This is a genomic window from Aquabacterium humicola, assembly GCF_030167915.1.
Lineage (GTDB): Bacteria > Pseudomonadota > Gammaproteobacteria > Burkholderiales > Burkholderiaceae_C > Pseudaquabacterium > Pseudaquabacterium humicola.
Genome location: NZ_JARGNB010000002.1, coordinates 448318 through 505061, shown reverse-complemented (window position 1 = coordinate 505061; position 56744 = coordinate 448318). Strand labels below are relative to the sequence as shown.

Here is a 56744-nt window from a genome sequence, read left to right as displayed (position 1 = left end):
AGAAGCGGCTGGACGACCGGGCGCCGGTGGTCGCGCGCGGCAACGGCAACGGCTTGGGCCAGCCGGGCGGCAACGGGTCCTCGCCGCTGGACCAGACCATGGAGCAGCTGCGCGCGCTGCTGTGCGCGCATGCCGCACCGGCCGCGCCGCGCCTGGACGTGATCCAGGCCAGCGTTGGCAACCTGGTGCACATGGTGCCGGTCGACGAGGTGCTTTACTTCGAGGCCGCCGACAAGTACATCCGCGTGATCACCGCCGACCGCGAGCACCTGATCCGGCTGTCGCTGCGCGAGCTGCTGCCGCAGCTGGACGCGCAGAAGTTCTGGCAGGTGCACCGCAGCCTCGTCGTGCGCGCGTCGGCGATCACCACCGCGCTGCGCGACGAGTCGGGCAAGGTCTTCCTGACCCTGCGCGGCCGGCCCGAGAAGCTGACCGCGAGCCGGCTCTACGCGCACCTGTTCAAGGGCATGTGAGCCGCGGCGCGGGCCACCACCCGGCCGCGCCTTTCGCGCGTCAGCTGTCCGCGGTCATCGCGCTGCCCAGGTAGGCGCGGATGTCGTCCAGCACCCGGCGCTCCTCGGCGCGGTAGGTCTCGAGCAGCTGCGCGCGGCGCGCGCCGGTCGCGAGGTCCGGCGCCAGCTCGATGCGGCGCGCGGCCGCCGCCATGGCTTCGGCGCCGATGGTGGTGGCGGTGGACACCTGCGAGTGCGCGATGGCCACCGCCGTCGCCAGGTCGCCCTGCGTCAGCGCGTGGGCCATCGCCGCGGCCGGCTCGGCATGGCCCTCGACATAACGGCCGAGGATGCGCTCGTACAGCTCGCGCCGTCCCATGCAGCGCCGCAGGCCGAGCTCGAAGGACACGCCGGCGGCCGGCGGCGGACCGTCGTGCGCGCCCGCGTCCGGCGCCGGTGCCGGCGCCGGCCCGTCCGGCAGCCAGCGCTGCAGCGTCGCGAACAAGGCTGCCGGGTCGAAGGGCTTGCTGAGGTGGTCGTTCATGCCGGCGGCCAGGCACTTCTCCCGGTCGCCCTGCATGGCGTGCGCGGTCATCGCGATGACGGGCAACCGGGCCCAGGCCGGTTTCTCGCGGATCAGGCGCGTCGCGCGGTAGCCGTCCATCACCGGCATCTGCACGTCCATCAGCACCAGGTCGACCGGCACCTCGGCCAGGCGCTGCAGCGCCTGCTCCCCGTTGGTGGCGAGCACCACCTGCATGCCGGCGACGTCGCCGAGCAGCTCGGCGGCGACGATCTGGTTGAACTCGTTGTCCTCGACCAGCAGCACGCGCCGGCCCCGCAGTGCCGCCGGCGCTTCGGCCGGCGCGCTGGTGGCGGCTGGGGCCAGCGCGGCCTGACGCCCGAGCGCGATGCTCATCGCGTCCTGCAGGGTGGACGCGCTGAGCGGCTTGGTCAGGCAGCCGGCCAGCTGCTGGTCGGCGGCCCAGCGCACCAGGTCCTCGTCGCCGTAGGCCGTCACCAGGATCACCGCAGGCGCCTGCAGCGAGCGGTCCGAGCGCATCTGCCGCACCACCTCGCGGCCGTCGATGCCGGGCATCTTCCAGTCCAGCAGCAGCAGGTCGTAGGGCGGGCGCGCGCGGCGCAGCTCGGCCAGTGCCGCCTCGCCGCCGGACACCAGCACCGGCCTGTGGCCCAGGCCGGTCAGCAGGCCCTGGAACACCTCGCGGGCGTTGGCGCTGTCGTCGCAGACCAGGATGCGCAGGTCGACCGCCGGCGGCGGCGTGCCGGCGGCGGGCGCCTCGACGGCCGGCTCCGCCACGCGGCCGAACGGCAGCGTGAAGTGGAAGTCGCTGCCCTTGCCGGGCTGGCTGCGCACGCCGATCTCGCCGCCCATCAGGGTGACCAGCTGCCGGCAGATCGCCAGCCCGAGGCCGGTGCCGCCGTGGCGCCGCGTCACCGACGCATCCAGCTGGTTGAAGGGCTGGAACAGCGCCGCGACCTGGGCCTCGGTCATGCCGACGCCGCTGTCGCGCACCGAGAAGCGCAGCACCACGCGATCGCCGTCGTCGCGCAGCGCGCGCACCGTGACGACCACGATCTCGCCGTCGTCGGTGAACTTCACCGCGTTGCTGCACAGGTTCACCAGCACCTGCTCCAGCCGCAGCGCATCGCCGACCAGCCGCGCCGGCACGTCGGGCGCGGTGTTCATCAGCAGTTCCAGGCCGCGCTCGTGGGCGCGCAGCCCGACGACGGCGGTGACGCGGTCGAACACCGACTGCAGCGGGAACTCCAGCGCCTCGACCTGCAGCTTGCCGGCCTCGATCTTGGAAAAGTCGAGGATGTCGTTGATCAGGCTCAGCAGCGACAGCGCGGCCTGCCGCGTCTTCGTCAGGTAGCCGTGCTGCCGCGGGCTCAGCTCGGTGCGCAGCGCGAGGTCGGTCATGCCCAGCACCGCGTTCATCGGCGTGCGGATCTCGTGGCTCATGTTGGCCAGGAAGTCCGCCTTCGCGCGCGCGGCGGCCTGCGCGGCGTCGCGCGCCTCGGCCAGCTCGCGCGTTCGCTCGGCCACCTTCGCCTCGAGCGAGTCGTTGGCCTGCGCCAGCCGCTGCGTGGCCGCCAGCAGCTCGACGCGCATCGCCTCCTGCGCGCGGGCCAGCGTGTCGATCTCGAGCCACGGCGCCCGCACGGCGACCGGCTCGTCGAGCTCGAGCCGGCCGAAACGCTCGCTCTGGCGCGCGAGCTGCGCCAGCGGATCGGCAAAGCGCCGCGCCAGCCGCACCGCGACACCCCAGGCGAGCAGCAGCGTCGAGGCGACGATGGCCGCCAGCACCAGCAGCGTCGTGGTGCCGCCGGGCGTGAAGTCGCTCGCCGGGGCCATCGTCGCCAGCCAGAAGACCTGGCCGCCGAAGCGGGCGGGTTCGATGCGCCCCAGCCAGCGGTCGCCGGCCGCGTCGAAACGCAGCAGTTCGCCCTCGCGGGCGCCGCCGTCGCGCCAGCGTTTCAGGCCTTCGCTCAAGGGCGCCAGGTTCAGCGCCTCGGCGGGTTTCAGCACCGCCTGCCGCACGGCCGCCTCGTCGGCCAGCGCGGCCGTGCGCGGCAGGCCCAGCACCTGGCCGTCGCGCGTCAGCACCGCGACGAAGCCGTGGCTGCCAGCGACGATCTCGCGCGTCGCGCGCGACAGGTCGCGCAGCTTCATGTCGCTGGTCATCACCCGGCGCTCGCCGTCGGCGCCGGTCCAGCGCACGACGACCGACAGCCCCGGCTCGCCGGAGGAGCGGAAGACGTAGGGCGCGCTCCAGAACACCGCGTCGTCGTCGGCCAGCGCCATGCCGCCCTGGAACCACGGGCGGCCGCGGGCGTCGTAGTCGGACGCGCGCCATTCGTCCTTCAACAGCTGCTGGCGGTCGTCCCAGGTGAAGAAGCGCGCGCGGCCCGCATGCTGGCCCGGATCGGTCAGGCGGTTAAGCCAGGTGCCGTCGTCCTGCCGCAGCAGCAGCATCTCGCGGCCGGATTCACGGGCCACCACCATCGACGACAGGTGGGGACCGTGCCGCAGCAGCGGTGCCAGCAGGGCGTTCAGCGCACGCGCATCGGTTTCGTCGATCAGGCCGCGGCGGCCCCAGTCGCGGTTCTGGCGCACGACCGCCTCGACCCGCTGCACCAGCGTGCGCAGGTCGGCCTCGACACGCCCGGAGGCGATGCGCAGCTGCGCGGTGGCCAGGTCGTCCGCATACGGCAGGACGATGAAGACATGGACGGCGGCGAGGAAGGCCACGAGCGTGGCGAGCACCGCCAGGAACGCCGCTGCGACAAGACTGCGGCGAAGCGGGCGCTTGGCCGCCGCAAGGGTGCTGTCCATTGTCGGTCTGTGCCTCCCTGATGCACGCGCGATGATGCCACGCGAGACGCCGCGCACGGGCCGCGCATCTGACGCGCATCAAGCGCGGGTGCGATGCCGGATGGAGGCGGCGGCCGACCCGCCGCACCCGGGCCTCGAAACCGTGCCGCACCGCTGGCGGCGACCCGACTCCTAGAATCCTCTCCTTTGCCTGCCGCGGCCGGATCGACTGGCCGCCAAGCCACGATGTCCGCTCCGAAGCCCACCGACGCGCCCAAGCCCAGCAACTTCCTGCGCCAGATCATCGAGCGCGAGCTCGCCGAGGGCGCCTACGCGGGCCGACAGTGGGGCGGCACGCCGGGCGATGCGGCGCACCATGCGGCCGGCAGCGCCGACCCGGCCAAGGTGCGGCTGCGCTTCCCGCCCGAGCCCAACGGCTACCTGCACGTCGGCCACGCGAAGAGCATCTGCCTGAACTTCGGCCTCGCGCGCGACTACGGCGGCGTCTGCCACCTGCGCTTCGACGACACCAACCCGGAGAAGGAAGAGCAGGAGTACGTCGACGCCATCGTCGAGATGGTGCACTGGCTGGGCTGGAGCTGGGACGTCAACAACACCAGCCACCTCTACTACGCCAGCAACTACTTCGACTTCATGTACCGCGCCGCCGAGGCGCTGATCGGCGCCGGCCTCGCCTACGTCGACGAGCAGAGCGCCGAGGAGATGCGCGCGAACCGCGGCGACTTCACGACGCCCGGCCGGAACAGCCCGTGGCGCGATCGCAGCCGCGAAGACAACCTCGCGCGTTTTCGCGAGATGCGCGACGGCAAGCACCCCGACGGCGCGATGGTGCTGCGCGCGAGGATCGACATGGCCTCGCCGAACATCAACCTGCGCGACCCGGCGCTCTACCGCATCAAGCGCGCGCACCACCACAACACCGGCGACAAGTGGTGCATCTACCCGATGTACACCTACGCGCACCCGATCGAGGACGCGCTCGAGAACATCACGCACAGCATCTGCACGCTGGAGTTCGAGGACCAGCGCCCGTTCTACGACTGGCTGCTGAACGCGCTGGCCGACCAGGGCCTGCTGCAGCGCCCGCTGCCGAAGCAGCACGAGTTCGGGCGGCTCAACCTGACCTACGTGATCACCAGCAAGCGCAAGCTGAAGGCGCTGGTCGACGAGAAGATCGTCGAGGGCTGGGACGACCCGCGCATGCCCACGCTCGCCGGCATGCGCCGCCGCGGCTACACGCCGGCGTCGATCCGCAGGATGGCCGAGGACACCGGCGCGTCGAAGACCAACATCTGGGTCGACTACAGCGTGCTCGACATCGCGCTGCGCGACGACCTCGAAGGCCAGGCGCCGCGGGCGATGGCCGTCATCGATCCGCTGAAGCTGAAGCTGACCAACTGGGCCGAGCTCTTCGGCGCCGACCATCGCGAGCCCTGCCACGCGCCGGCGCATCCGCAACGGCCCGATCTCGGCGAGCGCCGCTTCTCGCTCGGCCCCGAGGTGTGGATCGAGCGCGACGACTTCGCCGAGGTGCCGCCCAAGGGCTTCTTCCGGCTCTATCCGCCGCAGGCGCAGCCTGACGGCAGCGCGTCCCCGGGCAACAAGGTGCGCCTGAAATACGGCATGGTCGTCGAGTGCACCGGCTGCGAGAAGGACGCCGACGGCCGCATCACCGCGGTGCTGGCGACGGTGGTGCCCGACACCAAGAGCGGCACGCCGGGCGCCGATGCGGTGAAGGTCAAGGGCACGATCACCTGGATCGGCGTGCACGACGCGGTGCCGGCGACGATCAACCTCTACGACCGCCTGTTCAGCGAAGCCCAGCCCGATGCCGGTGACCGCGATTTCCGCGACGCGCTGAACCCGCAGAGCAAGACCGTCGTGTCCGGCTTCGTCGAACCGTCGCTGGCCGCCGTGCCGCCCGAGCAGCGCTACCAGTTCGAGCGCCACGGCTACTTCATCGCCGACCGCAAGCAGCACCAGCCGGACGCGCCGGTGTTCAACCGCATCACCGGCCTGAAGGACAGCTGGGGCAAATAGGCGCCGCGGCGGCGGACACCGAAGCGCGGGACGACCGGCTCAGCGCGCGGATTCGTCCAGCAGCAACTGCAGGATCGCCTGCTCGCGGCGCCGCAGCAGCAGGCATTCACGAACCGCGACGGCGGCGAGCGCCAGGGCCGCGCAGGCGGCGGCGGACACCGCGATCGGCGCGGCGCCGCCGAACCCGGCGGCCCAGCCAACCACCGCGCCCGACGCGAAACAGCCGAGCGAGCCCCACGCCGCGCCATGACCGCTGCTGGCACGCAGGCGGGCGATGGCTTCCGATCGATCCTTCGCGCGTCGCGCGGGCACCTCGCGGTGTGCAGCGCCGGCGGTGAGCGAGGAATGGTTCATGGCGACCCTTGTGGCCCGGCGGCGGCCCGCCGTGGCCTGCGAAGTGGTGAGTGCCGCCAGACTAGGACGCGCCGGGCCGGTCGTCATCCCCCGACATGCAGGCCGTCCGGAAACGCCTGCTTGCAGTCCGCGGGCACGCCGGCGCGTCAGCCGCGCGCGCGCCACCAGTCGCGGGTCTCGAACCAGCTGTAGGTGGCCTGCGCAGCGGCCAGGCCGAGTGGCCCCCAGGTGCGCGCGAGGCCATAACGGCCGAAAGACTCGGGGATGGGCCGGCCTTCGGCGATCGCCGCGGCGAGCAGCTCGCCGGCCACCGTGGTCGGCGCGACGCCGTGGCCGCCGAAGCTGATCGCGTGCCAGGCGCCGGCGCAGGGGCCGTCGGCGAGGCGCCCGATCTGCGGCATCTTGTGGCGCGCGTAGCTCATCAGCCCGCTCCACGCGAAGTCGACCTTCAGGCCAGCCAGCGACGGGTAGACACGCAGCAGGTCGGCCTTCAGGAAACGCGCGACATCGCCAGGCCGGCGGTCGCGGATGTTGATGCGGCCGCCCCACAGCAGCCGGGTGTCGGGCAGCACGCGGTAGTAGTCGAAGGCGAAGCGCGTGTCGTAGATCGCCGCCGGGCTCGGGATCAGCCGATCGCGGCGCGCGCCCAGCGGCTCGGTGACCATCACGTAGGTGGCGATCGGCAGCATCGCCGCCTCGAGCGCCGGCACCAGCCCGCGCAGGTAGCCGCCGCCGGCGATCACCAGCTCGCGCGCATGCACCTCGCCGGCGCCGGTGCGCACAACCCAGCCCGCACCGCGGCGCTCGACCGAGCGCACCGCCGACTGCTCGTGCACGCGCCCGCCGCCGGCGACTATCGCCTGCGCCAGTCCGAGCGCGTACTTCAGCGGATGGAAGTGGAACGCATCGGGCTCCAGCAGCGCGCCGAAATAGCGGTCCGAGCGCACGTGCGTGGCCTCGAGCTCGGACTTGCCGATCAGCCGCCATTCGACGCCGAAGGCCTCGTGCATCAGCCGCTGCAGCCGGGTCAGCATCGCGGGCTCGTCGAACCAGTTGACGAGCAGCGCGCCGCCTTCGACCTTGTCGCAGGCGATGCCGTGCGCATCGATGCGGCGCCGGATGGTGCCGAGCGCATCGCGCGTCAGCGCATACGCGGCGCGCGCGCGCTCGGGGCCCAGCTGCGCCAGCAGGTCGGCGTTGTCCAGGCTGTAGCCGCCGAAGACGAAGCCGCCGTTGCGGCCGGATGCGCCGTGGCCGACGCGCTCGCCTTCGAGCACCACGACGTCGCGCTGGCCGCGTTCGATCAGGCCGATCGCGGTGCCCAGGCCGGCGAAGCCGGCGCCGACGATGCAGGTGTGGGTGTCGATGCGGCCGGCCAGCGGCTGCGGCGTCGCCCGCTCGCCGGCGGTCGCCTCGTAGTAGCTGAGGTTCGGCAGGGTGCTCATCCCTGCAACCACTCGCGGAAGGCCCGCGCCCGCTCCTGGCTGACGAGCACCTCGCCGTCGGCGGCGGGCTGCAGTTCCAGCTTCAGCTGGCCCTTGCCGTGCGGCCGGAAGCTCTTCACCGCGTCCAGCTGCACCAGCGTCTGGCGGTTGGCGCGGAAGAAGCGGCGCGGGTCGAGCGCGGCTTCGAGCTCGGCGAGGGTCTCGTCGGCCAGCAGCCGCTCGCCGGCGTGCGTCAGCACGAAGCTCAGCTTGTCGACCGACGTGCACCACGCGATGTCCTCGCAGCGCACGCTGGCGAAGGCCGCGCCCTTGCGCAGCACCAGGCGCTGGCGATGCGCCGTGCGCGGCTGCAACGCATCGCGCAGGCCCGCGAGATTGCCGGCGAAGTGCCGGCCCAGCGATTCGTAACGCGCCATCGACGCGGCCAGCGCGGCATCGGCGACGGGCTTGAGCAGGTAGTCGATCGCGTTGCAGCGAAAGGCCTCGAGCACGAAGGCGTCGTGCGCCGTCGTGAAGATCACCGGCGCGGCCGGCGCGCTCTCGGGCTCGTCGAACAGCGCCAGCGACAGGCCGTCGCCGAGCTGGATGTCCAGCAGCAGCAGGTCCGGCGCCGGATGCTCGGCCAGCCAGCGACGCGCCGCCTGCACGGTGCCCACCGCGCCCACCACCTCGGCCTGCGGCGCGACCCGCTGCAGGGCCTCGACCAGCCGCGCCAGCGCGGGCGGTTCGTCCTCGGCGATGACGATGCGCAACGGTCTCATGTCAGAAGTGGTACCTCGACCGCGAAGGCCTGCACGCCGTCGTCGATGCGCAGCCCGCGTCCGGCGACCAGCTTGCAGCGCTCGTCGAGGTTGGCGAGCCCCACGCCCGCCGACGGCAGGCCGCCCTCGCGCGGCCGGCGCGCATTGTGCACGCGCAGGGCCGGCTCATCGGCGGCACCGCACGGCGCCATCGTGATGCGCAGCGGCGCGTCGGCGGCCACCGCGTTGTGCTTGACCGCGTTCTCGACCAGCACCTGCAGCGCCAGCGGCACGACGGCGAGTCGTTCGGTGCCGAGCGCCGCCGGCGCGTCCAGCTGCACCGCGCCGGCGCCGAAGCGCAGCTCGAGCAGCCGCACGTACTGGCGCACGAAGGCCAGCTCGTCGGCCAGCGGCACCAGCGTGCGGCGGCCGTTGGCCAGCACGTAGCGGTAGACCTCGGCCAGGCAGTCGCAGAACTCGCGCGCGGCGCGCGCGTCGTGGCCGATCAGGTGGCCCAGCGTGTTCAGCCCGTTGAACAGGAAGTGCGGGTCGACCTGCGCCTTCAGCGCCGCCAGCTCGGCTTCGCTGCGCGCACGCGCCAGCCGCGCGAGCTGCAGCGCATCGGATTCGCGCTCGCGGATCAGGAACAGCGTCTCGTATGCGTGCGTCACGAAGATCACGCAGATCACGTTGGTCAGCGCGACGATGCGCACGACCGGCCAGTCCACCGGCGCTCCGATCGCCGTGTACCAGCCGGCCAGCCAGGCGACGGTCAGCGGCGCGGTGTACAGCGTGCAGGCCGCCACCAGCATCGACAGCTTGGCGAAGGGCTGCGAGAACCAGTCCCAGTGCTCGCGCTGCTTGAACAGCAGCCAGCGGTTGCCCCACCAGATGCAGAACGCGAGGCCGACGAAGCCCGCCGTGCCGGCCCAGAAGCGCCCCTGGTCCGGCGTGATGCCCGGGCCCTCGAGCTGCAGCAGCCCGGAGAACAGCGGGATCGTCAGGCCGAAGGCGGGGATGCCGACGGCCATCAGCGGGCGGTCGTCGAAGCGGGCCCCCCGCGCCGGCTTAGGCGCATCGGCCTCCGTCACCGGTTTCGGCGCGCCGGCCTCCGTCACCGGCTTCGGCGCCGCGATCTCCGGGTTCAGCGCCATGCGGTCCGGTTTCGGTGAAGCGGCGCTGGCGGCTTGGCCCCGCCGGCGGCACGCTGCGCGGCACTCACGATCCTCGAGGAGACCATCGCATGGAACCGCTGCACCTGAACCCCCTGGCCATCGCCGCCGCCGCGGCGCTGTCCTTCCTGATCGGCGGCGTCTGGTATTCGCCGATCCTGTTCGCCAAGCGCTGGCAGCGCGAGTCCGGCCTGTCCGACGACCAGCTGAAGAACGCCAACATGGCGAAGATCTTCGGCCTCGCGTTCCTGTGCTCGCTGGTGATGGCGGCCAACCTCGCGGCCTTCCTCGGCGCGAAGGCGACCGTCGGCTTCGGCCTGGCCGCCGGTGCGGCCACCGGCATCGGCTGGGTCGCGATGTGCTTCGCGATCAACGACCTCTTCGAGCGCCGCTCGGGCACGCTGTGGCTGATCAACAGCGGCTACCACGTGCTCTCGCTGACGCTGATGGGCGGGCTGCTGGCCTGGTGGAAGTAGGGCGCAGCGGCCGGCTCGACGGTCTCGGCCGCGTCGGCCACGCCCTCGCGCAGCAACGCGAACAGGCCGGCCTCGAACAGCGGGGCCTCGTTGACCGTGCGCAGCGCGTCGTAGATCGCCTGCGCCTGCGGGTAGCGCCGGCGCAGCAGGTTCAGCCACTGCTTCACGCGGCCGGCCCGGTGCCGCGGGCTGACATGGCCGGCGATCACCCGCCAGTAGTGCTGCAGCAGCGGCCGCACCACGTCCCATCCCAGCGGCGGCTCGTCCGGCGCACGGATCGCCAGCGCCAGCCCCGGGTCGGCCACGATGCCGCGGCCGAGCATCAGCGCCTCGCAGCCGGATTCGGCGCGGCAGCGGCGCGCGTCGGCCACGGTCCAGATCTCGCCGTTGGCGATCACCGGCACGGCCACCGCCTCGCGGATGCGCGCGATCGAATCCCAGAACGCCGGCGGCTTGTAGCCCTGCAGCTTGGTGCGCCCGTGCACCACGATCTCCTCGGCGCCGCCATCGGCCAGCGCCTGCGCGCATTCGAGCATCCGCCCGTCGGTGACATTGCCCAGGCGCATCTTGGCCGACACCGGCATGCCGGCCGGCACCGCGCGGCGCACCGCGGCGACGATGTGATGCACCAGCTCCGGCTCGTCCAGCAGCACCGCGCCGCCGCGGTGACGGTTCACCGTCTTCGCCGGGCAGCCGAAGTTCAGGTCGATGCCCGCCGGGCCCAGCGCCGCCAGCGCCGCGGCGTTGTCGGCCAGGCAGGCCGGGTCGGAACCCAGCAGTTGCCCGCGCACCGGCACGCCCGCCGGCGTGCGGCCACCGTTCAGCAGCTCGGGCATCACGCGGATGAAGACGCGGTCCGGCAGCAGCTGGTCGGTGACACGGATGAACTCCGAGACGCAGCGGTCGATGCCGCCGGCGCGCGTCAGCACGTCGCGCAGGCTGAAGTCGAGCAGCCCTTCCATCGGGGCGAGTAAAAGCATGCGTGGATTGTCGCGGCAGACAATCTCGCCCATGAAGACGAACGCCCTCCCCCCCGACGACGCCGTGATCGCCGCCACGCGCGCCTGGCTCGAACAGGCGGTGATCGGCCTCAACCTGTGCCCGTTCGCGAAGGCGGTGCACGTGAAGGGCCAGGTGCGCTACGTCGTCAGCGCGGCCGAGGACGTCGAGACCTTGCAGGCCGAGCTGATCGAGCAGCTGCGGGCGCTGGCGCTGGCCGACCCGGCCGAGGTCGACACGACCTTGCTGATCCACCCGCTGCTGCTGCAGGACTTCGAGGACTTCAACCAGTTCCTCGGCCTCGCGGAAGAGACGGTCGACGCGCTGGGCCTCGAGGGCGTGCTGCAGGTCGCGAGCTTCCACCCGCGCTTCCAGTTCGCCGACACGGAGCCGGACGACATCACGAACGCGACCAACCGCGCGCCCTACCCGATCCTGCACCTGCTGCGTGAAGAGAGCATCGACCGCGCGGTCGAGGCCTTCCCCGAGGCCGAATCGATCTACGAGGCCAACATCGAGACCATGCGGCGGCTGGGGCCCGAGGGCTGGGCAGCGCTGGAGAAGCGCTGGACCGATCCGGACGCGATCAGCGGCGCGGATGCAGCCGCAGCGGCACCTCGCTCGGGTTCATCGTGAAGGTGAAGACCTCGCGCACGCGCTCGATCGCCGGCAGCGCCTCGAGGCGGAAGTTGCGCGCGACCATGCTGGTGATCATCTTCGCCTCGACCAGCGCCAGGTAGCGGCCCGGGCAGAAGCGCGGGCCGCCGCCGAAGGGCAGCATCTTGCGGTTCGGCTCGCTGGTGACGTCGGTCTGGCCGGCCCAGCGCTCGGGGCGGAACTCGAACGGCTCGGGAAAGCGCGCCGGGTCCAGCGCGGCCAGGCGCGTCAGCATGAAGATGCGGGTGCCGGGCGGCACGCGCACGCCGCCGACCTCGCGTTCGACCGGCGTTTCCACCGCCTGCACCGGTGCCGCCGGCTTCAGGCGCAGCGTCTCGTGGATCACCGCCTCGGTCAGCGGCAATTGATCCAGCAGCGCCGCATCGGACAGCACCATCTCGTCGCGCAGCACCGCGTCGCACTCGTCGGCCAGCGCCTGGGCGACCTCCGGGTGCTGCGCCAGCAGCAGCAGCAGCCAGGACAGCGTATTCGACGTGGTGTCCTCGCCGGCGAAGACCATCGTCAGCGCATTGCCGATCACCGCCTCGTCGTCGACGCCGCTGTCGGGCTCGTCGCGCGCCACCAGCATCGCCTGCAGCAGGTTGGCCGGCCGCGCGCGCAGCGACGGGTCGGCCTCGAGCTCGGCGCGGGCGCGCGCGATCAGGCCCTGCATCGTCGCGCGCACGCGCGCGGTCGCGGCATCGGCCTCGCGGTCGACCGGCAGCTTGAACACCGTCCAGTAGTCGACCAGCGCACGCAGCCGCGCGCCGACGCGCTGGAACAGGAAGTGGATGTCGCGCTGCAGCGGGTTGTCCAGGTGCTCCAGCGTATTGATGTCCTCGCCCATCGCCAGCGCGACGGTGACGTCCAGCGTCAGCGCCTTCAGGTCGCGCGCGATGTCGACCTCCACGCCGTTCGCCGCGGCGGCCTGCCAGCGCTGAGCGAGGCGAAGCACCAGCCGGTGCAGCGTCGGGTGGAACTTGCGGATCACCTCCGGCGTCAGCGCCCGCGTCACCAGCTTGCGCTGCGCACGCCAGGCCTCGCCTTCGGCGGTGAACAGGCCGCTGGAGCCGTTCGCGCCGTCGAGCAGCCTCGACAGGCGCGAGCTGCGGCGCAGCGCACCCGGCCGGTCGCGCATCAGGCCCGGCATCAGCGCCGGATCGGCGATCACCAGGCCAGGGGTGCGGCCGAACTGGAAGCGGTACATCGGGCCCCAGGTCGCGACGCCATGCTCCAGCGTGCGGTGGAAGGCGGTCTTGTCGACCTGGTGCAGGTTGCCGATCACCGGCAGCGGGCGGGGACCCGGCAGTTCGCGCCAGGCAAGCAGCGTGGTCGGGCTGGCGATCGATTCCATGGCGGGCCCCTCCTCGTCGGGCAGACGGTCATCGCGCTTTGTGCCGCGCCGGCCGCCGCTGCGCATCGTCCGTATTGCGGAGCCCGGACACCACTGACGTCAACCCGGGTGGACGCCGCCCGGTCGGCGCGCGACAGTCGGCGCAACCGACCAAGCCCCGGGGAGCGCGCATGAAGGACCTGAAGCACCTGAGCATCGTCGACGGCGCGTTCCTGCACCTGGAATCGCCGGAGATGCCGATGCACGTCGGCAGCGTGCACCTGTTCGAGCTGCCGGCGGGCTACCAGGGCAGCTGGTACGAGGACGTCAAGGCCCATGTCACCAGCCGCATGCACCTGGCGCCGGTGTTCACCCGCAAGCTGGCGCTGATGCCCTTCGACCTGGCGAACCCGGTGTGGATCGACGACGACGACATCGACCTCGACTACCACATGCGCTACCTGGTGCTGCCCAAGCCCGGCACGCTGGAGCAGCTGTGGACACTGGTGTCGCGGCTGCACTCGATGCTGCTCGACCGCAGCCGGCCGCTGTGGGAGTTCTACGTGATCGAGGGCCTGCAGGGCGGCCAGGTCGCCTTCTACGGCAAGGTGCACCATGCGGCGATCGACGGCCAGGCCGGCGTGATGCTGGGCCAGAGCGTCTTCGACCTGACGCCCGAGCCGCGCAAGGTGCGCCCGCCGCGCCCGCGCCGCAGCAGCCGCTACCAGCTGGGCGTGGCCGAGATGCTGGCCGCCGGGCTGGAGAACCAGCTGCACCAGCTGCTGCGCCTGGGCAAGCTGCTGCCGGGGCTGGCGAAGTCGGCCGCCGCGACGATCGGCCAGACGATGCGCGAACTGCGCACGCCGGCCGCCGGCGATGCGAAGGCGCCGTCGAAGCTCAAGCTCGCGCCGCCGACGCCGTTCAACCACTCGATCACCAACCAGCGGTCCTTCACCGCGGTGTCGCTGCCGCTGGACGAGACCAAGCGCATCGGCAAGGCGCTGGGGGCGTCGGTCAACGACATGGTGCTGTGGCTGTGCGCGACCGCGCTGCGCGGCTACCTGGCGGATTCACGCGAGCTGCCGGACAAGTCGCTGGTGGCGATGGTGCCGATCTCGCTGCGCGAGGCCGGCGACGCGACGATGAACAACCAGGTCGCCGGCACCGTGATCGACCTCGGCACCCAGCAGGCCGATCCGCTGCAGCGGCTGGCGCTGATCAGGGCCGGCACCGCGGCGATGAAGCAGCAGATGGGAACCTGGAGCGGCGTGGTGCCGACCGACTTCCCGTCGCTCGGCTCGCCGTGGCTGGTCAGCGGGCTGGCCTCGCTGTACGGCCGCTCGCGCCTGGCCGACCGGCTGCGCTTCGCGAACGTGACGATCTCCAACGTGCCGGGCGTGCCGGTGCCGGTGTACCTGGCCGGCGCGAAGATGCTGAACCATTACCCGGTGTCGATCGTCGTGCACGGCGTCGCGCTGAACATCACCGTGCAGAGCTACATGGGCCAGCTGTGCTTCGGCCTGATCGCCTGCCGGCGCGCGGTGCCGGACGTCGACGAGCTCGGCCGCCAGCTGCAGCGGGCCTTCGACACGATGCAGCGGCTGCCGCTGCCGGCGCCGGAGGCGGCACCGGCGCCCGTTCCGGAGGCGGCGGCGGAGGCGCCGGCAAAGGCCCCGGCAAAGGCACCGGCAAAAAAACGGCGCCCTGCGGCGCCGAAGCATCGTCCCGCCGCCACGGTCGTGCCCTTGCAGGCGAAGACCGCGGCGAAGCGGACGCGGGTCAGCGCGGCCGGCGGCGGCTGACGCCGGCCAGGCCCAGCAGCGCCAGACCGGCCAGCGCGAAGCTGCCCGGCTCGGGCACGGCCTGCGCGGCGTGCTGGCCATCGATCAGCACCAGGCCGCCGGCGGCGTTCATCGTGCCCAGATCGAGCTCGAACTGCCCGCCCTGCTCCCAGCTGATCGCCTCGAAGGCGTAGACGCCGGCGGCCAGCGTGAACAGCGCCGAGGTGCTCAGCGTCGGCGAGGTGTCGCTGTCGAAGGTGATGACCTGCTCGCCGCCGATCGTCAGCCGCAGGCCGTCGTCGTGCCAGCCGGCGAAGGTGTAGTCGCCGGCGGCCAGCGTGATGTAGCCGCTGACGCGCACCGCGAACATGTCGGCGCCGGGGAACGGCACCGTCGCGTCGTCGATGCCGACGGTCGTGCGGTATTCGGTGTGGGTGTCGACGATGTTGAAGCCGCCGGTGCCGGCGAGCGCGTTCAGCGCGTCGGCGATGTTGTGCGGGCTGCTGTCGACCTGCACCCACTCGACCTTGAAGCCGTCGGCCAGCGGCGGCGGCGAACCGACCGGCACGGGCGCGGCCGAGGCCGACACGGCCGCCGCGGTCAGCGCCAGCGCGACCGCGCTTCGCGTAAACAAATGGCTTGTAGTGTTACCAAACATCTCTGACTCCTCCGGCAGGTTTGCCGACGGCGGGCGAATGCAAGACCCGTGCACATTGCACGTCAGCATCGCCAAGTGCTTGATTTTCAACAAGGATTCTCGCCGCCCACGGCGCGGCGCCGCGCGGCGGCGGCGACCCCCTGTCCGGCGCTGTCAAGCCCGCCGACGTCGCATCAACGCAACCCCAGCGTGCGTGCCGCGTCGGCCAGGCGCTCGGCGAAGCGCCGGTAGCCGGCGCCGTTGGCATGGATCTGGTCCGAGCGCAACGCCGCGTCGGCCAGCACCTCGGACCAGCCTCCGCCGTGCAGCGGCAGCTTCAGCGCATCGGCAGTCTCGGCGTACAGCGGGTGGTCGCTCAAGCGGCCGCTCAAGCCCGCCGTCAGCGTCGGCTGCGGCACGCCGAGCAGCAGCACCTGCGCGCCGGCGGCGCGTGCGGTCTCGCAGATGCGGCGCAGGTTCGCGCGCGTGCCCTCGTCGGGCAGGCGGCGCAGGAAGTCGTTGCCGCCGAGGCCGACGATCACCAGCGCCGGCGCATGCTCGGCCAGCAGCGCGGGCAGCCGTTCGAGCGCCTGCGCCGAGGTGTCGCCCGGCACGCCGGCATTCACCACCTGCCAGCCGGTCAGCCGCGCGAGCTGCGCCGGGTAACTCTCCTCCGGAGCGGCCCCCGTGCCGAAGGTCAGCGAATCGCCGAGGGCCAGCACGACCGCGCCGGCCGGCACGACGGCGGCCGCCGGCTTGCGGCGCCGGCCGCATGCCACCAGCGGCGCGAGCACCGCGGCGGCCAGCAGCGCACGGCGCGGTGGCGGCATGGGTGCCAGCGACCCGCGTGCGTCAGCCGCCGCCGGGCCGCCCCAAGGCGGCTGCCGCCCCCTCGGGGGGCAGGAGCGAAGCGACGTGGGGGTCCACTCAGCGGCCGATGGCGTCGGGCAGCTCGATCTTCACCTCGAGCACCTCCAGGTTGTCCTGCTTCTCCAGGTGCACCTTGATGTCGCCGGGCTTGATCGACACGTACTTCGAGATCACCGCGACGAGCTCCTGCTGCAGCTGCGGCAGGTAGTCGGCACGCGAGCCGCCGCGGCCGGAGCGCTCGTGCGCCAGGATGATCTGCAGCCGCTCCTTGGCGACCGTGGCGGTCTTCTTCTTCTCGCCGAGCAGGAAGGACAACAGCGACATCGCGCTCACCTCCCGCCGAACAGGCGCTTGAAGAAGCCGGGCTTCTCGGCATCGGTGAAGCGCATCGGGATGCTCTCGCCGCAGAAGCGGCCGACCACGTCCTTGTAGGCCTCGCTGACGTCGCTGCCCTTCAGGTGGATCGCCGGCACGCCCTGGTTCGACGCGTCGAGCACCGTCTCGCTCTCGGGGATCACGCCGATCAGCGGGATTCGCAGGATCTCCTCGATGTCCTTCAGGCTCAGCATCTGCCCGCCTTCCACCCGGCTCGGGTTGTAGCGGGTGACCAGCAGGTGTTCCTTGATGGGCTCCTTGCCGTCGATCGCGCGCTTGGTCTTCGAGCCCAGGATGCCGAGGATGCGGTCGGAGTCGCGCACCGACGAGACCTCGGGATTGGTCACCACCAGCGCCTCGTCGGCGAAGTGCATCGCCATCAGCGCGCCGGTCTCGATGCCGGCCGGCGAATCGCAGACGATGTACTCGAAGCCCATGCCGGCGAGGTCGGTCAGCACCTTCTCGACGCCGTCCTGCGTCAGCGCGTCCTTGTCGCGGGTCTGCGAGGCGGCCAGCACGAACAGGTTCTCGCACTGCTTGTCCTTGATCAGCGCCTGGTTCAGGTTCGCTTCGCCGTGGATCACGTTGATCAGGTCGTACACGACGCGGCGCTCGCAGCCCATGATCAGGTCGAGGTTGCGCAGGCCGACGTCGAAGTCGATCACCGCGGTCTTGTGGCCGCGCAGCGCGAGGCCGGCGGAGAAGCTGGCGCTGGTGGTCGTCTTGCCGACACCGCCCTTGCCGGAGGTGACGACGATGATCTTGGCCATCGGAGGGGTCCTTTCAAACAACAAGTGATGCGGGGTGCAGCACGCGGACCGTTCAGGCCGTCAGCGGCTCCACCCGGATGCGTTCGCCGTCCAGCCGGACGACGGCTGGCTTGCCCAGCACCTCGGCCGGCAGCGCGGTCTCGGTGGTGCGGTAGATGCCGGCGATCGCGACGAGCTGCGGCTCGAGGCAGGTGCTGAAGATGCGCGCCGAGGTGTCGCCGCGCGCGCCGGCGATCGCGCGGCCGCGCAGCGGCGCGTAGACGTGCACGTTGCCGTCGGCGATCACCTCGGCGCCGAAGCTGACGACCGCGGTGACGATCAGGTCCCCGCCCTTGGCGTAGACGCGCTGGCCCGAGCGCAGCGGCTTGTCGACCACCATCGTCGGCACGGGGGTGCCGGGCACCTCGCGCAGCACCTCGACTTCCTTGACCACTTCCTTGATCACCTCGACCTCGCGCACCACTTCGGTCAGCGGCGCGGGGCTGCGCTGCGGCGCCGCGGCGTCGAGCGCCTCGGCGAGGCCGACGGCGCGCGCCGCGGCGGTCTGCGCTTCATTGCCGCCCTGCACCGCGATCGGCACCAGGCGATGGCGACGCAGGCAGGCGAGCAGGGCGTCGAAGTCGATCACCGCCGACGCGTCGTCGCGCAGCGGGCTCAGGTCCAGTACCACCGGGTCGTCGTCGAACAGGCCCGGCGCATCGGCGACCCTGGCAGCCAGCGCGTCGGCGAAAACGGCGAGGTCGGTGGTCTGCAGGCGCAGCGCCGTCAGCGTCCAGGCCGTGCTCTTGAGATCGAAGGGAGGCGGAGCCGAGATGACAGGGGCCATTGAGACGCGGGACAGGGCGCTTGCAGCGCGGGACAGCAGGACGGACGCGGCGGTGGACGCCACCGGTCAGGCCGGTGAACCCCTCCCCTGCAGCGCGCAGGCCGAAGTGTATCCGCCGCACCCTGCGCGACCGGCGGCCGGGCCCCGGGGAATCCCCCGAAAACGCAACGCGATGCGATGATCGCGCCCCGTTGATCAACACCCCCGGAGACACGACTTGAAGCACCTTCCTGCCCTGCTCGCGGCGGCGACGCTGGCCGCGCTGCTGCCCGCGCTGGTGAACGCCCAAGCGGGTGCCCAAGCCGGCGCCCAGGCCAGCGCACCGGCCGCGGCCAAGCCCGCCAACGAAGTGGCCGCGAAGGCCGCCAAGGAGCCCGGCGCGGTGATGACCGACTCCGGCCTCGTCTTCCGCTCGCTGGTCGAAGGCAAGGGCGCGAGCCCGAAGGCCACCGACACCGTCAAGGTGCACTACCGCGGCACCTTCCCCGACGGCAAGGAATTCGACAGCTCGTTCTCGCGCAACGCGCCGGCCGAGTTCCCGCTGAACCGCGTGATCAGGTGCTGGACCGAAGGCGTGCAGCGCATCAAGGTCGGCGGCAAGGCCAAGCTGACCTGCCCGCCCGCTATCGCCTACGGTGAGCGGGGCACGCCGGGCGGCCCGATTCCGCCGAACGCGACGCTGCAGTTCGAGGTGGAGCTGCTCGAGGTCAAGTGAACGGGCGGCTCGCGGCCAGCCGCTGACCGACGTTCCGGACACGGCGTGTCGGGAGTTCTCGTCGGTTCGTTTCAGTGCGCGGCCCGAGCGCACTATTCCCATCAAGCCGCTACCCGCCCCGGCCGACATGGCCTGGAACGGGCGGCGGCGGTCGCTGCCCGGCATCGACACGGCAGGAGGCCCCGCCTCCGCTGCACAACGGGACGCGAACGATGACACGCTGGCTGGCCAACCTGCGCTTGCGCAACAAGTTCCTGCTCGTCGCCGCGCTGGCGATGGCGATGTCGGTATTGCCGGCGACGATGGCGGTGCGCGCCCGGCTGGCCGCGCTGGACACGGCGCAGGCCGAGGCCAGCGGCATCGCGCCGTCCGGTGAGCTGCTGAAGCTGGTGCGGCTGACGCAGCAGCACCGCGGCCTGTCGGCCAAGCTGCTGGCCGGCGATGCCAGCGCCGCGGCCGCCCGCGAGAAGACGGCGGCCGACGTGGTGCAGGCCTTCGAGACCACGACGAAGGCCATCGCCGCATTCGGGTTCCAGGCCCGTGACGAGGACCTGCGCCGCCTGCAGCAGCAGTGGCAGGCGCTCGCGCAGGCCGTCACCGGTCCGGGTGCCGACGGCCGGGCGATCTTCGATCGCCATGGCGCGCTGGTCGATGGCCAGCTCGACCTGCTGCGCGAGATCGTCGACGACTCGACGATGGCGCTCGACCCCGAGGCCGCCACCTACTACAGCATCGCCGCGTCGCTGGACCACCTGCCCCGGCTCACCGAGGCCCTGGCGCAGCTGCGCGGCCTCGGCAGCGCCGCGCTGCAGCGCCGGGCGCTGGACGCCGGCGAACGCCTGCGGGTTGACAACCTCGTGAGCCTGGCGCGCCTGCACCAGCGCAATGCGCTGCATGCGTTCGAGCGCATGGCGATGAGCGACCCCGCGCTCGGCAGCGTGATGGCCGCGCCGCTGGCCGCCGCCCGCGCGCAGACCGACGAGGCCGTCTCTCTGGCCGAACGCGCGCTGCTGCGCGCCGACACCCTCGACCATGCCCCGGCCGCGTACTTCGCGAGCCAGACCAAGGCGATCGACGCCCAGTTCTCGCTCATCGCGCTGTCGTTCGACGAGCTGGGCAAGGCGCTGAACGCACGGGCGGACGCCGATGCGCGCGCGCTGTGGTGGCTCGGCGGCAGCCTCGCCGCGCTCGCCGCCATCGCGCTCGCGCTGATCGGCGCGGTAACAGCGGCCGCCAGCCGCGGGCTGGCATCCGCGCTGCAGGTCGCGCGCACCGTCGCCGCGGGCGACCTGCGCTCGCGCATCGCCATCCACTCCCGCGACGAGGTCGGCGAGCTCCTGGCCGCGCTGCAGACGATGAACGACAACCTCGTGCGCGTCGTCGGCGACGTGCGCCGCGGCAGCGAGCAGATCGCCACCGGCGCCGGCCAGATCGCCGGCGGCAATGCCGACCTCAGCCAGCGCACCGAGGAACAGGCGGCGAACCTGGAGCAGACCGCCGCGTCGATGGAACAGCTCGGCGCGTCGGTGCGGCACAACGCCGAATCGGCGCGTCAGGCGGCATCGGTCGCACAGGCCGCCAGCGCGGTCGCGCAGCGCGGCGGCAGCGCGATGGCCACGCTGGTGCAGACGATGCAGCGCATCGCCGCGGACAGCCGGCGCATCGCCGACATCAACGGCGTGATCGACGGCATCGCGTTCCAGACCAACATCCTCGCGCTGAACGCGGCCGTCGAGGCCGCGCGGGCCGGCGAGCAGGGTCGCGGCTTCGCGGTTGTCGCTGCCGAAGTGCGCAACCTCGCGCAGCGCAGCGCGCAGGCCGCGCGCGAGATCAAGTCGCTGATCGACGCCAGCGTCGAGCAGGTCGATGCCGGCCTGTCGCAGGTCGATGACGCCGGCACGACGATCGCCGACATCGTCGCGCAGGTGCAGCGCGTCGACACGCTGATCGGCGAGATCGGCGATGCGACGCAGCAGCAGGCCGCCGGCATCGGCCAGGTCGGCGACGCGATGCACCAGCTCGACCAGGTCACGCAGCAGAACGCCGCGCTCGTCGAGGAAAGCGCCGCGGCCGCCGGCTCGCTCGACCAGCAGGCCGCGCGGCTGCTGCAGGCGGTCGATACGTTCAAGCTCTGATCGGGGGCCTGCCGCCCGCTTCAGAACAGCGTCGGCTGGTCGTCCGGCGGCCGCGCGCCTTCGATCTGCAGCATCTTCAGCTTCGTCGCGGCGCCGCCGTGCGCGGAGAAGCCGCCGTGGTGGCCGCCGGCGGCCAGCACGCGGTGGCAGGGAACGACCGGCGCGAACGGGTTGGCGCCCAGCGCCTGCCCGACCGCCCGGGCGCCGCCCGGCTCGCCGATCTGCTGGGCGATATCGCCGTAAGTGAGCGTGCAGCCGGGCGGGATCGCCAGCGCGGCGCGGTAGACGCGCTGGTGGAACTCGGTCACGCCGCGCCAGTCCAGCCGCGTGCCGGACAGGTCGCGCGGCTCGCCGCGCAGCAGCGCCTGCAGGTCGGCGACCAGGGCCCGCCATTCGGGCGGCGGCTCGCACTCGGGCAGGCGCGGGAAGCGACGTTGCATGCGCGCGCGCGTCGCCGCCTCGTCGGCCTGCGGCAGTTGCGCGCCGCGCAGGCCGGCATCGCCCCAGGCGATGCCGCACCAGCCGATCGCCGTGTCGAACAGGGCCCAGCCGCCGGCCGGGATGTTCATGGTGCGGTGCTCGCCCCAGGCTAGCGCGACAGCGCCAGCTTGACGCCGAAGCCGACCAGCAGCGTGCCGGCGGCGCGGTTCATCCAGCGCGTGACGCGCGGGCTGCCCTGCAGCGCGAGGGCGAAGCGCCGCGTCAGCAGCACGATGGTCACGCAATAGGCGAGCGTCAGCACGGCGATGGTCAGCGCCATCACCGCGAAGGTCAGCAGCCCGCGGTGACGTGCCGGGTCGACGAACAGCGGGAAGAAGGCCATGTAGAAGACGATCGCCTTCGGGTTCAGCAGCGTGATGACGAACGCCTGGCGCACGTAGCGGCCGGCATGCATGCGGATCACCGGCCGGTCGCCGGGCTTCGCGGTGAGCATGCGCAGGCCCATCCACGCCAGGTAGGCCGCGCCGATCCACTGCACCGCGCCGAAGACCACCGGCCAGGCGGTGAGCAGCGCGGCGACGCCGGCCACCGCGAGCCACATCAGCACCTGGTCGCCGAGGATCAGGCCGAGGGTCGCCGCCAGGCCGGCGCGCACGCCGCCCTGGCCGGTCGAGGTGATCAGCGCGAGGTTGCCCGGGCCGGGGATCGCGAGGAAGACGATCACCGCGACGACGAAGGCGCCGTAGTCAGCCACTCCGAACATGCTTCGATCCTCTCCACGCACCCGACGAGCGGTCGATGATGCCACCGGGGGCATTCACCCGGATGACGAAGGTTGATAGGGCCGCACCAGGCGCAGCCACTTGCGCGCCGGCAGGCCGGTGCGGGCCTCGATGGCCTCGGCGCGCGCGGTCAGCGCCTCCCGGTCGGGCACCTCGACACCGCGCGCCGCGACCAGCACCGCGTTGCCCTCGCGCGTCGGCGCCAGCTGCCACACCTGGTCCGGGCCGAAGGATGCGGCGACCGCGGCCGCGCTGCGCTCGAAGCTGGCATCGCGGCCGAACAGGTTGACCGTCATCAGCCCGCCGTCGGCCAGCACGCCGCGGCAGCCGGCGTAGAACGCGGCATCGTCGAGCACCGGCGCCGCGGCCTCGTGGTCGTAGAGGTCTACGCACAGCACGTCGGCGCTCTGCAGGTTCGCCGCATCGGCGACCCAGGCGCCGGCATCCCCTTCCAGCACCGTCAGCCGCGCATCGTCCGGCGGCAGCTGGAACCACAGCCGGCAGGCGGCGATGACGGTCGGGTTCAGCTCGACCACCGTCGTCTTCATGCGCAGCACCTGGTGCGTGAAGCGGGTGATCGCCGCGCCGCCCAGGCCCAGCTGCACCGCATGGCCGCGCGCCAGGGCCGGCGTGGGCCGCCACAGCATCCAGGCCATCATGCGCTGCACGTACTCCAGCTCGATCTGCCGCGGCTTGCGGATGCGCATCGCGCCCTGCACCCAGGGCGTGCCCAGGTGCAGGTAGCGCACGCCGTCGTGCTCGGAGATGGTCGCGCCGGCGAGCTCGGTCTGCTGTCGTCGATTCATGCAATCCCATGTTGGAGGAAGACCTCGCGCCAGGCCGCGAGCTTGCGTTCGAACGACCAGCTGGCGTTCGCCGGGCTGGTCGACGGCAGGCGGTAGACCGGCAGGCCGAGCGCGCCGGTCAGGCGCATGAAGCGCGCCGACTCGCCGCCGTTGTGCGCGATGGCCTGCAGCTGCGGGCAGCGGCGCGCGAGGCCGGCGAGGTCGTTCGGCACCGCGTCCTCGATCGCGCTGTCGAGGCTGCCTTCGCGGCGGCAGGTGGCGTAGACATCCCACACCGCGAGGCCGCGACGGCGCAGCTCGGCGATGCGCCGCGCATAGGGCAGCGCGACCACGTCGAGGCCCCAGATCGCGCCGAGGACCGGCCAGAAGTGGTTGCGCGGGTGCCCGTAGTACTGCTGCGCGGCCAGCGACGCCGCACCGGGAAAGCTGCCGAGCACCAGCAGCCGGCTGTTGCGCGCAAACACCGGCGCAAGGCCGACGAGCGGCGATGCGTTGTCGCCGCCCACATCGTCTGCAATGATCGATTCGCCGCGCGGCGGCACCGATCGCACCGGTCGCGTCACAGGGGGAGCCTTCATGAACGTCGAAGCCATCGTCCATTTTCTCAGCACCGAGGGCGCCGAGTTCGGGCTGAAGATCCTCGGCGCGCTGGTGGCCTGGATCATCGGCCGCTGGATCATCGGGTTGGTGCTGCGCGCCTTCAACATCGCGGTCGCGCGCGGCAAGCGCATCGACGCGACGCTGGCGAAGTACCTCACGTCGATCATCAACGTGGTGCTGAACCTCGTCCTGGTGCTCGCGATCCTGGACATCTTCGGCGTGCGCACGACGTCCTTCGCCGCGCTGCTGGCCGGCGCCGGCCTGGCGATCGGCACCGCGTGGGGCGGCCTGCTGGCGCACTTCGCGGCCGGCGTCTTCATGCAGGTGCTGCGGCCCTTCAAGGTGGGCGACTTCGTGCAGGCCGGCGGCGTCACCGGCACGGTGGCCGAGATCGGGCTGTTCGGCACGACGATCGTCACGCCGGACAACGTGCTGACCATCGTCGGCAACAACAAGGTCTTCTCCGAGAGCATCCAGAACTTCACGACGCTGCCGCACCGCCGCGTCGACTGCACGGCGAAGATCGCCAACGGCGTCGACCCGGCCGACGCGATCGCGCGGCTGAAGGCGGCGGTGGCCAAGATCGCCAATGTGATGACGACGCCGGCGCCGGACGTCGAGATCCTGCAGTTCACGCCCGAAGGGCCGCTGCTGTGCGTGCGGCCGTACACCCACACCGACCACTACTGGCAGGTCTACTTCGACACCCACCGCGCGATCGCCGAGACCTTCGGCGCCGCCGGCTACCCGGTGCCCGAGACGCCGTTGGCGCCGCGCACCCGTTGAGCGCGCGATGACGATGCGTCCCCTGCCCGCCGTCGTGCTGGCGCCGCTGGCGCTGGCCGCGGCCCTCGCCGCCGCGCAGCCGGCCCCGCCGGCGCAGACCGTCGTGGTCACCGGCTCGGCGCGCGCGCAGGCCCTGGTCGACGCGCCGTATGCGATCAGCGTGATCGATGCCGACACGCTGCGCGAGGCCGGTCCGCTGATCAACCTCTCGGAGGCGATGGCGCGTGTGCCGGGGCTGGTGGTCAACAACCGCAACAACTATGCGCAGGACCTGCAGATCAGCGCCCGCGGCTTCGGCGCCCGTGCAGCCTTCGGTGTGCGCGGCCTGCGCATCTATGCCGACGGCATCCCCGCGACGATGCCCGACGGCCAGGGCCAGGTCGCGCACCTCGACCTTGCCGGCGCCGAGCGCATCGAGGTGCTACGCGGGCCGTTCTCGGCGCTCTACGGCAACAGCTCCGGCGGCGTCATCGCGCTGTTCACGGCGCGGGTGTTGCGCAACGAGGCCGAAGCCGCGTTCGACGCCGGCAGCTTCGGGCTACGGCAGGCGCGCGTGGGCGTCGCGGCGAAGCTCGGCGGCGAACTGGACGTGCGCGCCAACGCGGCGGTGGTCGACAGCGAGGGCTTCCGGCCGCAGAGCGCCGCGCACCGCACGCTGGGCAACCTGCGCCTGGGCTGGCAGGGCGCCAGCGACAGCCTGGTGCTGCTGGCATCGGACCACCGTCAGCGCGCGCAGGACCCGCTGGGGCTGTCGCGCGTGCAGTTCGATGCCGATGCGCGCTCGACCGCACCGCAGGCACTGCAGTTCGACACGCGCAAGGCGATCGAGCAGTCGCAGCTCGGGCTGCAATGGCGGCACCGCTTCGGCAGCGGCGACGCCGATGGCCTGCGCGAGAGCACGCTGACGGCCTATGAAGGCCGGCGCGCGGTGACGCAATGGCTGGCGATCGCGCCGGCGACGCAGGGTTCGCCGCGCCATGGCGGCGGCATCGTCGACTTCGATCGCGACTACCGCGGCATCGAAGGCCGGCTCGCGTGGCGATTCGGTCGAGCCCATGCGGTGATCGGCCTCAATGCCGAATCGCAGGACGACGACCGCCGCGGCTACGAGAACTACCTGCGCGACGGCAAGGGCCAGCCGCTCGGATTCGGTCTGCTGCGCCGCGCCGAGCGCAACCGCGCCGACACGCGCGAAGGCTTCGCGCAGGCCGACTGGCCGTTCGCGGCGCACTGGGCGATCAGCACTGGCGTGCGCAGCGGCCGGGTCGTGCTTCGCGCCGATGACCGCTACCTCTCGAACGGCAACGATTCCGGTCGGCTCGAGTACCGCTACACCAACCCGGTGCTCGGCCTGCGCTGGACCGTGCGGCCCGGCTGGACCGTGCATGCCGGCGCGGCCCGCGGCTTCGAGTCGCCAACCCTCGGCGAGCTGGCCTACCGGCCCGACAGCGCCGGCGGCTTCAACGACCGGCTGAAGGGCCAGTCGAGCCGGCAGGTCGAGCTCGGCAGCAAGTGGCGCGCGCGCGGGTTCGAGCTCGACGCGGTGCTGTTCGCGATCGAGACGACGGACGAGATCGGCGTGCTGACCAATGCCGGCGGCCGTTCGAGCTTCCAGAACACCGGCCGCACGCGCCGCCATGGCGCGGAGCTGGCGGTCGGCTGGCAGATCGATCCGACGCTGCACCTGCAACTGGCTGCGCAGGCGCTGCACGCCACCTACCGCGACGGCTTCCTCACCTGCGCCGGCATTCCATGCACCGCGCCGACGCAGCCGGTACCGGCCGGCAACCGCATCGCCGGCGCGCCAGCGGCGGGCGCCTACGCCGAGCTCGCCTGGCGGCCCGGTGTCGTGCCCGGTGCCTTCGCGCTCGAATGGCGCGCGATGGGCCGCACGCCGGTCAACGATGCCAACAGCGAGTTCGCGAGCGGCTACGCGCTGGTCAACCTGCGCTGGAGCCACCGCCTCGAGCTCGGCGCGGCCGATGCGCTGGAACTGCTGGCGCGCATCGACAACGCCACCGACCGCCGCCACGCCGGCAGCGTCATCGTCAACGATGCGAACGGCCGCTTCTACGAGCCGGGCGCGCCGCGCAGCGGACTGCTGTCGGTCCGCTGGCGCCACGCCTTCTAGCCGTTAGGCGCTCCGGTCACTTGGGCCGGATCGCATCGGCCGTGCCCTGGATGAAGGCCTTCAGCTTGTCGACGTCCTCGGCCGCGAGCTTGCCGGTGAAGTCCGGCATGCCGTTGTTCGTGAACGGGCCCTTGAAGACGAACTTGTCGAGGTTCGAGATCGTCTCGGTCGACGAGTAGCCCAGGTTCGGGATGTTGCCGCCGCGGTCGACGCCCGGCACGCCGTGGCAGAACACGCAGTTGCTGACGTACACCGCGGTGCCTTCCTTGTAGTGGTCCGGGTTGTACTTGACGCCCTGCAGCAGCGCGCCCAGCTTGTACTGCACGAAGTCCGGCGCCTTCGCGGTGCCGCCGACCGCGAAGGTGTAGACGGTGCCCGGCCCCTGCCGCTCGGTGGCGCGCGCGGCCAGCCCGTAGACGCCGCCCCAGCCGACGGCGATCGACACGTACTGCTTGCCGTCGACGAGGTAGGTGACCGGCGCGGCGACGACCCCGGTGCCGGTGGGCGTCTCCCACAGCTTGGCGCCGGTGGCCGCGTGGTAGGCGACGAAGCGGCCGTCGGCGGTGCCCTGGAACACCAGGTCGCCGGCGGTCGTCAGCGTGCCGCCGTTCCACGGCGAGACATGCTCGTGGCGCCAGGCCTCCTTCTGCTGCACCGGGTCCCAGGCGACGAGGCGGCCGTACGGCGTGCTCTTCGGCGGCTCGACGTTGGCGAACATCGCGACGTTCCAGCCGATGCCGCTGTGCGGTTCGCCGGGGCGCACGCCGTTGTGCTTCCAGTCCTTGTTGTCCATCAGGTTGACCGGCACGCCCTGCACCGGCAGGTAGACGAGCCCGGTCTTCGGGCTGAAGGACATCGAGTGCCAGTTGTGCGCACCATACGCGCTGGGGATGATCTCGCGCGGGCGGTCGGCCACGCGCGCGATCTCGGTCTCGATCGGCCGGCCCTTGGCGTCGTAGCCGCTGGCCCAGTTGACGTCGGCGAAGGGCTTGGCCGATATGAACTGGCCGCTGCGGCGGTCGATCACGAAGAAGAAGCCGTTCTTCGGCGCATGCAGGATCACCTTGCGCGGCTTGCCGTCGATCTTCAGGTCGGCCAGGATCATCGGCTGCGTCGAGGTGAAGTCCCAGTTGTCGCCCGGCGTCTGCTGGTAGTGCCAGACGTACTTCCCGGTGTCCGGGTTCAACGCGACGATCGACGCCAGGTACAGGTTGTCGCCGCCGGCCGGGCTGCGCTTGGCGCGTGCCCACGGGCTGCCGTTGCCGGTGCCGATGTACATCAGGTTCAGCTCGGGATCGAAGGCCATCGTGTCCCACGCGGTGCCGCCGCCGCCGGCTTCCCAGTACCGGCCCGACGGGTCCCAGGTCTTCGCGGCCTTGGCCATCGCCTCGTTCTCGAACGGCTTGCCCGGGTCGCCCGGCACGGTGAACCAGCGCCAGGCCTGCTTGCCGGTGGCCGCGTCGTAGGCGGTGATGTAGCCGCGCACGCCGTACTCGGCGCCGCCGTTGCCGATGATCACCTTGCCCTTGAAGACGCGCGGCGCGCCGGTGATGGTGTAGGGCCGGCTGCGGTCGATCAGCGTGTCCTGCTCCCACACCTTCTCGCCGGTGGCGGCATCCAGCGCGATCAGGCGGCCGTCGAAGGCGGCGACGAAGACCTTGCCCTGGTACAGCGCGACGCCGCGGTTGACGACGTCGCAGCAGCCCTTGAAGCCCTGCGAGCGGTCGACCTTCGGATCGAAGCTCCACAGCCGCTGGCCGGTGCGCGCGTCGATCGCATGCACGATGCTCCACGACGCGGTGGCATACATGATGCCGTCGACCACCAGCGGCGTGGCTTCGACGCCCCGCGTCGATTCGAGGTTATACGACCACACCAGCCCGAGCTGCTTCACGTTCTCGGCATTGACCTGCGCGAGCTTGGAGAAGCGGGTCTCGGCGTAGTCCAGGCCGTGGCTCGGCCAGTCGGCGCCGCTGCCGGCGTTGCTGCGGATCTTCGCGCCGTCGACGGCTTTCGTGACGGCGCGAATGTGCTCGGTGCTGCCTTTCCTGGACGGCGCCTGCGCGCCGGTGGAAGGCTGCGCGAGCGCGGCGGTGGTGATGATCGCGGCCAGCAGGGCACCGATGGCGGCGGCGCCGGTCTGGCCGTAGGATCGGGCCCGGCCTCGGGATTGCGGATCAGGCTTCACGGTGTCTCCTCTCGAGCACAAGCGATGCGCGGGTCTGCCGCCCGCATCACGAAGCTTCGGCGCAGCGACCCTCGGCCACCAATCTCGGGAAACCCCGTAGCGAAACTGTTCTGTCTCGACACATGAACGACCGCGCCGCCGCCCTGCACACCCTGCATGCCCTGCCCTGGCATGCCGCGCTGCCCGACGAGCCGCAGCGCCTGGCGCTCGCGCGCCAGCGCTTCTTCGCCGACGGCGTGCACCCGGCCGGCCAGGTGGCCGAGCCGATCTGGCGTTCGTGGCAGCGCTGCCTGCAGAAGGGCCTGCAGCCCGAACGCGTGCCGGCGCTGGAACCCGTCAGCCGCAGCCGCATCAGCTACCTCGCGACGCGCGACCACCTGCTGCTGAAGGCCGCGCAGCAACCCTTCGACGAACTGCAGGCCGCGGTCGCCCGCAGCGGTTGCAAGGTGTTGCTGACCGACCGCGACGGCGTGCTGCTGCGCGTGACGCCGGCGCGGCGCGAAGAAAGCGCAGTGATGCACGCGGCCTGCCGCATCGGCGTCGACCTGCGCGAAGGCGCGATCGGCACGACGGCGCCGTCGCTGGCCGCGCACGGCGGGCGCGGCTGCGTGGTGCGCGGCGGCGAACACTTCCACGAGCTCTTCGGCCGTGTCTTCTGCGCCGCCGCGCCGATCCGCAACCGGCACGGCACGGTGGTGGCGGTGCTCGACCTGTCGATCGACGGCCAGCCCTTCGGCTTCGATGCGCGCTGGCTGGTGCAGACCTACGCCGGCTCCATCGAGGATCGCCTGCGCATCGCGCAGACCCGCCAGCAGGTGCTGCTGCGGCTGCACGCCGCACCCGGCGCGCTGCAGGCGCCGGGCGCGGGGCTCGCGGCCGTCGACGAAGCCGGCCGCATCGGTTGGCTCAATGTCGCGGCGGCCGGGCTGATCGGCGTCGACGGTGCCGACGCGCGGCAGTTCCGCGTCGAGGCGCTGCTCGGCTGCGATGTCGAGCACCTGCTGCAGATGACGCGTTGCCGCGAGCCGCAGGCGCTGCTGCTGCCGAACGGCCTGACGGTGTGGCTGCAGGCCGAGTTCCGGCCGCTCGGCGACGCGGACAGCGATGCCGACGACACGGCGGCGTTCACGCCCTCGCGCCCGGCCGGTCCCGTGCCGGCGCCGGCGCCGGCCACGGCCGACGAGTCGGCGCCGCAGGGGCCGGCGACCCTCGCGCAGCTGAGCCGCCAGCTGATCGAGCAGACGCTCGCCGCCTGCCGCGGCAATGTCTCGCTGGCGGCACGCCGGCTCGGCGTGTCGCGCGGGCTGCTGTACCGGCGGCTGCGCGGCGACTGATCAGGCCTCAGGCCTCGGGTTTCAGGCCGCGCCGGGCCCGGCCGCCACCGCGTCCAGCAGCGCGGCGAGCCGCGGCAAGGCCGCGCGCGCGTTCGCGCTGGTGATCGCCGCGGTCTGCTCCGGCGTCCAGCCGCGCAGCGAGGCCAGCGTTGCGGCGATTCGGGGCAACTCGGCCGGCTCGTTGCGACCGGTCGCGGCACCGCCGGCGCGTTGATCGGCCGTGCGGTAGAGCCAGTGCGGCGGGATGTCCGGTGCGTCGGTCTCCAGCACCGGCACCTGCTCCGGCAGCGTCGCGGCATGGTGGCGGATCTGCAACGCGCGCTCGAAGGTCATCGCGCCGCCGAAGCCCAGCCGGAAGCCGCGCTCGGCGAACCCCTTGGCCTGCACGTCGCTGCCGTTGAACGCATGCGCGATGCCGCCGGCGACCTCGATGCGCCGCAAGCCCTTCAGCAGCCCGTCGGCCGAGCGCCGCACGTGCAGCAGCACCGGCAGGCCGGCGTCGCGCGCGAGCTTCAACTGCGCGAGGTAGAAGCGCTCCTGGCGCGGGCGGTCGAGGCCGGGCACGAACCAGTCGAGCCCGATCTCGCCCACCGCCACCAGCCGGGGATCGTCGCGCCAGCGCCGCAGCGCGTCGGCCAGCCGGTCGAGATCGTCGTCGGCGGCCCGGTCCACGCACAGCGGGTGCACGCCGAGCGCATAAGCCAGGCCGTGCGCGTGCGCGATGCGCCGCGTCGCCTCGAAGTGCGCCGCCGCCACGGCCGGCAGCACCTGCATGCCGACGCCGGCGGCGCGGGCGCGCGCGACCACCGCGTCGCGGTCGGCATCGAACTCGGGCGCATCGAGGTGGCAGTGGGTGTCGATCCAGGGCAGGCTCATCGACTGCCGATGATGCCCGCCGATCGCGCTTCGGTCCGCAAAGCCCGCCGGCCATCTCACCGCGGCGTGCACAGGTCGGGGCCGTCGTGGTACTGTCATCGCAACTTTTTCAGCCCGTTGGGGGCTGACGGAGGCCGGCAACATGGCCCGCACGCCGCTTTACAGTCGTACCCCGCCACGCGCGACGCCCGTCGCGGTGCCCGCCGGAGGACCGGCGACGGGCGACGGGCCGCCCGGCCCGGCGGCGAAAGCCGGGGCCCCGGTGACGGCGGTGCCGCTGCCGCTGCCGCCGCCGCGCCACCAGGCCCCTTCCCCCCCGATCGAAGCCGGCACGGCCAGCGGCGAGGGCCCGGCCCACCCGGTGACCGCCAGGCGTCAAGGCTGGCTGCGGCGCCATGAACGCTGGGCCTGGGCGCTCGGCGTGCTGGCGCTGGTGATCGCCGCCGGCTGGCCGGCGTGGACCGCCAAGGTCAAGCCGCCGCTGTCGATCGAGCAGATCGACGCCGCGATGCGCGACTCGATCGCCAAGGAACCGCTGCCGGCCGCCGCCGCCGCGGCCTATGCGGCGGTGATCCCGTCGGTGGTGCGGGTGGTCGGCGAGCACAAGTCGCCGCCGCCGGCGGAAGCGCCGAAGCCCGGCCCCGCGAAGGGCAAGCCCACGGCGAAGGCCGACAAGGCGATCGACGAGGACGGCCGCTCGGTCGGCACCGGCGTCGTCATCGTCGACAAGGGCCTGATCCTGACCAACCTGCACGTCGTCGCCGGCGCCGACCGCATCACCGTCAATTTCTTCGACGGCAGCGAGTCCGAAGCGGTGATCGTCAACCTGCAGCCGGAGAACGACCTCGCGGTGCTGCGCGCGAAGACGATCCCCGACGACCTGCACGCGGCCACGCTGCGTTCCACCGCCGGCCTGGCGCCGGGCGACGAGGTGATCGCGATCGGCTTCCCGTTCGGCATCGGGCCATCGGCCTCGCAGGGCGTCATCTCGGGCTTGAAGCGCGAGTTCCGCTCGCCCGAAGGCCAGCGCAGCTTGAGCAACCTGATCCAGTTCGATGCCGCGGCCAACCCGGGCAACTCCGGCGGCCCGCTGGTCACCATGGACGGCCATGTCGTCGGCATCGTCACCGCGATCATGAATCCGAACGCGCAGCGCACCTTCATCGGCATCGGCTTTGCCGTGCCGATCGAGAACGCCGCCGCGGCGGTCGGCATGCCGCCGTTCTGACACCCTTCCCTCGTCCGCGACAGGAGAGCCCACCGCATGGCGAACTTGAACGACACCGCGCCCGAAGCAGCGACGCTGATGGAGCGCATCCTCTACGAGGTCAAGCGCGTCGTCGTCGGCCAGGACCACTTCCTCGAGCGCGTGATGGTGGCGCTGCTGGCCCAGGGGCACCTGCTGGTCGAGGGGGTGCCGGGCCTGGCGAAGACGCTGACGGTGCGCACGCTGGCCGCCACCTTGCGCGGCAGCTACAAGCGCATCCAGTTCACGCCCGACCTCGTGCCGGCCGACCTCGTCGGCACGCGCATCTACAACCAGAAGACCGGCGAGTTCGGCACCACGCTGGGCCCGGTGTTCACCAACCTGCTGCTGGCCGACGAGATCAACCGCGCGCCGGCCAAGGTGCAGAGCGCCTTGCTCGAGGTGATGCAGGAGCGCCAGGTGACGATCGCCGGCGAATCGCACAAGGTGCCGTCGCCCTTCGTCGTGATGGCGACGCAGAACCCGATCGAAACCGAAGGCACGTACCCGTTGCCGGAGGCGCAGGTCGACCGCTTCATGATGAAGGTGCTGGTCGACTATCCCGCGGATACCGAGGAGTTCGTGATCGTCGAGCGGGTGATCGGCCCGCCGGTCGAGGTGCTGCCGGCGGCGACGATGTCGCAGCTGGTCGAGTTGCAGCAGGAATGCCGCAAGGTCTACGTCGATCCGAGCCTGATCACCTACGCGGTCAAGCTGGTCGGCGCGACGCGCCGGCCCGACCAGCACGGCCTGCCCGAACTCGGCCGCTACTTCAGCTTCGGCGCCAGCCCGCGCGCGAGCATCTCGCTGGTCGAGGCGGCGCGCGCGCTGGCCTACCTGCGCGGCCGCAGCTACGTGCTGCCCGAGGACCTGACCGCGCTGGCCGCCGACACGATGCGCCACCGCCTCGTGCTGTCGTACGAGGCGCTGGCCGAAGGCCTGACCGCGGACGCGCTGATCGAGAAGGTGATGGCGAAGATCCCGCTGCCGGCCAAACCCATGCAGCACCCCCAGTAGATGGCCCACCCCCGAAGCGCCTTCGGCGCCTCCCCCTCGAGGGGGCGCCCCCAGCGGCCCGGCGGAGCCGGTTCCGCGGCGGCCGCCTGGACACCCCCGCCATGAGCGACCAGCAGCAGTCGTCGCCGGAAGCCCTGCTGCGCCGCCTCGAATGGACGGTGCTGCGCCGTCTCGACGGGCTGCTGCAGGGCGACTACCGCACGCTGTGGCGCGGCGCGGGGCTGGACCTCGCGGATCTGCGCGAGTACCAGCACGGCGACGACGTGCGCCACATCGACTGGAACGTCACCGCGCGGCTGCAGCAGCCGCACGTGCGCCAGTTCACCGAGGACCGCGAGCTCACCGCGTGGTTCCTGCTCGACCTGACCGGCAGCGTCGACTTCGGCTCCAACGACCGCACCAAGCTCGCGGTGTCCGAAGGGTTCGTCGCGGTGCTCGCGCGGCTGCTGACGCGCCACGGCAACCGCGTCGGCGCGCTGCTGTACGGCCAGCACGGGCCGCAGCGGCCGATCGCGCTGCTGCCCGCGGGTGTCGGCCGGCGCCATGTGCTGGGCCTGATCGCCTCGATGCGTCAGCGTCCGGCGCCGCAGGCCGGCCGCGGCACCGTGCTGGCCGACCTGCTGCGCGCCGGCGAGACCATCATCAAGCGCCGCTCGCTGGTCTTCGTCGTCTCCGACTTCATCAGCGCACCCGGCTGGGAGGACGCGCTCGGCCGCCTGGCCCGCCGGCACGAGGTGCTGGCGGTGCGCCTGTACGACCCGCTGGAGCTGAAGCTGCCCGACGTCGGCCTGGTGACGATCGAGGATGCCGAGAGCGGCGAGCAGGTGCTGGTCGATACGCAGGAGCCGGGCTTCCGCGAACGCTTCGAGAAACTCGCCGCCGGCCACGAGGACGCGCTGCGCCAGAGCCTGGCACGCGCCGGCGTCGATGCCCTGGAGCTGGCGACCGACGACGATCTGATGGCCGCGCTGCTGCGCTTCGTCGCGCTGCGGCGGCAGCGGCTGCGCGCACCGGCCGGCCACCGCATGCCGGCCTCGCTGCGGCATGCGGCGACGTCGGTGGCCCCCTGACGAGGATGCTGAGATGACATTCCAATGGCAAGAGCTGTTGTGGCTGCTGCTGTTGCTGCCGGCCCTGGTGCTGCTCTACCTCTGGCTGCTGCACAAGCGCAAGAAGACGGCGGTGCGCTTTGCCAGCGTCGCGCTCGTGAAGCAGGCGCTGGGCAAGGGGCCGGGCTGGCGCCGGCACGTGCCGCCGCTGCTGCTGCTGCTGTCGCTGGGCACCCTGCTGCTGGCCGTCGCGCGGCCGATGGCGGTGCTGAAGCTGCCGTCGAACCAGGAAACCATCATCCTGGCGATGGACGTCTCCGGCAGCATGCGTGCGGCCGATGTGCAGCCCAACCGCCTCGTCGCGGCCCAGGAAGCGGCCAAGACCTTCGTCGCCGCGCTGCCGCGCAGCGTGCGCATCGGCGTCGTCTCGTTCGCCGGCACCGCGGCGGTGGTGCAGGCGCCGACGTTCAGCCGCGAGGACGTCGTCGCCGCGATCGACCGCTTCCAGCTGCAGCGCGGCACGGCGATCGGCTCGGGCATCGTGCTGTCGCTGGCGACGTTGTTCCCGGAGGACGGCATCGACCTGTCGCAGATCACCGGCGCGCGCGCGATGCCGCCGTCGCCCGGTGACAAGCCGAAGAAGGTCATCACGCCGGTCGAGCCGGGCTCGTACTCGTCGGCGGCGATCATCCTGCTGACCGACGGCCAGCGCACCACCGGGCCGGACCCGATGGAAGCCGCGAAGATGGCCGCCGAGCGTGGTGTGCGCGTCTACACGGTGGGCATCGGCACCAAGAACGGCGAGATCATCGGCTTCGAAGGCTGGAGCATGCGCGTGCGGCTGGACGAGGAGACGCTGAAGTCGATCGCCGCCTTCACGCGCGCGAACTACTTCTATGCCGGCACCGCCGAGGACCTGAAGCAGGTCTACCACGGCCTGTCGAGCCGGCTGGTCGTCGAGACCAAGGAGACCGAGGTCACGTCGCTGTTCGCGGCCGCCGGCGCGCTGCTGGCGTTCCTCGCGGCGGCCCTCAGCGTCTGGTGGTTCGGCCGCGTGATGTAGCGCCCGGCCGCAACACGCACAACAAGCGCTCAACAAACGATACGCAGCCGCCCCCGCGGCTGCAACGCTTCTGCGACGGCGGGGCGGAAGACTTGCGGGCATACCAACACACCAGGCCCGCACCATGCTCCACGCTGTCATCAAGAGAACCCTTCGTCCGCTGCTGCTCGACGCCGCCGTGCTCGCCGGCATCTGCGGCGCGCTGCTGCTGCCCTCGGCCAGCCGCGCCGCGACGATCAGCCAGACGATCAACTTCGAGACCATCGCGCCCTTCGGCACCTACACCGACGGCACCTTCGTCACCGGCGGCTGGAACATGGCGTTCCCGGTGAACAACATCGCCAATGTCGAGCGCTTCTGGTTCGAGTTCTCGTCGACCGACCCGGACTACCTCGACCAGCTGGGCCCGCTCGGCGGCAACCCGCGGATCGAGTTCGGCTACCGCGACGACGCGTCGACCTACCACGCATTCGCGTCGATGGGCCTGTTCAACGACACGGTCTCCTTCGGCGAGGAGAACCCCGCGCACTTCGCGATGCTGAAGACGCTGCTGGCCGACGGCGAACTGGTCATCGCGCTCGGCGGCTACGAGAATTTCCCCGGCAGCCACACCGACAGCTTCACCTTCGGCCCGATGTCGACGATGACGCTGAGCTTCGAGATGCCCGACGGCGGCGGCTCGAGCACCGTTCCCGGCACCGTGCCGGAGCCGGCGACCTACGCCCTCGCGCTGGTCGCGATGGCGGCGGCGACGGCGGCCTCGCGCCGCGGCCGCGGCCGCGGCTGAAGCCGCCTGACCCCCAGCCCGCCGCCGGATCGTCCTGCGGCGGCGTCGCGCTGAGCTGGCGCACCAGTTCGTTCCGCCGCGACAGGCGAGTCTTCGCGAACACCGAGCGCAGCTGCGGGCGCACCTGGCGACAGGCTGACGCCGTTTGCCATGGGCTCCCGGGCAAACCAGGATGAAAATGAATTTTCATGAATGTACATTCATGAAAATCAATTTTCATCCACCATGAGCCCTCTTCGCCCGCTGGACCGCATCCGCGAGTGTTCGCCGAACGTCGCGCCCGCACTGGCGGCCGTCGCGCAGTGGATCCTCAGGCACAGCGCGCAGGCAGCGACGCTGGGCATCGAGGACATCGCACGCGCGGCCGGCAGTTCACCGGCCAGCGTCAACCGCCTGGCGCGGGCCGCTGGCTACGAAGGCTTCGCCGAACTGAAGGCGGAGTTGTCCGCCGTGATGCGCGCCGCGATCGACCCGGTGCAGAAGCTGCGCGACGAGCAGCATCGCGGCCAGGTCGCGCCCACCGCGCACTACGTGGCCATGGGGCGCGCGAACCTCGAGCAGCTGATGCGCGACAACAGCGAGGGCGCACTGGTCGACGCCGCGCAACTGCTCACCGGCGCCAAGCGCATCTTCGTGCTGGGCTTCGGGCTGACGTCCCATGTGTGCGGCTGGCTGGCCGACGCGCTGACGCCTTACAGCCGCGCGGTGCTGCCCTTGAGCGGCAGCGGCGGCACCGAGCAGAGCGCCAGCCGCATGAGCACCATCACCAGCGGCGACGTGCTGGTGGCGATCAGCCTGCCGCGCTATTCGCGCGATACCACGCTGCTGGCGCGCTTCGCACGCGAGCGCGGCGCGAAGGTGCTGGCGATCGTCGATTCCCACGCGGCGCCGCTGGCCGGCGAGGCCGACCAGCGCCTGTTCGCCCCCTCGTCGCACCCGGTGCTGCCCTCGAGCTACGTCGCGACGCAACTGCTGTGCGAGTCGCTCGTCGCCGAAGTGATCCGGCGCAATCCCAAGGCGGTGGCCATGGCCGCCGAGCTGACGGAGTCCATCGCCGCCCACCTTTCCCCGGCGCCCGACGCCTGAAGGCATCGCGCCCGGTTTCTGCACGCATCCGCTGCCCCACCTCTGGAGTTCCCGATGAAAGCCTTCACCCCCCTGCGCGCGCTGGCGCTGACCCTGTCCACCGTGGCCTGCGCCGTGCCGGCCCATGCCGGCAAGGTGCTGGACAGCGTCAAGCAGAAGGGCACGCTCACCTGCGGCGTGCACACCGGACGCGCCGGCTTCGCGCTGGCCGACGGCAACGGCAACTGGTCGGGCCTGGACGTGGACTTCTGCCGTGCGCTGGCCGCGGCCGTGCTGGGCGATGCGGACAAGGTGAAATTCGTGCCCACCAGCGCGCAGACGCGCATCACCGCGCTGCAGGGCGGCGAGATCGACGTGCTGTCGCGCAACACCACCTGGACCTTCAGCCGCGATGCATCGCTCGGCCTGGTCTGGGCCGGCGTCAACTTCTACGACGGGCAGGCCTTCATCGCCCGCAAGCGGCCCAACCTCGCGAGCGTGAAGGATCTCGGCGGCGCAACCATCTGCGTCGACTCGGGCACCACGACCGAGCGCACGCTCGCCGAGTACTTCCGAGCCCACAAGCTGCAGTACAAGGCGGTGAGCTTCGACCAGCCCGAGGCGGCCCAGCAGGCCTTCGAGAGCGGCCGCTGCCAGGCCTACACCGCGGACAACAGTGCGCTGGTGGTGCTCAAGGCCAAGCAGCTGAAGAATCCCGACGACTACGCGATCCTGCCTGAGCTGATCTCCAAGGAACCGTTGGGGCCGGCCGTGCGGCGCGGCGACGAGGAGTGGTTCGCGATCGTCAAGTGGACGCTCAACGCGATGGTCGAGGCCGAGGAGCTCGGCATCTCGCAGGCCAACATCGACCAGCTCAAGGCCAGCAGCAGCGAGGTGCCGATCCGCCGCTTCGTCGGCACCGGCGAGGACACCGGCAAGCACATCGGGCTGGACAAGGACTGGAGCTACCGCATCGTCAAGGCCGTCGGCAACTACGGCGACAGCTTCGAGCGCAACCTCGGCGCGAAGTCGGTCATCAAGCTGCCGCGCGGGCGCATGAACCTGTGGAACCACGGCGGCCTGCTGATGTCGCCGCCGTTGCGCTGAGCAGCGCCCCGCACTGATCCCCCTTTGAATCGGCACGGCCGGGCAGGCGCCCGGCCGGGCTGCCGCATGGCCAGGTGCCCGCAACCATGACTTCGCCATCCCTCTCCGCTCCCCCACGATCGGCTCGCCTGCGGTCGCTCGCCCTGCAGGCGCTGGCACTCGCTGCGGTCGCCGCCACGCTCGGCTGGCTGGCCCGGAACGCCGCAGAGAACCTGGCGGCGCGGCAGATCGCCGGCGGCTTCGGCTTCCTGGCCGACGCCGCGGGCTTCGCGATCGCCGAAGGGCCGGTGCCCTACGACATCGGCGACAGCTACCTGCTGGCCTTTGCCGCCGGCATCGCCAATACGCTGCGTGCGGCGATTCCGGCGGTGGCGCTGGCCAGCGTGCTGGGCCTGCTGATCGGCATCGCGCAAATCAGCCGTCACCCGCTGATCAGCCGTGTCGCGCGGGTGTACGTCGATCTCGTGCGCAACGTGCCGCTGCTGGTGCAGGTGCTGATGTGGTACTTCCTGCTCACCGAAACCCTGCCCGACGCCGGCCAGCCGCTGAGCTGGGGCGGCGTATTCCTCAGCAAAGGCGGCCTGGCGTTGCCTGCGCCGGAGTCCGGCCTGCTGGGCGGCATCGCGGCGGCGGCCGCCGGTGCGGCCGCGGTGCTGGGCGTCGGCCGCGTCGCGCGCCGGCGCGGCCAGGGGCCGGCCGCTCGCGCCGGCTGGCGCTGGGGCGCCGGGATCGTGGCCGTGGCCGCGCTGTGGTGGTGGCTGCCGCTGCAGTGGCAGGTACCGCGGCGCGGCAGCTTCGGCGTCGAGGGCGGCGCCGTGCTCAGCCCGGAGTGGCTGGCGCTGGTGGCGGCGCTGTCGCTCTACGGCGCGGCCTACGCCGCCGAGATCGTTCGCGCCGGCCTGCAGGCCGTGCCGCGCGGCCAGTGGGAAGCCGCGCATGCCCTCGGCCTGCGCTGGTCCCAGGCGCTTGTCCGCGTGGTGCTGCCGCAAGGCCTGCGGGTGATGGCGCCGCCCTACACCAGCCTGGTGATGAACACCGTCAAGAACTCATCGCTGGCGGTCGCCGTCGGCTACCCCGACGTGGTGTCGGTGGCCACCACCGCGCTCAACCAGAACGGCCAGGCCATCGAATGCATCGGCATCATCGCGGCGGTCTACCTGCTGCTGAACCTGTTGACGGCGGCGGTCATGGCCCTGGTCAACGCCCGCGTGCAGATCCCGGAGCGCTGACCATGAACACCACCCTCGCGCTCACCTCTGCGCCGCCGTTGCCGCGCTGGTCGCGGTTCAAGCAGGTGTTCCTGCCCGACCCGGCCTCGGCCGTGGTGTCCGCGCTGCTGGGGGTCGCGCTGCTGGCCGCGCTGGGCTGGCTGCTGCGCTGGGCCGTGCTCGATGCCGAGTGGCGGCCCGATGCCGCGGCGTGCCAGCGCGCCGCGGGCGCCTGCTGGGGCGTCGTCGCGGACAAGCACCGGCTCGTGCTGCTGGGCCGTTTCCCGTCGTCCGAGCTCTGGCGTCCGGTGCTGGCCAGCGTGCTGCTGCTGCTGTCGCTGGGTTGTGCCGCCCATCCCCGCTTCTTCGGTCGCCGCGGCCTGCTGCTGCTGGTCGCCGGCGTGGCCGGATTCGGCGCGCTGATGGCCGGCGGCGTCGCTGGCCTCGCGCCGGTGTCCACCGAGCTCTGGGGTGGGCTGCCGTTGACGCTCTTCCTGTCCGTCAGCGCATGCCTGGTCGGCATGCCGCTGGGCATCGTGCTGGCCCTCGGGCGGCGGTCCCCGCTGCCGGTGCTGCGTGCGCTGTGCACCGGCTACATCGAGGGCGTTCGCGGCGTGCCGCTGATCACGCTGCTGTTCTTCGGCGCCTTCGTGCTGCCGCTGGTGCTGCCGCCGCAATGGCGCATGGACATGATGCTGCGCATCGGCATCTGCCTGACGATGTTCTCGGCGGCCTACCTGGCCGAGGTCGTCCGCGGCGGTCTGCAGGCCGTGCCGCGCGGCCAGTACGAAGCCGCGCACGCGCTCGGGCTGACGCGCTGGCAGGCGCTGTCGCGCGTGGTGCTGCCGCAGGCGCTGCGCGTGACGATCGCGCCCACCGCCAACAACTTCATCGGCGCCGTCAAGGACACCTCGCTGGTGGCCGTCGTCAACGTCTACGACCTCACCGGCGCCTTGAAGCTGGCGATGAGCGACCCCGTCTGGCGCCCGTACTTCGTCGAGATGTACGTGGTCGTCGGCGGCGTCTATCTGCTGATCGGTCTGGGCATCGCCCGCTACGGCCGGACCCTCGAACGCACCTACCGGCTCGCCTGACGGCGAGCCCGCCCGCAACAACTTCCCCGCACACCCCATGCCCGCCAACGACGCCCTGCTCAGCATCCATGGCCTGAACAAGTGGTTCGGCCCCTTCCAGGCGCTGACCGATTGCCATCTCCAAGTCCACCAGGGCGAGCGCATCGTGGTCTGCGGACCCTCGGGGTCGGGCAAGTCGACGCTGATCCGCTGCGTCAACCGAATCGAGCGTCACGACGCCGGCAGCGTGCGCTTCCGGGGCGTGGAGCTCGACGACTCGCGGCCGGCGGTGCAGGCCCGCAAGGGCATCGGCATGGTCTTCCAGCAGTTCAACCTGTTCCCGCACCTGACGGTGCTGGACAACCTCATGCTGGCGCCCACGCTGGTACAGGGCAAGTCCCCCGCGCAGGCCCGTGCGGCGGCACTGGCACTGCTGGAGCGCGTTCGCATCGCCGAGCAGGCGCCGAAGTACCCGGGGCAGCTGTCCGGCGGCCAGCAGCAGCGCGTGGCCATCGCGCGGGCGCTGGCGATGTCGCCGGAGTTGATGCTGTTCGACGAGCCGACCTCGGCGCTGGACCCCGAGATGGTCGGCGAAGTGCTCGAGGTCATGCTCGACCTCGCCCGCCAGGGCATGACGATGATCGTCGTGACGCACGAGATGGGCTTCGCGCGCCAGGTGGCCGATCGCGTGGTGTTCATGGAAGCCGGCCGCATCGTCGAGGACCAGCCGCCGGCGCTGTTCTTCGACCAGCCGCGCAGCGAACGCACCCGCGCGTTCCTCGGCAAGATCCTCTCGCATTGAGGGCGGCCATGCGATACGTGCTTGCCGTTCACGGCGGTGCCGGAACCATCCTGCCGGGCCAGCAGGACGAGGCGCGCTACCACGCCGGCCTGCGCGAGGCGCTCGCCGCTGGCGAGGCGGTGCTGCGCGCCGGCGGATCGGCGGTGCAGGCGGTGGTGGCCAGCGTCGTCGCGCTGGAGGACTGCCCGCTGTTCAACGCCGGCCACGGTGCGGTGCTGACTTCGGCCGGCACCCATGAACTCGATGCCGGCGTGATGGACGGCCTCGGCCTGTGCGCCGGCGCGGTGGCGGGCGTGCGCCACGTGCGCAACCCGGTGCGGGCCGCGCATGCGCTGCTGGCCGAAGGCCGCTGCGTGCTGCTCGGCGCCGAAGCCGCCGATCGTTTCGCGGCCGCCGTGGGGCTGGCCACGGTGCCCAACCACTACTTCACGACGCCGCACCGGCTGGCCCAGTTGCGCGCGCTGCAGGCGGCGGCGCCGACGGCGACTGCGCTGGACCATGCGGACGACGACGAGCGGATGCGGCGTGCCCCGCTGCACGCCGCGAGCGACGATTCGGCTCGCTTCGGCACCGTCGGCGCCGTGGCGCTGGACGCGCACGGCAACCTGGCCGCCGCCACGTCCACCGGCGGCATGAGCAACAAGCGCCCGGGTCGCATCGGCGACACGCCGCTGGTGGGCGCCGGGGTGTACGCGAACAACGCGACCTGCGCGGTGTCGGCCACCGGCACCGGCGAGCACTTCATCCGCGCCTGCGTGGGCCATGACATCCACGCCCGCATCGCGCACGGCGGTGCATCGCTGGCCTCGGCCGCGCATGCCGTCGTGCACCAGAGCCTGCCGGCGCTGGGCGGCAGCGGCGGCGTGATCGCGCTCGCGCGGGACGGTTCGCTGGCCATGCCGTTCAACGTGTGCGGCATGTACCACGGCTGGGTGCGCAGCGGCGAGCCGCCCGGCACCGCGATCTTTCCCTGAACCCACGCTGGCCTTCTTCAACCCGTGGTGGCCCGAACGGGCCCCGGCACCGCGCGGCCGACGCGCGCTTCAAGGAGACATCGCATGCCGCTGAGTCCGCCTCTTCACGCCACGCCCGCCCGCCGCTGCAAGCGCACGCTGGTCGCTGGCGCTGCCGCCGCGCTGTCGGTCACCGCCGGGGCCGCCGGCGACGTGCTGCTCGAAGGCAGCACGGTGGCCAAGCAGATCATGGCCGACATGCCCGGCATCGCCAACGTCGTGATCGGCGGCGGCCTGAAGAACTGCTCCAGCTTCAACGGCGCCACCAACGGTGCCAACTGCGCGAAGGACTGGGCGGACATCCTGGCGCAGGACCCGGCGTTCGCGGGGCTGACGATGAGCAAGGTGGTGTTCGACCCCACCTACACGCTGCCGACCTTCACCTACACGATCAACGCCAAGCGGATCGCGACGCTGAACGCGCTGCCGTCCCACCTGATGAGCGCGGCCACCAAGGCCGTGCTCACCGGCAAGCTCAACGCCCGGCTGGCCGATGCCGGCAAGCCGGCGCCGGTGGCGCTGAGCTTCGCCGATTTCGACGGCGGCAAGCCGCTGTACGCCGACGGGCTGGCCTTCTGGAGCAACGGCAACCATGCCGACTGGCTGTTCGTCGTGGGGTCCATGTGCGGCGGTGTCAATGGCGACGCGGTGCCCAACGGCACGCTGTGCACGCTGTCGGACGCAAACATCGACGCGGTGGCGGCGGGCAGTTTCGTCGTGGCGGCCGACCGCGAGAAGGTGACGCTCGTCTTGCGGTACATGCAGCAGCAGCTGGGTCCGGTCAGCCTGGTGTACCGCCGCAGCCTCGCCGGCGCCGAGCTCAGCCCGAACTTCCGCGCCTACTTCCGCACCGTCAAGCTGGCGGCCGACGGCACGCCACCCACCGTGGGCATCACCGGCGGGCTGACGACGACCGAGGTGGCCGCCCTGCGGCACACGTTCGTCGACCGCAAACTGGCCGCCACCGCGGCCAGCCGCAAGGTCGAGACGCGCAGCGTCATGTTCAACACCGACCCCTCGTCGGTCGACCTGTACAACGCATTCGTCGGTGCGGCGACAAAGGTCGCCGGCGGCCAGCGGCCGACGATCGGCATCGTCACCGCCTCCGCCGAGAACCCCTTCTTCGACCGCGACATCAACTACTACGCGTTGAAGTCGGCCGGTGCCAACGTCGTCTGGCTGCCCGTCGACGGGGGTCTGCGCCGCGCCATCGACGCCGCGGACTGCTTCAACGCACCCATCTACTACACGAGTTATGCCAATACCGCGGCGGCGGGCAGCCACTACCACATGGACCAGGCCTTTCCCGACCTGGCCGACCAGCAGCAGGTGTTCTGCGCCAACGGCGCCGCGCGGTTCAACACCACGCTGCAGCAGCTGCACGGCATCTGGTTCAGCGGCGGCGACCAGGCGCGCCACCTGGAGAGCTTCGTCACCCGCGATGCCGGCGGCGCCTACAGCAAGGTCAGCGCCCAGCTGCAGGTGCTGCGCAACCGCTTCAACGCCGGCCAGCTGGTGGTGGCCGGCGCCAGCGCCGGCGATGCAGTCCAGGCCGGCGGCCAATGGAAGGGCAAGACCGTGCCCATGATCGCCGGCGGCGATTCGTGGCAGGCGCTGGCCAACGGCTTCGTCGACGGCAGCGGTCCGACGATCGAGGGCACCGGCAGCAACGGCATCCGCTACCCGGGCGGCGGCCTGGGCTTCTTCTCCTACGGTGCGCTGGATTCGCACTTCTCGATCCGCGCCCGCGAAGGCCGCCTCGTGCGGCTGGTCAAGGAAAGCGGGCTGGACTACGGCTTCGGCGTCGACGAGAACACCGGCCTGGTGGTCGGCCGGACCGGCGCCGACGGCCGCACCACGATGACCGTGCTCGGTGCCGGTGGCGTGCTGGTGATCGATGCGCGCGGCAGCATCGCCAGCGGCGCGATCAACGGCAACTACCAGGTGCAGGGCATCAGGCTGCACTACCTGTCCGCGGGCGACCGGCTGGACATCGACGCCAATGGCTCGCTCAGCGTGGCACTGTCGATCGTCGCCCCGGCGGTCCCCGTCGTGCCGGGAGCGGCCGTGGTGCGCGTCAAGCGCGTGCAGGAAAGCGGCACCGGCAACTTCGTCTCGATGGCGCGCACGATGGCGCTCAGCGGCGCCGCCACGGCCTACGGCACCACCGAGGGCACCGGCGGCCAGTCGGCGCCCTACTACGGCTTCACGCTGCGGCGTGGTTCGGGCACCGAGTTCCGGGTGCGTGACGACCGTCTGTCGTACACCAACGTGCTGCTGGACGTCGCACCCTGCCCCGGCAACGTCTGCACTGCGCCGGTCCAATGACCCCGGGCCCGTCCGCCGCCCGCCCACCCTTGCATGGAGAACCCACCCTCATGAGCACCTCCCTCATCCGGCGCGGCGTGGCCGCGCTGGCAACGCTGCTCGCCTGCCACGCCGGCGCCACGGTCGTCACCTTCGACGAGCGCTCGCACGACGCCGACTTCGCCACCTTCAATCCGGTGACCTCGGCAGGCTTCAGCTTTTCCAACGACTGCGACAGCAGCACCGATTGCCTGGCCGCCTGGGGCCGCGACCACGAGTACCAGGGCGACCCCGGACAGGCCGCGCTGTTCACGAACTACTGGGGCACCACGACGACGATGAGCCGCGTCGGGGGCGGCGCGTTCGACCTGGTCTCGATCGACTTCGGCGACGTGCTCAACGCCGGCGCCTCCGTCCAGCTCAGCCTGGGCTTCCTGTTCGTCGACGGCCACTCGCAAGTCCTCCAGACCTGGCTGGACTTCGAGCCGGGACTGCAGACGCTGGTGTTCGACCTGCGCGGCCTGCAAAGCGTGTCCTGGAGCACCGTGGACGGCGCCAACGGCTACAACCAATTCGACAACATCGTCGCCAGCGCGGTGCTGCCCGAGCCGTCAGCCCCGCTGCTCGTGCTGACCGCGCTGGCCGCGGCAGGCGGACTTTCGCGGCGGCGCCACGGATCGCCGCGGCAGGGGGCCGGCCGCCGCGGCAGCGCCTGCGGCCGCGGCTGACGGACCGCCCAGGCGGACAGCACATCGGCGCCGCCCGCGTGCGGCGCCCCGGTCCATACGCCCGCAACCGCAGCGCGACCACGGAACCTCCCTGCTGGCGCAGACCACCTGGGCGTCAACCGGCCAGCCGCCCCTTGTCCAGCTGCAGCGCGCGGTCGCAGCGCGCCGCCAGCCCGGGGTCGTGCGTGACCAGCACGAAGGCGGTGCCGCGTTCGCGCGCCAGCGACAGCATCAGCGCGAACACCGCGTCGGCGCTGCCGCGGTCGAGGTTGCCGGTGGGTTCGTCGGCCAGCACGCAGGCCGGCTGCGAGACCAGCGCGCGGGCGATCGCCACGCGCTGGCGCTCGCCGCCGGACAGCTCCGCCGGCCGGTGCTCGACGCGCGCGCCGAGCCCCACGCGGTCCAGCATGCGGCGCGCGGCCTCGCGGGCGGCCGGCACCGGCTCGCGCCGGATGCGCAGCGGCATCGCGACGTTGTCCAGCGCACTGAACTCCGGCAGCAGGTGATGGAACTGGTAGACGAAGCCGAGGTGGCGGTTGCGCCACTGGCCGATCGTGGCCGCGTCCATCGTGTGCAAGGATTTCCCCATCAGCTCGACGCGGCCGGCGGTCGGCACGTCGAGCCCGCCCAGCAGGTGCAGCAGCGTGCTCTTGCCCGAGCCCGACGCGCCGACGATGGCCAGCGTCTCGCCGGCATGCACGTGCAGGTCCACGCCCTGCAGCACCGCGACGTCGAGGCCGCCTTCGGTGAATCGTTTGGTCAGGCCCTCGCCGGCCAGCACGGTCGCCCGGACCTCATTCATAACGCAGCGCCTCCGCGGGGTTGACCCGGCTGGCGCGCCAGCTCGGGTACAGCGTCGCGAGGAACGCGAGGATCAGCGAGCCGACGGCGATCGGCACGATGTCGCCCATCTGCGGATCGCTGGGCATGCGGCTGATCAGGTAGATGCTGCCGGGCAGGAAGGTGACGCCGAGCAGGCGTTCGATGGCCGGCACGATGACATCGACATTGAAGGCCACCAGCAGCCCGATCCCGACACCGACGACCGTGCCGATGACGCCGGCCGTCGCACCCTGCACGACGAAGATGCCCATCACCGAGCGCGGACTCGCGCCCAGCGTGCGCAGGATCGCGATGTCGGCGCGCTTGTCGGTCACCGTCATCACCAGCGTCGACACCAGGTTGAACGCGCCGACGACGACAAGCAGCGTCAGGATGATCGTGATCATGCGCTTCTCGATCTGCACCGCGTCGTACCAGTTGCGGTTCACGCGCGTCCAGTCGCGCACGACGAGGCCCGGCCCCATCGTGCCGGCGAGCTCGTAGCCCACCGTGCGCGCGGCGTTGACGTCGTCGAGCTTGAGCTGCACGCCGCTCGGGCCTTCCAACCGATAGAGCTTCGCCGCGTCGTCGACGTGGATCAGCGCGAGGCCGCTGTCGTACTCGTAGTGGCCGGCCTCGAAGGTGCCGGCGACGGTGAAGCTCTTCATGCGCGGCATCACGCCGGCCGGCGTGACCTGCCCGCCCGGCGCAAGGATGGTCACCTGATCGCCGGCACTGACGCGCAGCTGCCGCGCCAGCTCGATGCCCAGCACGATGCGCCAGGCGCCGGGCTCCAGCTTCGCCAGCACCGTGTCGCGCAGCTTCGCGGCGATGTCGGTGACCTTGGCCTCCTCGGCCGGCAGGATGCCGCGCACGATCGCGCCGCGCATCTCGTCGCCGCGCGCGATCAGCGACTGCGCGGCGATGAAGGGCGCCGCGCCGACCACGTGCCTGTTCTGCGAGGCCTTCTGCGCCGTCGTGCGCCAGTCGGCCAGCGCGGCGCCTTCGCGGTCGAAGACCTCGACGTGCGAGATCACCGCCAGCATCTTGGCGCGCACTTCCTTCTGGAATCCGTTCATCACGCTGAGCACGATGATCAGCGCCGCCACGCCGATGGCGATGCCGGCCACCGAGATGAACGAGATGAAGGAGATGAAACCGTTGCGGCGGCCCGCGCGGCCGCTGCGCGTATAGCGCCAGCCGATCTGCCACTCGTAGGGCCAGTTCATGCGGTACCGATAATCCAGGTCTTCATGCACCTCATCGTACCGTTTGCCGCCGCCACCTCCGAGGCGGGCCGCCACGCGCTGCACGACCTGCCGCTGCCGCAGCTCGAGCGCCTGCTGGCCCGGCTGCAGCCGCAGCCGGCCGATGCAGCCGACGAATCCACGCTGTCGCCACCGCACGAACGGGCGCTGGCGCGCGCCCTCGGCTGGACGGTCGACGACGGCCTGCTGCCGTGGGCCGCGCGGCTCGCGCGCCGCAGCGGTGCGCCCGAGTCCGGCGACGCCTGGGGCCTGCTGACGCCGCTGCACCTGCATGTGGGGACCCACCAGGTGTCGATGATCGACCCCGCCGCGCTGCAGCTCGACGACGCCGCCTCGCGCGAGCTGCTGGCGGCGGTGCGGCCGCTGCTCGACAGCGAAGGCTTCACGCTGCACTACGCCGGCCCGCTGCAGTGGCTGGCCACGCATGCGGGCTTCGACGGCCTCGCCACCGCGTCGCTGGACCGCGTGATCGGCCGCAACATCGACCCCTGGCTGCCCGGCCAGCCCGCGGCCCGGCTCGTCCGCCGCATCCAGAACGAAGTGCAGATGCTGCTGTACACGCACCCGATTAACGACCGCCGCGAAGCCGCGTGCCTGCCGACGGTGAACTCGTTCTGGCTCAGCGGCTGCGGCCGGGCCCGGCCCGAAGCTGCAGAAACCGATGAGGCGCCGATCGTCGACGACCGCCTGCGCACCGCGGCGCTCGGCGAGGACTGGGTCGCCTGGCGCGAGGCCTGGCAGCAGCTCGACGCCGGCCCGGTCGCCGCGCTGGCCAAGCACGACGGCCCGGTGACGCTGACGCTGTGCGGCGAACGCGCCGCGCAATCGTTCTCGACCGGCAGCACGAGCCTGTGGCAACGTGTCGCGTCGACCTGGCGCCGCCCCGCGGCGCACACGATCCTGGAAACCCTGTGAGCGCTCCCACCCTGCACTGCCGCGACGTCCCGCCGCGCCTGGCCTTCGCGCTCGAGCAGGCCGGCGTGCACCCGCTGCTCGCGCGGCTGTTCGCCGCGCGCGGCGTGCGCACGCCCGACGACCTCGACGACGGCCTGGGCCGCCTGCTGCCGCCCGATGCGCTGAAGGGCGCGGACGCCGCCGCGAGCCTGCTTGCCGACGCGATCGACGCGCGGCAGCGCATCTGCATCGTCGCCGACTACGACTGCGACGGGGCCACCGCCTGCGCGGTCGCGCTGCGCGGCCTGGCGCTGCTCGGCGCCTCCCGGGATCTGCTGCGTTATGTCGTGCCGGACCGCCAGCTGCACGGCTACGGGCTGACGCCGGCGATCGTCGAGCTCGCGCGGGCGCACGAGCCGGCGCTGCTGGTGACGGTGGACAACGGCATCGCCAGCGACGCCGGCGTGGCGCATGCCCGGGCGCTCGGCATCCAGGTGCTGATCACCGACCACCACCTGCCGGCGCTGGTCGACGGCCAGGTGCGGCTGCCCGAGGCCGACGTGATCGTCAACCCGAACCAGCCGGACTGCGGCTTCCCCAGCAAGGCGCTGGCCGGCGTCGGCGTGATGTTCTACGTGCTGCTCGCCGCGCGCGCCGAACTGCGCCGCCGCGGCCGCTTCGACGCCGCCACGCAGCCCCGGCTCGATGCGCTGCTCGACCTCGTCGCGCTGGGCACCGTCGCCGACGTCGTCAAGCTCGACGACAACAATCGCCGCCTCGTCGCGCAGGGCTTGAAGCGCGTGCGCGCCGGCCGCATGCAGCCGGGGCTCGCGGCGCTGTTCACCGCCGCCGGCCGCTTCCCGCAGCGCGCGTCGGCCTTCGACTTCGGCTATGCGCTCGGGCCGCGCATCAACGCCGCGGGACGCCTGGCCGACATGACGCTGGGCATCGAGTGCCTGGTCACCGACGACGCGGCGCGGGCGGCCGCGCTCGCCGCGCAGCTCGACGGCATCAACCGCGAACGCCGCGAGCTCGAGGCCGGCATGCGCGAGCAGGCCGAGGCGCTGCTGGAGCGGCGCGTGCCGGCCGACGATGGCGCCCCGGGCGCACCGCCGGCGCTGGTGCTGTTCGACCCCGAGTTCCACGAAGGCGTGGTCGGCATCGTCGCCGGCCGCATGAAGGACCGGCTGCACCGGCCGACCTTCGTCTTCGCGCGCGGCAGCGACGGGCTGCTGAAGGGCTCGGGCCGCTCGATCGCCGGCTTCCACCTGCGCGATGCGCTGGACTTGGTCAGCAAGCGCCATCCGGGCGTGCTGCGCCGCTTCGGCGGCCATGCGATGGCCGCCGGCTGCACGATAGGCGCCGAAGACCTCGCCACCTTCGACGCCGCGCTGCAGCAGGTGGCGCGCGAGGTGCTGCAGCCGGAAGCGCTGAACCGCACGCTGGCGCACGACGGCTCGCTGCCGGTCGAGTACTTCTGCGTCGACACCGTCGAGCGCATCGACGCACAGGTGTGGGGCCAGGGCTTCGAGGCGCCGGTCTTCTGCGACGAGGTCGACGTGCTGCAGCAGCGCCTCGTCGGCGAGAAGCACCTGAAGCTGCGCGTGCGTCACGCCGCGCTCGCCGGCGGCCCGGTGCGCGACGCGATCTGGTTCGGCCGCACCGAGCCGCTGCCGCCGCGCGTGCGGCTGGCCTACCGGCTGAGCCTCGACGAGTTCCAGGGCCAGCAGCGCCTCCAGATGGTGATCGAGGCGGCCGGCTGAACCGGCAACGGCGGGGCCTGCCATCCATGCACCTGCGAATCGACGAGCGTGAAGTCGAATGGACCGCGATGCGCGCGCAGGGCGCCGGCGGCCAGAACGTCAACAAGGTGTCCAGCGCGGTCCAGCTGCGCTTCGACATTCACGCCTCGTCGCTGCCGGGGCCGGTGAAGCTGCGCCTGGCCGCGCTGCGCGATGCGCGCATCGGCGCCGATGGCGTGGTGCTGATCAAGGCGCAATCGCACCGCGACCAGCCGCGCAACAAGGCCGACGCGCTGGCGCGGCTGCAGGCGCTGGTGGACAGCGTCGCGTCACCGCCGCGCAAGCGCATCCCGACCAAGCCGACGGCGGGATCGCAGCGGCGGCGCATCGAAGCGAAGCAGCAGCGCGGCGCACTGAAGGCGGCGCGCTCGAAGCTGCCGGAGTGAAGAGCCCGCGCAAACGGACGAAGTGAGCGGCCGGCGCGAACCGTCCGGCTCGGATCAGTAGCGCGTGGCCAGCGCCTCGCCGGCGATGCCGGCGGCGCAGGCACGGCCGCGGCCGAGGCGCTTGGCCTCGTAGAGCTGCTCGTCGGCACGGCGCAGCAGCTCGGCCGGCTCGTCGCCCGGCGTCGGCGTGATCGCGGCGACGCCGAGGCTGATCGTCAGCACGCCATCGATCGCCGAGTGCACATGCTCGATGCCGAGATCGTGCACCGCGCGGCCCAGGCGCTGCGCGACCTCCAGCGCACCGGCGGTGTCGGTGTCCGGCAGGATGCAGGCGAACTCCTCGCCGCCATAGCGCGCCAGCCGGTCGCCGGGGCGCGCGAGGCCAGCCCCGACGCTGCGCGCAACCCGCTGCAGCGCATGGTCCCCGGCCTGGTGGCCGTAGTGGTCGTTGTAGCGCTTGAAGACATCGACATCGATCATCACCAGCGCGATCGAATGCCCGTCGCGCAGCGCGCGGCGCCAGTCGGCGGCGAGCTGCTCGTCGAAGAAGCGGCGGTTCGGCACGCCGGTCAAGGCATCGACCAGCGCCAGCGTGCGCAGCAGGTCGGATTGCTGCTTCAGCACGAGGTGCGTGCGCACGCGGGCCCGCACGACCGCCGGGTGGATCGGCTTGGTGATGAAGTCGACCGCGCCGATCTCCAGCCCGTGCGCCTCGTCCGCTTCGCCGCTCAGACCGGTGACGAAGATCACCGGGATCGCCTGCGTCGCCTCGTCCGCCTTCAGGCGCCGGCAGACCTCGAGGCCGTCGAGGCCCTCCATCACGATGTCCAGCAGGATCAGGTCGGGGCGCTTGTCGCGGGCCAGCGCCAGCGCCTGCTCGCCGCTGGTCGCCACGAGGATCTGGTGTTCGTCGGACAGCGCCTGGTAGAGCGCCTGGACGTTGGCCGGCTGGTCGTCGACGACGAGCAGCCGGGGCCGATGCGGTACTGCTTGCATCTGCACAGTGTCGGCGAAGTGAAAGCTCATGCGCGCAGTGTCGCCGCGAGATCGTCGCAGGCGCGCAGCGCGGCGTCGAAGTCGAGGCGGGCCATCGCGTCGCCGAGCGGCTGAAGCGCACGCTGCCAGCCGGGCTGCGCCGCCTGCTGCAGCTCGGCGAAGGCATCGGTGGCGGCCATGTCCGATTCACGCAGCAGCGCCGCCAGCGGCCCCATGCGGGCGAGCAGTGCGGCGGCATCCTTGGGCGGCGCGCTGGCGGGTGCCGCCGCGGCGGCGGCGGCCAGGCGCTCGGCGACGCGGCGCAGCTCGCGCGCCGCGAGCACCGTCGCCTCGTGCAGGCGGTCGGCGACATCGGCCGGCACCGGCGCCTGGGCCATCGCCTGCTCGGCCGCCAGCGCGGCCTCGGACAGCCGCTGCGCGCCCAGCGTCGCCGCCAGGCCCTTCAGCGAATGCGCGACCCGGCGCGCATCGTCGCGCCGCCCCGCGCCGAGCGCCACGCGCAGTTGCTCGATGCGGCGCGGCAGGTCGTCGCTGAAGGGCTGCGTCGAGCGCAGCCAGACGTCGCTGCGGCCGCCCAGCCGCGCGACGGCGCCCGCGAGATCGATGCCGCACTGCAGCGCGTCGGCCACCACCTCGGCGGGCAGCGGGGCGGGCTTGCGCACCGCGGGCCTGGCGGCGGCATCGGGCGACACAGGCGATGCGGGCGGTGCGGGCGGTGCGGGCGGTGCCGACGATGCGATCGGCGCCGGCGGCGCTGCCTGCGGCGGCAACGCCTCCACCGGCGCGACCTGCGCGGGCGGCGGCGGCATCGCGTCGCGCGCCGCCTCCGACAGCAGCCGCCGCAGCTTGTCGACCAGTTCGTCGAGGTCGAAGGGTTTGCCCACGTGGTCGTTCATGCCGGCCTCCAGACACGCTTCGCGGTCGCCGCTCATCGTATTGGCGGTCATCGCGATGATCGGCAGCGTCGTCTGGGCGAGCCGGCCGCGGATCGCGCGCGCCGCGCCGAAGCCGTCCATCACCGGCATCTGCAGGTCCATCAGCACGGCGTCGAAGGGCAGCTTCGCGCCGGCCACCGCGGCGACGCCCTGCGCGCCGTCGCCCGTCACCGTGACCTGCGCGCCCTCGGCTTCGAGCAGCTCCTGCGCGATCTGCTGGTTGTACGGGTTGTCCTCCACGAGCAGCAGCCGCAGCCCGGCCAGCCGCCCGTCGTCCCTGCCGGCGGGCGGCGCGGTCAGCGCGGGCAGCTTCTGCGGCGCCGGTGGCGGCGGCGCGGCCACGGCCAGCGTCAGCACGAAGCTGAAGCGGCTGCCTTCGCCGAGGCGGCTCTGCAGCGCGATGGTCCCGCCCATCATCTCGACCAGGCGCTGGCAGATCGACAGGCCCAGGCCGGTGCCGCCGAAGCGGCGCGTCGTCGAGGCCTCGGCCTGCGAGAACACGCTGAAGATGTGCTGCTGCTGTTCGGGCGCGATGCCGATGCCGGTGTCGCGCACCGCGAACTCCAGGCGCGCCTGCGCGGCCGTGCGCTCGATCAGCCTTACCGAGACGACCACCTCGCCTTCGCCGGTGAACTTCACCGCGTTGCCGGCCAGGTTCACCAGGATCTGCTGCAGCCGCAGGTCGTCGCCGACCAGCATCGGCGGCGCCGCCGGGTCGATCTGGAAGTGCAGGGCCACCGGCTTGTCCTGCAGGTTGCCCGACAGGATCACCGACAGGTCGTCGAACAGCTCGGTCAGCAGGAACGGGCGCGGGTCGAGCTCGAGCTTGCCGGCCTCGACCTTCGAGAAGTCGAGGATGTCGTTGAGCAGCCCGAGCAGCGCCCGCGCGGCGCGCTCGGCCTTGCCCGCGTAGTCGAGCTGGCGCTCGGTCAGGCCGGTGTTGCGCAGCAGGCTCAGCATGCCGAGGATCGCGTTCATCGGCGTGCGGATCTCGTGGCTCATGTTGGCCAGGAAGCGGCTCTTCGCCAGGCTGGCGTGCTCGGCCTGGTCGCGCGCGATCGTCAGCGCATGGTTGGCCTCGCGCAGCTGGGCCTCGGCCTCCTTGACGAAGCTGATGTCCAGCGTCAGCGCGTAGAAGCCGCGCACGACGCCGTCGCGGACATCCGGGATCATGTGCGTCAGCACGTGGCGGCGGCGGCCGTCCGCGGCGGTCTCGTCGCGCTCGAAGCTGCGCGGCTCGCCGTGCAGCACCGCGGCGACGATCGGCGCGCTCGACCGCGCGATCTCGGCGCCCAGCACCTCGGCCGCGGTGCAGCCCGCGCGCTCGGCCAGCGTGCCGCCGAAGCGCTCGAAGAACGCGCGGTTGCCGAAGACCAGCCGCCGATGGTGATCCCAGTAGGCGATGCGCCCCGGCATGTTGTCGGTGACCAGGCGCATCAGGTGCTCGCTGTCGCGCAGCCGCGCCTCGGCGCGGCGGCGCTCCTGGATGTCGGTGTAGGTGGTCACGAAGCCGCCGCCGGGCATCGGCGCGCGGCGCACTTCCAGCGGCAGGCCGTTGGGACGCAGGCGTTCGTACTGCTGGGGCCGGTTGCTGCGCGCGCGGGCGACACGCGCGGTGACCTCCGCATCGACGTCCGCCAGCGCACCGTACTCGCCGCGTTCGGCACTGAAGCGGATGATCTCCTCGAAGCTCGTCTCCGGCCGGTGGAACAGGTGCTCCGGCAGGTCGAGCAGCTTGCGCACCTGCGTGTTGTGCGCGACCAGGCGCAGCTGCGCATCGAAGACGCTCAGCCCGCAGGGCAGGTTCTCGAGGATGGCCTTCATCAGCGTCACGTTGCTGCGCAGCTCGGCTTCGGCCAGCTTGCGCGCGGTGATGTCCATGTGCGTGCCGGCCAGCCATTCGGGCCGGCCGTCGGCGGTGCGCGTCGACACCCGCCCGCGCGTCTCGACCCACACCCAGTGCCCGTCGCGATGCCGCATGCGCAGCGCGCAGTCGTAGACCTCGGTCTCGCCGGCGAGGTGGCGGTCGCGCGCGCGCATCGCGTTCGGCAGGTCCTCGGGATGCACCAGTTCGGCCCAGGTCGTGTGCTCGATCGGCGTCAGCTCGGCCAGCGAGTACCCCAGCATGCCGGCCCAGCGTTCGTTGAGCAGCGTCTCGCCGGTCTGCGCGTTCCATTCCCAGGTGCCGGCATCGGTGCCGCGCAGGATCGCGTCCAGGCGCTGGCGCTCGCGCACCAGCGCCTGCGTGGCCGCGGCCAGCTGCTCGGTGGCGCGGCGCTTGTCGGTGATGTCGCTGCCGATCTCCATGAAGCCGGTCAGCCGGCCCTCGGCATCGTGCAGCGGCTGCACCTCGGTGTCGATCCAGTACTCGCGGCCGTCGGCGGCGCGGTTGAGGATCTCGACGCGGCAGGCGCGGCCTTCGGCGGCGGCCTGCGCCAGCTCGTCGAGCACCGCCGGGTCGGCCTTGCCGCTGGACAGCAGCTCGCCGGGGGTCTTGCCGCGCGCGGCCGCGAGGTCGTGGCCGCTGATGCGGGTGAAGCCCTCGTTGATCCACTGGATGCGCAGGTCGCGGTCGGTGATGATCACGGCGTTCTGCGTGTGGCGCACCACCTGAGCCAGGCGGTCGAGGTCGGCCGTCATGCGCTCGGCCAGCGTCTGCGCGCGCAGCCGCGCGGCCGACAGCGACCACACCGCCAGCGCCGCCATCATGCTCAGCAGCGCGCCGCCGAAGGCCGCGTAGGCGGCGGGGCGGCGGTCGATCGTCGCCTCGAAGGCCGGCGTCGTGCTGACGCGCATCGTCATCAGCCGTCCGCCGATCACCAGCTGGCGCGCGCCGGCCATCCAGCGCCCCGCGTAGCTCGCCTCGTCGACGCGGCTGCCGGGGTGCTGGCCCGCCTGCGCGATGTGGCCGTCGGCGTCGAAGACCAGCTGCGCCAGCTCGCTGCCGTCGCCGTTGTAGAGCTCGAAGTCCAGTGCGCCTTCGGCGGCCTGGGCGACGCCGCTGAGCAGGTCGGCCGCGACCAGCGGCGCGTAGAGCAGGCCGACCAGCGCGGCGCGGCGCTGCTCGGTGCCGGCCGGCTCGGCGCCGCCGCGGTAGACCGGCAGCACGTGCCAGAAGCCGGGCACCGGGCGCTGCAGCAGCGTCAGCGGGCCGGTGAGCGTCGGCTCGCCGGTGTCGATCGCCCGCTCGATGGCCTGGCGCCGCACCGGCTCGCCGGCGAAGTCCACGCCCCACGCGCGGAAGTTGTCGGCCAGCGGCTCCACGTACTTCACGACATAGAGCTCGGGCCCGCTGCCGCCGCCGTGCACCTCGAACTTCGGCGCGCCGTCCGCGCGTTCGGCGGCGATGAAGTGCTGGAGCCGCTCGCGCGGCACGCGCTCGACGAAGCCGATGCCGGCCACGCCGGCCGCGAGGCCTTCGGCCACGCCGCTGGCCTCGGCATAGGCCCGGAACGCCGCCCGCCCCGGCACGCCGGTGGCGGCGATCATCGCCCGCGCCCCGCGCAGGGCGTTCAGCGGCTGCCGGAAGCGCCGCTGCACCTCGGCTTCCAGGCGTTCGAGGTAACGGTCGAAACGGCCTCGCGCCTCTTCGTCGATGCGCGCGTTCATCCACAGCACCAGCGTCGCCGTCAGCGCGAGTCCGCCGAGCTGCACGACCGCGGTCAGCCCGATCGCCCGCAGCCGGCGGCGTTCGCGCTCGGCCGGCAGCGGCGCGGGGCTGGTGCCGGCCGCGGGCGCTTGCGCCTCGGCCGCACGCCGCACGATCTGCATGCTGCGCCAATAGACGGCCGGGGCCGCCAGCACGACCAGCGCGAGAGCGTTGGCCAGGCCCGCCTGCCACGCCGGCAGCGGCGGCAGCAGCGGCGCGCCGACGAGCACGACCAGCAGTTCCGCCAGCGCGGCGATGCCCAGCATTTCCGCGAACAGGCGGATCGGCAGGTGGCCCGGCTTGGTGTTCACGTCAGCGCCCATGAAGCCCCCGATTGTTCGGCGAGCGCCCCGTCGGCAACCGCCCGAACACCAGGACTATTTTGCGCTTTATGGCATTTATGCTGAATGAAAGCTCAGCGCGCCACTGCGGACGGTGCCAGCCG

At 72.1% G+C, this 56744-nt stretch carries 49 protein-coding genes (2 of these 49 only partly in view); 26 read left to right on the top strand and 23 right to left on the bottom strand.

All coding sequences use genetic code 11. The features are described from left to right. Positions 1 to 473, top strand: the 3' portion of a protein-coding gene (locus P1K89_RS12585) for a LytR/AlgR family response regulator transcription factor (protein ID WP_284616795.1). The gene continues 376 nt to the left of window position 1, outside the view; only the last 473 of its 849 coding nucleotides appear in the window; the start codon falls outside the window, past its left edge; it ends in the stop codon at positions 471 to 473. Positions 474 to 513: 40 nt separating this feature from the next. Here P1K89_RS12585 and P1K89_RS12580 read toward each other — a convergent pair whose 3' ends face one another. After that, positions 514 to 3813: a hybrid sensor histidine kinase/response regulator gene (locus P1K89_RS12580; protein WP_284616794.1), complete on the bottom strand. Its 3300-nt coding sequence runs from the start codon at positions 3811 to 3813 to the stop codon at positions 514 to 516. A gap of 225 nt (positions 3814 to 4038) precedes the next feature. Here P1K89_RS12580 and P1K89_RS12575 point away from each other — a divergent pair, with 225 nt between their 5' ends. Beyond that, entirely contained in the window at positions 4039 to 5853 is a 1815-nt protein-coding gene (locus tag P1K89_RS12575; protein WP_284616793.1) for a glutamine--tRNA ligase/YqeY domain fusion protein, read from the top strand. Positions 5854 to 5892: 39 nt separating this feature from the next. Here P1K89_RS12575 and P1K89_RS12570 read toward each other — a convergent pair whose 3' ends face one another. Genes P1K89_RS12570 through P1K89_RS12555 form a run of 4 tightly spaced genes read right to left on the bottom strand, consistent with a single transcriptional unit; the run spans position 5893 to position 9546 of the window. Beyond that, a complete protein-coding gene (locus P1K89_RS12570) occupies positions 5893 to 6294 on the bottom strand; it encodes a hypothetical protein (RefSeq protein ID WP_284616792.1) in 402 nt (133 codons plus the stop codon). 59 nt (positions 6295 to 6353) lie between these two features. Further along, on the bottom strand, positions 6354 to 7652 hold the full coding sequence (locus P1K89_RS12565) for an NAD(P)/FAD-dependent oxidoreductase (protein ID WP_284616791.1): 1299 nt from the start codon (positions 7650 to 7652) through the stop codon (positions 6354 to 6356). After that, positions 7649 to 8413 (bottom strand): LytR/AlgR family response regulator transcription factor, encoded by a 765-nt coding sequence (locus P1K89_RS12560; protein WP_284616790.1) that lies wholly within the window; start codon positions 8411 to 8413, stop codon positions 7649 to 7651. Before P1K89_RS12560 ends, P1K89_RS12565 begins: the two co-directional genes overlap by 4 nt. Continuing rightward, positions 8410 to 9546, bottom strand: coding sequence for a sensor histidine kinase (locus P1K89_RS12555; RefSeq protein WP_284616789.1), 1137 nt, complete (start codon positions 9544 to 9546; stop codon positions 8410 to 8412). The genes P1K89_RS12560 and P1K89_RS12555 overlap by 4 nt, the downstream gene beginning before the upstream one ends. Before the next feature lie 89 nt (positions 9547 to 9635). Between P1K89_RS12555 and P1K89_RS12550 the strand changes: the two genes are divergently transcribed. Next, positions 9636 to 10040: a DUF1761 domain-containing protein gene (locus P1K89_RS12550; protein ID WP_284616788.1), complete on the top strand. Its 405-nt coding sequence runs from the start codon at positions 9636 to 9638 to the stop codon at positions 10038 to 10040. Here P1K89_RS12550 and P1K89_RS12545 read toward each other — a convergent pair. Further along, entirely contained in the window at positions 9986 to 11020 is a 1035-nt protein-coding gene (locus tag P1K89_RS12545) for a tRNA dihydrouridine synthase (protein WP_284616787.1), read from the bottom strand. The genes P1K89_RS12550 and P1K89_RS12545 overlap by 55 nt on opposite strands. 31 nt (positions 11021 to 11051) lie before the next feature. Between P1K89_RS12545 and P1K89_RS12540 the strand changes: the two genes are divergently transcribed. Then, a complete protein-coding gene (locus P1K89_RS12540) occupies positions 11052 to 11675 on the top strand; it encodes a DUF1415 domain-containing protein (RefSeq protein WP_284616786.1) in 624 nt (207 codons plus the stop codon). Here P1K89_RS12540 and P1K89_RS12535 read toward each other — a convergent pair. Continuing rightward, a complete protein-coding gene (locus tag P1K89_RS12535; protein ID WP_284616785.1) occupies positions 11626 to 13050 on the bottom strand; it encodes a cytochrome P450 in 1425 nt (474 codons plus the stop codon). The two genes, P1K89_RS12540 and P1K89_RS12535, sit on opposite strands and share 50 nt — an antisense overlap. Positions 13051 to 13220: 170 nt before the next feature. On the opposite strand from P1K89_RS12535, the gene P1K89_RS12530 reads away from it, so the two are divergent. Further along, positions 13221 to 14831 carry a WS/DGAT/MGAT family O-acyltransferase gene (locus tag P1K89_RS12530; RefSeq protein ID WP_284616784.1) on the top strand — a complete coding sequence of 537 codons (1611 nt, stop codon included), beginning with the start codon at positions 13221 to 13223 and terminating at the stop codon, positions 14829 to 14831. On the opposite strand, the gene P1K89_RS12525 is transcribed toward P1K89_RS12530, so the two are convergent. From P1K89_RS12525 to minC, 5 genes are all read right to left on the bottom strand, one after another. Further along, on the bottom strand, positions 14809 to 15444 hold the full coding sequence (locus P1K89_RS12525; RefSeq protein ID WP_284616783.1) for a PEP-CTERM sorting domain-containing protein: 636 nt from the start codon (positions 15442 to 15444) through the stop codon (positions 14809 to 14811). The genes P1K89_RS12530 and P1K89_RS12525 overlap by 23 nt on opposite strands. 197 nt (positions 15445 to 15641) lie before the next feature. Beyond that, complete coding sequence (locus P1K89_RS12520) at positions 15642 to 16277, bottom strand: arylesterase (protein ID WP_284616782.1); 636 nt, start codon at positions 16275 to 16277, stop codon at positions 15642 to 15644. Positions 16278 to 16374: 97 nt separating this feature from the next. Next, positions 16375 to 16641: a cell division topological specificity factor MinE gene (minE, locus tag P1K89_RS12515; protein ID WP_284616781.1), complete on the bottom strand. Its 267-nt coding sequence runs from the start codon at positions 16639 to 16641 to the stop codon at positions 16375 to 16377. A 5-nt stretch (positions 16642 to 16646) separates the two neighbouring features. Beyond that, on the bottom strand, positions 16647 to 17462 hold the full coding sequence (gene minD, locus P1K89_RS12510; protein ID WP_284616780.1) for a septum site-determining protein MinD: 816 nt from the start codon (positions 17460 to 17462) through the stop codon (positions 16647 to 16649). A 52-nt stretch (positions 17463 to 17514) separates the two neighbouring features. Next, positions 17515 to 18288 carry a septum site-determining protein MinC gene (minC, locus tag P1K89_RS12505; RefSeq protein ID WP_284616779.1) on the bottom strand — a complete coding sequence of 258 codons (774 nt, stop codon included), beginning with the start codon at positions 18286 to 18288 and terminating at the stop codon, positions 17515 to 17517. A gap of 217 nt (positions 18289 to 18505) precedes the next feature. Between minC and P1K89_RS12500 the strand changes: the two genes are divergently transcribed. Further along, on the top strand, positions 18506 to 19003 hold the full coding sequence (locus P1K89_RS12500) for an FKBP-type peptidyl-prolyl cis-trans isomerase (RefSeq protein ID WP_439897977.1): 498 nt from the start codon (positions 18506 to 18508) through the stop codon (positions 19001 to 19003). A gap of 212 nt (positions 19004 to 19215) precedes the next feature. Beyond that, complete coding sequence (locus P1K89_RS12495; protein WP_284616778.1) at positions 19216 to 21138, top strand: methyl-accepting chemotaxis protein; 1923 nt, start codon at positions 19216 to 19218, stop codon at positions 21136 to 21138. Positions 21139 to 21158: 20 nt separating this feature from the next. Here P1K89_RS12495 and P1K89_RS12490 read toward each other — a convergent pair whose 3' ends face one another. Genes P1K89_RS12490 through P1K89_RS12475 form a run of 4 tightly spaced genes read right to left on the bottom strand, consistent with a single transcriptional unit; the run spans position 21159 to position 23745 of the window. Next, entirely contained in the window at positions 21159 to 21707 is a 549-nt protein-coding gene (locus tag P1K89_RS12490; protein ID WP_284616777.1) for a methylated-DNA--[protein]-cysteine S-methyltransferase, read from the bottom strand. 20 nt (positions 21708 to 21727) lie between these two features. Next, positions 21728 to 22342, bottom strand: coding sequence for a LysE family transporter (locus P1K89_RS12485; RefSeq protein ID WP_284616776.1), 615 nt, complete (start codon positions 22340 to 22342; stop codon positions 21728 to 21730). A 54-nt stretch (positions 22343 to 22396) separates the two neighbouring features. Beyond that, entirely contained in the window at positions 22397 to 23167 is a 771-nt protein-coding gene (locus P1K89_RS12480; protein WP_284616775.1) for a spermine/spermidine synthase domain-containing protein, read from the bottom strand. Beyond that, entirely contained in the window at positions 23164 to 23745 is a 582-nt protein-coding gene (locus P1K89_RS12475) for a DNA-deoxyinosine glycosylase (RefSeq protein WP_284616774.1), read from the bottom strand. Before P1K89_RS12475 ends, P1K89_RS12480 begins: the two co-directional genes overlap by 4 nt. Here P1K89_RS12475 and P1K89_RS12470 point away from each other — a divergent pair. Together P1K89_RS12470 and P1K89_RS12465 are read left to right on the top strand one after the other, a co-directional pair. Next, on the top strand, positions 23744 to 24553 hold the full coding sequence (locus tag P1K89_RS12470; protein WP_284616773.1) for a mechanosensitive ion channel family protein: 810 nt from the start codon (positions 23744 to 23746) through the stop codon (positions 24551 to 24553). The genes P1K89_RS12475 and P1K89_RS12470 overlap by 2 nt on opposite strands. A 7-nt stretch (positions 24554 to 24560) precedes the next feature. Further along, entirely contained in the window at positions 24561 to 26684 is a 2124-nt protein-coding gene (locus tag P1K89_RS12465; RefSeq protein WP_284616772.1) for a TonB-dependent receptor family protein, read from the top strand. Positions 26685 to 26700: 16 nt separating this feature from the next. On the opposite strand, the gene P1K89_RS12460 is transcribed toward P1K89_RS12465, so the two are convergent. After that, positions 26701 to 28809, bottom strand: a complete 2109-nt coding sequence (locus P1K89_RS12460) for a PQQ-dependent dehydrogenase, methanol/ethanol family (RefSeq protein ID WP_439897990.1) — start codon at positions 28807 to 28809, stop codon at positions 26701 to 26703. 185 nt (positions 28810 to 28994) lie between these two features. Between P1K89_RS12460 and P1K89_RS12455 the strand changes: the two genes are divergently transcribed. Beyond that, the gene (locus P1K89_RS12455) at positions 28995 to 30206 is read left to right on the top strand and encodes a helix-turn-helix domain-containing protein (protein ID WP_284616771.1); all 1212 of its coding nucleotides are present in this window, start codon (positions 28995 to 28997) and stop codon (positions 30204 to 30206) included. A 21-nt stretch (positions 30207 to 30227) separates the two neighbouring features. On the opposite strand, the gene P1K89_RS12450 is transcribed toward P1K89_RS12455, so the two are convergent. Then, complete coding sequence (locus P1K89_RS12450; RefSeq protein ID WP_284616770.1) at positions 30228 to 31082, bottom strand: TatD family hydrolase; 855 nt, start codon at positions 31080 to 31082, stop codon at positions 30228 to 30230. Between the two features lie 196 nt (positions 31083 to 31278). Here P1K89_RS12450 and P1K89_RS12445 point away from each other — a divergent pair, with 196 nt between their 5' ends. The 13 genes from P1K89_RS12445 to P1K89_RS12385 all read left to right on the top strand — a co-directional run bounded on the left by P1K89_RS12445 (position 31279) and on the right by P1K89_RS12385 (position 45547). Then, the gene (locus P1K89_RS12445; RefSeq protein ID WP_439897976.1) at positions 31279 to 32310 is read left to right on the top strand and encodes a S1C family serine protease; all 1032 of its coding nucleotides are present in this window, start codon (positions 31279 to 31281) and stop codon (positions 32308 to 32310) included. 36 nt (positions 32311 to 32346) lie between these two features. After that, positions 32347 to 33345, top strand: coding sequence for an AAA family ATPase (locus P1K89_RS12440; RefSeq protein WP_284616768.1), 999 nt, complete (start codon positions 32347 to 32349; stop codon positions 33343 to 33345). A 101-nt stretch (positions 33346 to 33446) separates the two neighbouring features. Continuing rightward, positions 33447 to 34415 carry a DUF58 domain-containing protein gene (locus P1K89_RS12435; protein WP_284616767.1) on the top strand — a complete coding sequence of 323 codons (969 nt, stop codon included), beginning with the start codon at positions 33447 to 33449 and terminating at the stop codon, positions 34413 to 34415. Positions 34416 to 34428: 13 nt separating this feature from the next. Further along, positions 34429 to 35457, top strand: a complete 1029-nt coding sequence (locus tag P1K89_RS12430) for a VWA domain-containing protein (protein WP_284616766.1) — start codon at positions 34429 to 34431, stop codon at positions 35455 to 35457. Between the two features lie 124 nt (positions 35458 to 35581). Then, positions 35582 to 36244 (top strand): PEP-CTERM sorting domain-containing protein, encoded by a 663-nt coding sequence (locus P1K89_RS12425; protein WP_284616765.1) that lies wholly within the window; start codon positions 35582 to 35584, stop codon positions 36242 to 36244. 225 nt (positions 36245 to 36469) lie between these two features. Then, the gene (locus tag P1K89_RS12420; RefSeq protein ID WP_284616764.1) at positions 36470 to 37330 is read left to right on the top strand and encodes a MurR/RpiR family transcriptional regulator; all 861 of its coding nucleotides are present in this window, start codon (positions 36470 to 36472) and stop codon (positions 37328 to 37330) included. 54 nt (positions 37331 to 37384) lie between these two features. Continuing rightward, the gene (locus P1K89_RS12415; protein ID WP_284616763.1) at positions 37385 to 38416 is read left to right on the top strand and encodes an amino acid ABC transporter substrate-binding protein; all 1032 of its coding nucleotides are present in this window, start codon (positions 37385 to 37387) and stop codon (positions 38414 to 38416) included. 86 nt (positions 38417 to 38502) lie between these two features. Further along, entirely contained in the window at positions 38503 to 39645 is a 1143-nt protein-coding gene (locus tag P1K89_RS12410) for an amino acid ABC transporter permease (protein ID WP_284616762.1), read from the top strand. A 2-nt stretch (positions 39646 to 39647) separates the two neighbouring features. Beyond that, a complete protein-coding gene (locus P1K89_RS12405) occupies positions 39648 to 40718 on the top strand; it encodes an amino acid ABC transporter permease (protein ID WP_284616761.1) in 1071 nt (356 codons plus the stop codon). A gap of 37 nt (positions 40719 to 40755) precedes the next feature. Then, on the top strand, positions 40756 to 41499 hold the full coding sequence (locus P1K89_RS12400; protein ID WP_284616760.1) for an amino acid ABC transporter ATP-binding protein: 744 nt from the start codon (positions 40756 to 40758) through the stop codon (positions 41497 to 41499). Positions 41500 to 41507: 8 nt separating this feature from the next. Further along, positions 41508 to 42473 carry an isoaspartyl peptidase/L-asparaginase family protein gene (locus tag P1K89_RS12395; RefSeq protein ID WP_284616759.1) on the top strand — a complete coding sequence of 322 codons (966 nt, stop codon included), beginning with the start codon at positions 41508 to 41510 and terminating at the stop codon, positions 42471 to 42473. Positions 42474 to 42557: 84 nt separating this feature from the next. Continuing rightward, on the top strand, positions 42558 to 44840 hold the full coding sequence (locus tag P1K89_RS12390) for a cyanophycinase (RefSeq protein WP_284616758.1): 2283 nt from the start codon (positions 42558 to 42560) through the stop codon (positions 44838 to 44840). Between the two features lie 50 nt (positions 44841 to 44890). Next, on the top strand, positions 44891 to 45547 hold the full coding sequence (locus P1K89_RS12385) for a hypothetical protein (RefSeq protein WP_284616757.1): 657 nt from the start codon (positions 44891 to 44893) through the stop codon (positions 45545 to 45547). A 115-nt stretch (positions 45548 to 45662) separates the two neighbouring features. Here the strand turns inward: P1K89_RS12385 and lolD are convergent, their stop codons facing one another. Together lolD and P1K89_RS12375 are read right to left on the bottom strand one after the other, a co-directional pair. Next, complete coding sequence (lolD, locus tag P1K89_RS12380; RefSeq protein WP_284616756.1) at positions 45663 to 46349, bottom strand: lipoprotein-releasing ABC transporter ATP-binding protein LolD; 687 nt, start codon at positions 46347 to 46349, stop codon at positions 45663 to 45665. Next, positions 46342 to 47598, bottom strand: coding sequence for a lipoprotein-releasing ABC transporter permease subunit (locus tag P1K89_RS12375; RefSeq protein ID WP_284616755.1), 1257 nt, complete (start codon positions 47596 to 47598; stop codon positions 46342 to 46344). The genes lolD and P1K89_RS12375 overlap by 8 nt, the downstream gene beginning before the upstream one ends. 24 nt (positions 47599 to 47622) lie before the next feature. Between P1K89_RS12375 and P1K89_RS12370 the strand changes: the two genes are divergently transcribed. The 3 genes from P1K89_RS12370 to arfB are packed head-to-tail and all read left to right on the top strand — an operon-like array spanning position 47623 to position 50719. After that, a complete protein-coding gene (locus P1K89_RS12370; RefSeq protein ID WP_284616754.1) occupies positions 47623 to 48552 on the top strand; it encodes a hypothetical protein in 930 nt (309 codons plus the stop codon). After that, positions 48549 to 50294, top strand: a complete 1746-nt coding sequence (recJ, locus tag P1K89_RS12365; protein WP_284616753.1) for a single-stranded-DNA-specific exonuclease RecJ — start codon at positions 48549 to 48551, stop codon at positions 50292 to 50294. Before P1K89_RS12370 ends, recJ begins: the two co-directional genes overlap by 4 nt. A gap of 26 nt (positions 50295 to 50320) precedes the next feature. Further along, entirely contained in the window at positions 50321 to 50719 is a 399-nt protein-coding gene (gene arfB, locus P1K89_RS12360) for an alternative ribosome rescue aminoacyl-tRNA hydrolase ArfB (RefSeq protein WP_284616752.1), read from the top strand. Positions 50720 to 50773: 54 nt separating this feature from the next. Here arfB and P1K89_RS12355 read toward each other — a convergent pair whose 3' ends face one another. The 3 genes from P1K89_RS12355 to P1K89_RS12345 all read right to left on the bottom strand — a co-directional run. After that, entirely contained in the window at positions 50774 to 51715 is a 942-nt protein-coding gene (locus tag P1K89_RS12355) for a diguanylate cyclase domain-containing protein (protein ID WP_284616751.1), read from the bottom strand. Between the two features lie 26 nt (positions 51716 to 51741). Beyond that, positions 51742 to 56610 carry a CHASE domain-containing protein gene (locus tag P1K89_RS12350; protein WP_284616750.1) on the bottom strand — a complete coding sequence of 1623 codons (4869 nt, stop codon included), beginning with the start codon at positions 56608 to 56610 and terminating at the stop codon, positions 51742 to 51744. A gap of 104 nt (positions 56611 to 56714) precedes the next feature. Continuing rightward, positions 56715 to 56744 carry the end of an ABC transporter substrate-binding protein gene (locus P1K89_RS12345; protein ID WP_284616749.1) on the bottom strand. It continues 957 nt past the right edge of the window, so only the last 30 of its 987 coding nucleotides appear in the window; its start codon lies off the right edge, out of view — the gene reads right to left on this strand; it ends in the stop codon at positions 56715 to 56717.

Bases quoted from the DNA above. Each gene is read 5' to 3' on its own strand.
- P1K89_RS12465 (WP_284616772.1), top strand. From the start codon at position 24,561: ATGACGATGCGTCCCCTGCCCGCCGTCGTGCTGGCGCCGCTGGCGCTG.
- P1K89_RS12440 (WP_284616768.1), top strand. From the start codon at position 32,347: ATGGCGAACTTGAACGACACCGCGCCCGAAGCAGCGACGCTGATGGAG.
- P1K89_RS12535 (WP_284616785.1), bottom strand. From the start codon at position 13,050: ATGGAATCGATCGCCAGCCCGACCACGCTGCTTGCCTGGCGCGAACTG.
- arfB (WP_284616752.1), top strand. From the start codon at position 50,321: ATGCACCTGCGAATCGACGAGCGTGAAGTCGAATGGACCGCGATGCGC.
- P1K89_RS12495 (WP_284616778.1), top strand. From the start codon at position 19,216: ATGACACGCTGGCTGGCCAACCTGCGCTTGCGCAACAAGTTCCTGCTC.
- lolD (WP_284616756.1), bottom strand. From the start codon at position 46,349: ATGAATGAGGTCCGGGCGACCGTGCTGGCCGGCGAGGGCCTGACCAAA.
- P1K89_RS12375 (WP_284616755.1), bottom strand. From the start codon at position 47,598: ATGAACTGGCCCTACGAGTGGCAGATCGGCTGGCGCTATACGCGCAGC.
- P1K89_RS12575 (WP_284616793.1), top strand. From the start codon at position 4,039: ATGTCCGCTCCGAAGCCCACCGACGCGCCCAAGCCCAGCAACTTCCTG.
- minE (WP_284616781.1), bottom strand. From the start codon at position 16,641: ATGTCGCTGTTGTCCTTCCTGCTCGGCGAGAAGAAGAAGACCGCCACG.
- P1K89_RS12385 (WP_284616757.1), top strand. From the start codon at position 44,891: ATGAGCACCTCCCTCATCCGGCGCGGCGTGGCCGCGCTGGCAACGCTG.
- P1K89_RS12425 (WP_284616765.1), top strand. From the start codon at position 35,582: ATGCTCCACGCTGTCATCAAGAGAACCCTTCGTCCGCTGCTGCTCGAC.
- P1K89_RS12520 (WP_284616782.1), bottom strand. From the start codon at position 16,277: ATGCCGCCACCGCGCCGTGCGCTGCTGGCCGCCGCGGTGCTCGCGCCG.
- minD (WP_284616780.1), bottom strand. From the start codon at position 17,462: ATGGCCAAGATCATCGTCGTCACCTCCGGCAAGGGCGGTGTCGGCAAG.
- P1K89_RS12565 (WP_284616791.1), bottom strand. From the start codon at position 7,652: ATGAGCACCCTGCCGAACCTCAGCTACTACGAGGCGACCGCCGGCGAG.
- P1K89_RS12395 (WP_284616759.1), top strand. From the start codon at position 41,508: ATGCGATACGTGCTTGCCGTTCACGGCGGTGCCGGAACCATCCTGCCG.
- P1K89_RS12580 (WP_284616794.1), bottom strand. From the start codon at position 3,813: ATGGACAGCACCCTTGCGGCGGCCAAGCGCCCGCTTCGCCGCAGTCTT.
- P1K89_RS12410 (WP_284616762.1), top strand. From the start codon at position 38,503: ATGACTTCGCCATCCCTCTCCGCTCCCCCACGATCGGCTCGCCTGCGG.
- P1K89_RS12555 (WP_284616789.1), bottom strand. From the start codon at position 9,546: ATGGCGCTGAACCCGGAGATCGCGGCGCCGAAGCCGGTGACGGAGGCC.
- P1K89_RS12390 (WP_284616758.1), top strand. From the start codon at position 42,558: ATGCCGCTGAGTCCGCCTCTTCACGCCACGCCCGCCCGCCGCTGCAAG.
- P1K89_RS12430 (WP_284616766.1), top strand. From the start codon at position 34,429: ATGACATTCCAATGGCAAGAGCTGTTGTGGCTGCTGCTGTTGCTGCCG.
- P1K89_RS12485 (WP_284616776.1), bottom strand. From the start codon at position 22,342: ATGTTCGGAGTGGCTGACTACGGCGCCTTCGTCGTCGCGGTGATCGTC.
- P1K89_RS12540 (WP_284616786.1), top strand. From the start codon at position 11,052: ATGAAGACGAACGCCCTCCCCCCCGACGACGCCGTGATCGCCGCCACG.
- P1K89_RS12480 (WP_284616775.1), bottom strand. From the start codon at position 23,167: ATGAATCGACGACAGCAGACCGAGCTCGCCGGCGCGACCATCTCCGAG.
- P1K89_RS12405 (WP_284616761.1), top strand. From the start codon at position 39,648: ATGAACACCACCCTCGCGCTCACCTCTGCGCCGCCGTTGCCGCGCTGG.
- P1K89_RS12370 (WP_284616754.1), top strand. From the start codon at position 47,623: ATGCACCTCATCGTACCGTTTGCCGCCGCCACCTCCGAGGCGGGCCGC.
- P1K89_RS12450 (WP_284616770.1), bottom strand. From the start codon at position 31,082: ATGAGCCTGCCCTGGATCGACACCCACTGCCACCTCGATGCGCCCGAG.
- P1K89_RS12545 (WP_284616787.1), bottom strand. From the start codon at position 11,020: ATGCTTTTACTCGCCCCGATGGAAGGGCTGCTCGACTTCAGCCTGCGC.
- P1K89_RS12560 (WP_284616790.1), bottom strand. From the start codon at position 8,413: ATGAGACCGTTGCGCATCGTCATCGCCGAGGACGAACCGCCCGCGCTG.
- minC (WP_284616779.1), bottom strand. From the start codon at position 18,288: ATGGCCCCTGTCATCTCGGCTCCGCCTCCCTTCGATCTCAAGAGCACG.
- P1K89_RS12415 (WP_284616763.1), top strand. From the start codon at position 37,385: ATGAAAGCCTTCACCCCCCTGCGCGCGCTGGCGCTGACCCTGTCCACC.
- P1K89_RS12530 (WP_284616784.1), top strand. From the start codon at position 13,221: ATGAAGGACCTGAAGCACCTGAGCATCGTCGACGGCGCGTTCCTGCAC.
- P1K89_RS12475 (WP_284616774.1), bottom strand. From the start codon at position 23,745: ATGAAGGCTCCCCCTGTGACGCGACCGGTGCGATCGGTGCCGCCGCGC.
- P1K89_RS12400 (WP_284616760.1), top strand. From the start codon at position 40,756: ATGCCCGCCAACGACGCCCTGCTCAGCATCCATGGCCTGAACAAGTGG.
- P1K89_RS12355 (WP_284616751.1), bottom strand. From the start codon at position 51,715: ATGCAAGCAGTACCGCATCGGCCCCGGCTGCTCGTCGTCGACGACCAG.
- P1K89_RS12570 (WP_284616792.1), bottom strand. From the start codon at position 6,294: ATGACGACCGGCCCGGCGCGTCCTAGTCTGGCGGCACTCACCACTTCG.
- P1K89_RS12470 (WP_284616773.1), top strand. From the start codon at position 23,744: ATGAACGTCGAAGCCATCGTCCATTTTCTCAGCACCGAGGGCGCCGAG.
- P1K89_RS12420 (WP_284616764.1), top strand. From the start codon at position 36,470: ATGAGCCCTCTTCGCCCGCTGGACCGCATCCGCGAGTGTTCGCCGAAC.
- P1K89_RS12435 (WP_284616767.1), top strand. From the start codon at position 33,447: ATGAGCGACCAGCAGCAGTCGTCGCCGGAAGCCCTGCTGCGCCGCCTC.
- P1K89_RS12455 (WP_284616771.1), top strand. From the start codon at position 28,995: ATGAACGACCGCGCCGCCGCCCTGCACACCCTGCATGCCCTGCCCTGG.
- P1K89_RS12490 (WP_284616777.1), bottom strand. From the start codon at position 21,707: ATGAACATCCCGGCCGGCGGCTGGGCCCTGTTCGACACGGCGATCGGC.
- P1K89_RS12550 (WP_284616788.1), top strand. From the start codon at position 9,636: ATGGAACCGCTGCACCTGAACCCCCTGGCCATCGCCGCCGCCGCGGCG.